This is a genomic window from Commensalibacter nepenthis (assembly GCF_029953305.1).
Taxonomy (GTDB): domain Bacteria; phylum Pseudomonadota; class Alphaproteobacteria; order Acetobacterales; family Acetobacteraceae; genus Commensalibacter; species Commensalibacter nepenthis.
In genome coordinates, this window is sequence record NZ_JASBAN010000001.1 from 1,135,172 (window position 1) to 1,192,842 (window position 57,671).

The following is a 57,671-nucleotide window of genomic DNA, read 5'->3' on the forward strand; positions in this document are numbered from 1 at the left end:
GCTCGTAACGTGAACCCTGATGAAGTTGTTGCTATTGGTGCAGCAATTCAAGGTGCGGTATTAAAAGGGGATGTTAAAGACGTTCTTTTATTAGACGTTACCCCATTATCTTTGGGTATTGAAACATTAGGTGGTGTATTTACACGTTTGATCGACAGAAATACAACCATTCCAACCAAGAAAAGCCAAACGTTCTCTACTGCTGAAGACAACCAAAATGCTGTTACCATTCGTGTTTGTCAAGGTGAACGTGAAATGGCTGCAGACAATAAATTGTTAGGTAATTTTGACTTAACAGGCATTGCACCTGCACCTCGTGGCGTTCCTCAAATCGAAGTTACTTTTGATATTGATGCAAACGGTATCGTTTCCGTATCTGCAAAAGATAAAGCAACAGGTAAAGAACAACAAATCAAAATCCAAGCATCTGGTGGTCTATCTGATGCGGATATTGAAAACATGGTTAAAGATGCAGAAGCAAATGCCGATGCTGATAAAGCCAAAAAAGAAATGGTTGAAACCAGAAACCAAGCAGATTCATTGGTTGCTCAAGTAGAAAAAAATCTACAAGAACATGGTGACAAACTTGATGATGCAACCAAAACAGAAATCGAAACTGCTGTTGCTGATGTTAAAGCTAAAAAAGAAAGCAGCGATGTTGCTGAACTTAAAACAGCGACAGAAAAACTTTCTCAACTATTGATGAAAATTGGTGAAACCATCTATAAAGCAACAGGTGGTGCAGATGCGGCAGCTGGCGCTCAAGAATCTTCTGAAAAACCTGCAGAAGACGTTGTTGATGCCGATTTTGAAGACGTCAACCATAATGATAAGAAATCTACCTGATCTTTTCGCAGGTATCTAAATAAATAAGGTATATTCATTTCAATATACCTTAGATTACTTTGAGGCCCGCGCTTCTCTTCGAAGGCGGGCTGATTTATTATACACCAAAATAAGCTATATTGAGAAAATCAATGTCTAAACGAGATTATTATGAAGTGCTGAAAATCAGCCGCACTGCGACCCAAGTAGAGATAAAACAAGCCTATCGCAAAAAAGCGATGAAATATCATCCTGATCGTAACCAAGGTGATCCAGAGGCAGAGGCTAAATTCAAAGAAGTTAATGAAGCCTATGATGTTTTAAAAGACGAACAAAAAAAAGCAGCCTATGACCAATATGGTCATGATGCCTTCCAAAATGGTGGACCAGGCGCAGGCGGATTTGGAGCTGGTGGGTTTGGCGACATTTTCGACATGTTTGGTGACATGATGGGAATGCGCCGTGGTGGTCAAGGACAAAGACGCACTGGAGCCGACATCCAAATTCAAACAGAAATTGAGCTAACTGAAGCCTTTTCTGGCGTAAAAAAGACCGTTAAATTCCAAAGTAAAAAATCTTGTACAAGTTGTAATGGTTCTGGCTCTGAAGACAAAGCAAAAGGTAGCCAAACTTGTCCTACCTGTCATGGGTCAGGAAAAATTCGCTCTCAAAATGGCTTCTTCCTTGTCGAACGTCCATGTCATACTTGCCATGGGTCAGGTCAGGTCATCAGCAATCCATGTAAAAAATGTCAAGGTACTGGCTTAGAAAATCAAGAAAAAGAACTTGAAATCGATATCCCTGCAGGGATCGAAGATGGAACTCGAATCCGTATCGCTGGCGAAGGTGAGGCTGGAAGCAATGGAACACCTCCTGGTGATTTATACGTTCATGTCAGCGTTTTACCCCATGAAATCTTTCAACGTGACGGCGGCACAATTTTTTGCCGTATTCCAGTAAGAATGACCCAAGCCGCATTGGGTGCTGAAATCGAAGTGCCAATTATCGATGGTGGCAGAACCAAAGTGAAAATCCCAACAGGAACACAATCAGGCAAACAATTCCGCCTGCGTGGCAAAGGATTTTCTGTATTAAGGTCTGCTTCACGTGGGGATATGTATATTGAGGTCAAAGTTGAAACGCCTCAAAATCTTACCAAACGTCAAAAAGAACTTCTTGAAGAATTCGAAAAAGAATCCCAAGATGGACACGAACAAGGCAGTCCTGAAACATCAGGATTTTTTAGTAAAGTCAGGGATTTCTTCGAAGGAAAATCTTGATTCTATTTCTTAATATGAAAGTTTAAAAATGACATCATCTCCTTTACGAATTGGTATTGCTGGAATTACTGGGCGAGTTGGGCGTTTATTGGTCGAAGAAGTTCAACAGCAAGAAAACGCAGTTTTATCAGGTGGAACAGCTTTGTCCAAGGATATCAAAACTATATCTGACACCGTTCCCGTTTTTGATACCATTGATGCGCTTATCCAAGTGAGTGATGTCATTATTGACTTTACCAATGCTTCTATTACTGCAACGCATGCCAAAGCCTTTAAAAACAGTCATGTTGCATGGGTTTTGGGAACCACTGGTATTGATGAGGATACTCAACGATTAATTCAAGAAGCAGCCAGCATCGTTCCAGTCATACAAGCTGCCAATTTTTCACCTGGTGTAACCTTGATGTTGCGCCTTGCGGGTGAGTTGGCAAAGGCATTGCCTGCCTCTCAATATGATGCTGAAATTGTGGAAACCCATCATCGACAAAAAGTAGATGCCCCTTCTGGCACAGCCTTGGCAATTGGAGAATCTATCGCCAAAGCAAGAAATGTGCAGCTAAAAGATGTAAAAAACTCTGGTCGTGATGGTGTGACTGGGGGTCGTAAAGAAGGAGCTATTGGATTTGCTGCACTTCGTGGCGGACAAATCGTTGGAGAACATAGTGCTATTTTCCTATCCGATGTAGAAGAAATCAGTTTGACTCATAAAGCATTTGATCGTCGTATTTTTGCCAAAGGTGCTGTTCGTTCTGCGTTATGGAGTGCAGGAAAGCCCGCAGGTTTATATGGCATGAACCATGTTTTGGGGCTTGATCCTGTGCAATAGGTAAAGTTTTTTTTACTTTTACTCTTGACGTGGACGTTACAAAAGGGTCTGTTATAAAATTCGTTTTTTACATTTAAATTAGATGGGATAGCAGAAAAATTATGCGAAACAATAGCGATTTTCTGTTCGCTTCTGAATCAGTATCTGAAGGACATCCAGACAAAGTTGCTGATCGTATCAGCGACGCCGTATTGGATACTTATCTTGCCGCCGATCCAGAAGCTCGCGTAGCTTGTGAAACTCTTGTCACCACAAACCAAATTATTTTGGCTGGTGAAGTTCGTGGCCCAGAAAGCATTACCAAAGAATTGCTTATTGAAAAGGCTCGTGAAACCGTAAAAGAAATCGGTTACGATCAAGAGGGCTTTTCATGGAAAAATGCCAGTGCTTTGAATCTTCTTCATGCCCAATCAGCTCACATTGCGATGGGTGTTGATAGTGGCGAAGGCAAAGATGAAGGTGCTGGTGACCAAGGCATCATGTTTGGGTATGCTACCACAGAAACAGACAGTTTAATGCCTGCACCGATTTATTATGCTCATAAGATTTTACAAAATCTGAATGACCTTCGTAAATCCAGTGATCCAAAGGGCAAAGGCTTCCTTCCAGACGCAAAAAGCCAAGTCACTTTGCAATATGTTAATGGTAAACCTGTAAAAGCAACTTCAATCGTGTTATCTACTCAACATGAAGAAGATATGAGGCAAAGTGATATTCGTAATACCTTGCGCGACCTTATCACCAATACTCTTCCAGAAGGGTGGATGTGTCCTGAAAATGAATTCTATGTTAACCCAACGGGTCTGTTCATCATTGGTGGTCCAGATGGGGACTGTGGATTAACAGGGCGTAAAATCATCGTGGATACATATGGTGGGGCTGCACCGCATGGTGGTGGCGCATTCTCTGGTAAAGATCCAACCAAAGTTGATCGTTCTGCTGCATATGCTTGTCGTTACCTTGCCAAAAACATCGTTGCTGCTGGTCTTGCAGATAGCTGTACTTTACAGATTTCTTATGCAATTGGTGTTTCTCATCCTTTGTCAGTTTATGTTGATTTACATAATAGTGGTAAAGACATTAACGAAGAAAAATTGGAAAAAGTATTGCGTGAAGTCATGGATTTATCCCCAAGAGGAATCCGTAAACATTTACGCTTAAACCGTCCGATTTACAGAGAAACTGCTGCTTATGGTCATTTTGGTCGTACACCTGATCTCAAGAAAGACAACTTTACTTGGGAACAAACCGACCTTGTTGACACTTTACGTAATGCGTTCAATCGTTAATTTGTAAAGACTGTTTGTTATGAATAGTACAAAGAAAAGCTCCTCTGAGAAGGAGCTTCTCTTTTCATTAGAAAATGAAAAGCCAGCTACTGAACGTTTATATGGTCGTCGTCGTGGACATCCTCTGCGTGATCGTCAACAACGTTTATATAATGATTATCTTCCTCGTATTAAATTTCCACAATCTGCTTTAAAAAACCCAAGCAGTGCTTTTGGCCAACAACCAAAAGAAGTATGGATGGAAGTTGGTTTTGGTGGTGGAGAACACAGCCTTGCCCGACATCAAGTCAATCCTGATGTGGGTTATATTGCCTGTGAAGTTTTTGAGAATGGGGTTTGTTCCTTATTATCAAACTTATTGGATGAAACAGACGATGAAAAAACGGCACCTGTTCCAAATATGCTGAGAATATGGAATGAAGATGCACGTATTTTAATTCGTGAATTTCCTGATCAATCCATTGATAAACTTTTTTTAATGTTCCCTGATCCTTGGCCAAAAACACGTCATTCAAAACGCCGCTTTGTGCATCCTGATCGTATTCCATTATTACATCGGATTTTACGTTCTGGTGCTCACTGGCATGTTGCCAGTGATGATCCTACCTATCAAGAGTGGGTATTAGAGGTTATGGGAAATCAGTCTTATTTTGAGAAAATCTTAGAAACGACTGAACGTCCATCTGATTGGCCATCCACGCGATATGAACAAAAAGCATATCAAGCAGGCAGACAGCCTATTTTTTGGATTTTTAAACGAATTTAATTATTTAAACTGTGATCTAACTCGGCAGCTTCACGCTCAGCTTCTTTTTGAGCGTGTTGAATTAATCTCTTTTCATTTTTATGGATGAACCAGACAAAAGAGAGCAAAATAACACCACCAATAACCCCTAATATGATTCCGATGGTTCCTTCAAGTTGTAGGATTTGCTTTCCTAGGAAATAAGCAACATAACTATATCCACCAGCCCAAGCAATGCCACCCAAGGCATTATAAAACATAAAGCCTTTCCAAGGCATTTTATTAGCACCTGCTAATAAAGCGGTAAAAAGACGTAGCAACACCATAAAGCGTCCAATAAAAACAACTTTACCACCATGATGTTTGAACAAATACTGGCCTAGCAATAATCGTTCTGGAGTTAATTTTATTTTAGGGCCGTATTTTTTAAGAACATGATATCCAATTTTATGCCCTATAAAATATCCAAAATTATCCCCCATAATAGCCCCAATAATTGCAAATAATGCAATTAAATGAATACTCAACCCACTATTTGGGGAGGCAGCATATATAGAGGCGGCAATCAACATTGTTTCAGCAGGCAGCAAAAGCCCCATACTTTCCAACATAATCACTAAACCAACGAGTAAATATCCGTAATAACTATAATCACGGATAAAATCCATAAATTGTTCTACCAGTGTTTTATACCCATCAATATATTATAGAGCCATTTCAAATAATTTTCTTTACCTTATTATTGATCTTTATGAAACCAAAAATTAAAAATACAGAAATACAAAAGGATATTCTCAAAATCTTGGTCTTGTCGCAAATATTGAATGAGGGCTATAACTATCTATAAAGTGTAGGAATTGTTCGCATTGTTTACAGATTTTGTTTAAAATAACCATCTAAGACCTCATAGGGTGTTTTTCCTTGAATGCCTTTATGGGGTTTAACAGTGTTATAATAATTAATAAAACGTTTCAACTTTAACTTTCGATCTTGAGCATTGACGAACAATTCACGCTCATGCCACATTTCCATGAGTGTGCGAATGACGCGCTCTGCTTTGCCATTGGTTTGAGGGCAAGCCGGCTTGGTAAATTTCTGGTTAATCCGATTGGTATAACAAGATTTAACAAACAGATGTTCAAGCGTTCCTTGGTATTCTCTGCCATTGTCAGAGTAAACACATTCGATCATATAAGGGCATTGAACCAGCACATCGTCTTGTAGGAACTGAGCTGCACTAAACTGAGATTTATCGTTGTAAATCCCTGCATAGAGTTCTCGAGAAAAATCATCAATACCTACAAAAAGATACTCCCGAGTTTGCTGTTTAGTCTCATTTTTCAACAAAGGAAGCCGTTTAGTCTCGACATGCACCATCTCCCTAGGATAAGAGTTGTTATATTTTTTGACTTGCCATCTGAGGTTGTCCTCAAGTGTTTTTTCAATCTTAGCAAGGCGTTTAATGCCATATTTGATCGTTTTATAACGCTCATTCGTGCTGGACATCGGCACAAAAAATTGCAACCGAGCTCGCCTTAATACAACATAAATCGTAGGTCTGCTGACCATAAAACGCTTAGCCAGATCGGTTACCGTGACTTTCTCTTGAAGATGTAACCGCCATATCTCTTCTCGATGATACAGCGTAAGCTTCGTTTTCCTATGCATGTTCATTACAGTAATATTCCATATCACTGTAAACAACCCGATCAATTCCTACAATTTATAAAAAACCATATATAAAAGATAAAAGAGTTAAAAAATTACGATATAGAAGCGTTTAAAAAGGAAGTTGATGCAACAAAACACATAGAATATAACAGTGATGAAAGATATCCAGAATGGCAGTGGAGCAAAGGTAAATGATAGAAATCGAAGAAAAAGATGGTGGTATTCTTCAGCTCGAAGTTAATTACACTGAATGAGTAGAATATAATTTTTTATATGTAAAGATGAAGAAGATACAGCTCTTTCGTTATCAACTTTTCGTAGCAGTTTAGAAGATTTGTTAAAAAGTAGGTCAAAGATTAGTATTGACGAAACATTAAACTGTAAACCTGATTCTTGGTTTAGAAGGCAATTGAAAAATAGCTTCCCTTCTTGGTTTAAAAAAACATATGATAATGTAGATGATTGTGGTTTTTTTCCGTTTGTAAGTATTTGCGCTTCTTTGCACTGTAGAAGGATTGAAGATTCTTCGGATTATGTATTTGAGTTCGAGTTTTATGATCCATATTTTACTGGTAATACTCCTGATGATGCAATGGAATTGAAGGGATCTTTTGTAGTTACCAGACCAGTTTTATGGGATTTCCATCAAGATTTATTATCACTTTAATAGATTTTGAATATAGTTACATGGAACTAATATAAAACAGTTTAAAAAGGATGTATATGCAACAAGAAAGAGTCAATATGATGATAAAAAAGATATAGATTGGCGTTGGGATGGTTATGATGATTGAAATTAAAGGAAAAGATGATGGTGTTCTCCAGCTCGAAGTTAATTATACGAGTGGTGGTGGTATAGAATATACTTTCTATTATAAAAATAATGATGTTTTTTTTATGTGTAAAGATGATTATTGTGATGATGGACTTTTCTCGGAGTTTAAATGGGATTTACAAGAATTACTAAAAAAGAAACCGATTTCCAGTGTTAAAGAAAAACTATATCAAGAACCTGATTCTTGGTTAACAATACAATTAAAGAAAATATTCCCTTCTTGGTCTGCGAAAACATCCAAACCATTAATAAAAGACATGGAGTATAATAGTTGTTCATTTTGCTTTATATACCCTGACGCTTCTTTAGAATGTAAACAGATTAAGGATTCTTTAGACTACATAATCGAATTTAAGTTTGTTGATCCAAATATTGTTCAAGATATAGATGAGGATATGTTGATTTTAAAAGGATCTTTTGTAGTTACCAGACCAGCTTTATGGGATTTCCATCAAGATTTATTATCACTTTAATAGATTATAAATATGGAAAATGGAATAAATAATGATAGAAATTAAAGGTGAACGTGAATTAATTCAGATCAATGTTACTCAATCGAATACTGATAAAAAACAATGGCAGTCTGGGGACAATGTAAACTGCAATATCTATTTTCAAAAACTCGAATGTAAGTTTGCATCAAAAGATATTGTCATAAGTTATGACGCATTAGAAAATTTCAATCGTGGATTAAAGCAACTTATCAATCATGATGAGGGGGATTGTTTTCTAAATGATGAAAATCGATTGATTGCGTTGAAATATGTAATAGATAGAGACCCATTTAGATCCGTCATTGTTACAAAAGGCAATATCTATAAATTAGAATTTAGTTTTCTTTATCATGAGGACAGTGATATTTCCCTTAGTGGGTATTTGTATTCTAATAAAGAGCAGTTACAACAAACAATCCAAGAAATAGAATATTTATTGTAAATTTTGGTCTTGTCGCAAATTTAGGTTATGTATTTTAGTATGATATAGAAGTTGTTTGAATATTTATATATTGGAACGATTTATGTCTATTGGTATCTATAGCAAGCTTATATTAAGATCTAAGGATGATTTTAAAGGTCGTCATTTTAATGGATTGATGAAACCTATATCAAAGTAAAAGGCCAGTGGAAGTATCTATATAAAGCCATTGATAAGAATGGAACTGCTATTGATTTCTTATTAACAGCTAAAAGAAATATCAAAGCAGCACAACGTTTCTTTAGAAAGGCGTTTAAAAAAGATGGTCTATTCGCTCCAACCCATATTGGAACAGATAAAGCATTACCGTTTCCAAAAACCATACAGACCATGAAGAATGAGCATATCCTTCCCAATCACTGCGTTCATGAAACCAAGAAATCTTTACAACAGGGAATAGAAAATGATCATTTTAGAGTAAAGAGAATGATCCCAAAGAATGGCTGTTTTCAATCTTTTCATACAGCAAGAAAAACACTCAAAGGATATGAGGCCATTCTCTGGATTAAAAAAGGACTGGGTTTTAAAGGAAAATGGACAATCAACGAACAAGTAAAGCTCATTAAAAATTTATTCGGTTTAAATAATAATATATTCGTCTAAATTAGCTCGCTTTATGGATATTACATATCAATTCACTATTTGCAACAAGACCAAATACTGGTATTTTTGATGGCGGACCCGACGAGATTCGAACTCACGACCTTCGCCTTCGGAGGGCGACGCTCTATCCAGCTGAGCTACGGGTCCTAATAGATTTTTATTAGGTGTTTCTTTCTTTTAGAAAAAATATAAGAATCATGCAAGTTGTTTATTGAACTTGTTTAATTGATGGTAAATTCCATTTAAATTTCAAAGAGAGCAATCGAATAGAACTGCAAATTAGAATGGCCAACCATGGCGCTAATGCGGGGTTAATGATATTGTTTTCACCCAATAATTGAATAACAGCACCAACAATAGCGGCAGAGGCATAGATTTCTTTGGTCAACACAGAGGGAATGGTTGTTGTTAATGTATCTCTGAGGATTCCTCCGCCTACAGCGGTTACAATACCTAGTAGAATTGCTAGCTCACTATTGCCAGTAAAGAAATAGGTTTTATGTGCACCAAAAGACGCAAAAAAACCCAAACCTATGGCATCAAAAAACAAGGTAGGATGATTAAGTCTCAATAGTAATTTTTGAAAGAAACCACATAGAAAAACCGATAAAATTACAATGATGAGATATTCTAGATTAATTAATCCAGCAGGGGGAAAGGAGCCAATGCAAATATCACGGATCACCCCCCCCCCACAGGCAGTAATAAAAGAGATAACAAAAACGCCAAAAATATCTAAATTACGGTTAATAGCAGCCAAAGCACCACTGATTGCAAAGGCAAGCGTGCCAATCAAATCAACATAATGAAAAAAATCATAATTCATATCGGTTTAAAACTTTATGTATTAATATAGATCAGAGCTTTCCAACTCTTGTAATGTTGGCATTCCCCCTTGAGCTCCAGCACGTGTGACAGATAAGGCAGAAGCTTGCAATGATTTTCTTAAGGCGATTTCCAATCCTAGATGTATAAAACAACAAAAAGCACCACAAAATGTATCTCCAGCCCCAGTACTATCAACAACTGGAACAGAGTAAGCTGGTAAATGGTGTAATTGTTGATGGTTATTTTTGTATAATACGCCTTTGCTACCCCATGTCATGATAATTGGTGTTGTAGAATTGAGAATAATATTTTCTGGGGTATCAGATGGATTGCTTCCTAGGGCAATGATTTCATGTTCATTGGGAAGGAGATAACTGACTTTTTCTGTGACTTCTTTGGGTAAAGGGCGCATAGGGGCGGGGTTAAGAACAATAATTTTATTGTATTGATGCGCAATTTCAATGGTTTTGATTTGTGTATCTAAAGGGATCTCTTGTTGTAACAAAATAATATCATTTTTTTTGATTAAATCTGTAGCAGCAATAATATCATTAGGAGTGATCGTATTATTGGCACCATCAGTGACAATAATATGGTTTTCGTTTTGTGATCGTGTAATAAGCGCGGTTGCAGAGGGTTTGTTTGTTCGAATAAGAATATGATCTGTATTAATATGGTTTGCTTTTAGGTTTTGGAATAACATATCTCCAAAATTATCTTTACCTAATGCTCCCAACATAGTCACGTTGGCTCCAAGTTTGGCAGCGGCAACTGCTTGGTTATTTCCTTTCCCTCCACAACTGACATGTAAAGGTCCACCTAGTAATGTTTCACCAGGTTGTGGGAAACGATCTACATCGGTTTCTAAGTCTGCATTTAAACTGCCAATAACCAAGATATAATTCATAATAAAGATTCTTTGCAATGAAAGTGGGATATAATTATGCGTTGGTCTGATGATACTATAAAATAGGTTGCGTTTTAACTTTCTTTTTAAAGAAGCATCATTTTATAAATCTCTTCATAATAGGATAATTATAATTTTTGGGCGATTTATTAAGTGGTGCAATAAATCAAATATATTTTACTTAAATTATTCAAAGAGTTCATTATACTGAAAAAAAGTATAACGATTTTGTTTGATATTCTTTTCTTTTGAAGTATATTGATAATTAGGATTATATTTGTACTATTTATTGAGTGCGATATAATTTAGAAAAACAACTTTTAAGGAGTTATAGTTCGTAATGGCTTACAAAACGGTTAATCCTTTTAATAATAAAGAAGTAAAATCATTTACCTCATTAACAGAACAAGAAGTTACTGCAAAAATTGATCAAGCAGATGCTTGTTATAAAGAATGGCGTAAAACAGATTTTGCTACACGCCGTGCAGTGATGAAAAAAGCTGCAACAATTATGCGTGAAAATAAAGCAAAATTTGCAGCTCTTGTGACTTTGGAAATGGGTAAATTAATTTCTGATGCAGAAGGTGAAGTCGATTTAACAGCTGATATTTTTGATTATTATGCTGATAACGCAGAAGAATTCCTTGCTCCTGAAATTTTAAAACCAAAAGATGGTCGCAAAGCGTATGTTGAACATGATTCCATCGGAATCATTTTGTGCGTTGAGCCTTGGAACTTTCCATATTACCAATTAGTACGTGTTGCAGCAACCAACCTGATGGCTGGTAATGTTGTTATGGTAAAACATGCGTCTATCGTTCCGCAATGTGCTGAAGCATTTGAAAAATTAATGTTGGATGCTGGCGCACCAAAAGGTGCTTATACGAATTTATTTGTAGATTCAAAGCATATTGCTGCAATTATTCACGATCGCCGTATTCGTGGTGTGGCTGTTACAGGCAGTGAAAAAGCTGGCGCTTCTGTTGCTGGTGAAGCGGGTAAAGCATTGAAAAAATCTACTATGGAATTAGGTGGCAGTGATGCTTTCATCGTTCTAGAAGATGCAGATTTAGACAAAGCTTGTGAATGGGGTCTATGGGGGCGTATGAACAACACAGGGCAATGCTGTGTTGCTGCTAAACGTTTCATTGTTGTTGAATCTGTTGCTGATAAATTATTAAAACAAATGACAGAATGTTTTTCTAAGTTAAAAGTAGGGGATCCAATGGATCGCAGCACAACATTAGGACCGTTGTCTTCTGAAGCTGCTGCACAAGAAATTGCTGAATTAACTGAAACAGCGATTAAACATGGTGCAAAAGCTGTTATTGGTGGTAAACGCCCAGATATGCCAGGCGCATTTATGGAAGCAACCATTTTAACAAATATTACCAAAGAAAACCCTGTATTTTATAAAGAATTCTTTGGTCCAGTAGCAATGTTCTTTACTGTTCCTGATGAAAAAGCTGCGATTGAGCTTGCAAATGATTCAGACTTCGGTCTAGGCGGCACTGTGTTCTCTAAAGATATTGAACGTGCGAAAAAAGTTGCTAGCCAAATTGATACAGGAATGGTGTTTATTAACCGTCCAACATGGACAAGTCCTGACTTGCCATTTGGTGGCGTAAAGCATTCTGGTTATGGTCGTGAACTTTCTAAAGAAGGTATCTTAGAATTCGTAAATCGTAAATTGATTTATATTGAAAACTAAGCAGGTGACTTTAATTATACTCTTGTGTAATTAAAACGCTGGCGATAATTTAAAAGAAGGATTTGCCAAGTTGGCAAGTCCTTCTTTTTTTAATAGAAAATGGTTTTGACATTATGGTTTCTTTTCTTGAAAAACGACATCGCAGTTTGCGCAATGGAATTCATTTTGGTCAGGATCGTTGTCTTGAAATTGGAGCTTTGGTTGATCCTGTATTACGTCGTCAAGATGGCAATGTATTTTATGCGGATCATTTATCCACAGATAATTTAAAAAAACAGTTTTCTTGGGATCCAGATTTTAAATTTGATCAATTAGTAGACGTTGATTTTGTTTGGGATAATCATCAACCTTTCAAAGAATGTGTGAATGGTTCTTTTGATTATGTTGTGGCATCTCATGTGGGTGAACACGTGCCTAATTTGATCGGATGGATCGATCAAATCAGTCAAGTTTTAACGCCTAATGGGCAATTACGTTTGGCTTTGCCAGACGGTCGTTATTCATTCGATATGAAAAGACAAACAAGCAAACTTTCAGATTTGCTGGCAGCATGGATGAAAAAATCCTATTGCCCAGAAACGCATTTGGTGTTGGATTTTGCTTTAAATAAAGTCGATGATCAGTTGGTTGAAGAAATGCATCATCGTTATGTCCAAGATTTTGATGCTTCTGATTTGCCCAGTCAGTTTCCTTTTCATGAGGTATTACAATGGGGCGAAAGAACATTAGACCCAACACATTATGAAGATGTTCATTGTTGGGTATTCTCTTTAAATTTATTTGCTAAATTTATGATTGTTTTAACTGAGCATGATATTTTAAAGGTGGCTTGTGCAGGATGGCATGAAATTGATCCGCCACATAGCTATGAATTTATGGTTTTCATGACTCCAGAAATGGACAAAGAGAAAAGAGTAACGAGTTGGAAAAAGGCATATTCCCAGACTAAAACAAATTTAGTATTCTCTTATTCACAAGATTTAGAAGCCATCACTCAATTACAACAGGAAAATATTCAACTTCGAGAAGAGTTGCGCTCTATGTATGCATCGTCATCATGGCGCATAACGGCTCTGTTACGCGCCATAGTTAAATGGTTAAGGAAGTAGTTATTTTTTTTGTGGTCGACCAATCGAATAATATTCAATTCCTTCGTTGGTCATTACTCTTGGATCATAGATGTTGCGTAAATCGATAATTAATGTTTTTTTCATCCATTTCTTTAAATTTATGGGGGATAAAGAACGAAACTCATTCCATTCGGTTAAAATAACCAAAGCATCTGCATCCGTCGCAGCTTCTTCAATACTATTATAATATTGGACATTATTGGGAAGTAAAGGCTGTGCTTTTTCATTACCAATTGGATCGAATGCTTTGATAATCGCACCTTCGTCGACAAGGCGATGGATAATGGGTAAAGAGGCAGATTCACGCATATCATCGGTATTTGGTTTAAACGTTAATCCTAAAATAGCAATGGTTTTATTATTGATATTGCCACCGCATAATTGAATAATACGTCCGCTCATATTTGCTTTTCTAGCATCATTTGCTTGGGCAGCCGTTTCAATCATACGTGTGGGAGTGCCTGCTTCTTGGGCAATGCGAATAAGGGCTAATGTATCTTTTGGAAAACAAGATCCACCAAATCCAGGTCCTGGTTGTAAAAAATATTTACCAATGCGAGGATCTAGCCCCATTGCCTTGGTAATATCTTCAATATTTCCACCGACTTGCTCACATAAATCAGCCAGCTCATTAACGTAAGAGAGCTTCATTGCAAGAAAACAGTTTGATGCATATTTTGCAAGTTCAGCGCTTTCTAAATTTGTAAATAAAATAGGTGTTTCACGTTGGAACAGGGGTTGATACATTCTGGTCATGACACCTTGTGCGCGTTTGCCATGATCAGCTTTATCTTTTTCAATACCGATGATAACACGATCAGGATTCATGCAATCTTTGATCGCATCACCTTCTCTTAGAAATTCGGGATTAGAGGCGACATCAAATTCCAAATCAGGATTTTTTTGTCTGATAATTTGCGCAATACGACGACTTGTCCCAACGGGAACCGTAGATTTCGTAACAATGACAGCATATTGTTTTAAATGCGTTGCAATTTGTAATGCGGCTTGATGGACATAGGTCATATCTGCGTGACCGTCGCCATTGCGCGGGGGCGTTCCAACAGCGATAAAAATGGCTTCACATTCAGGAATAGCCTCTTCTATTTTATCAAAAAATTGCAAGCGATTGGCTTTGATATTGTTCTTTGCCAATATATCCAAACCAGGTTCGTATATTGGAATTTCTCCTTGCTTTAAAACGTTTAAACGAACAGGATTTGTTTCAACAACATTCACATGTAATCCAAATTCAGCAAAGCATGTTGCTGAAACCAAACCAACATATCCTCCACCAATCATTGCTATACGCACAGTTATTCTCCTGGTATGGTTTAACGATAAAGATAAATAGATATTAAAATATATCTGTATTTTTTCTAGCGTAAAGAAAAATATTAGGAATAGAATATGTTCGATGAAAATAGTTTATAAAACTTGATCTTTTGGAAAAATATCTACTATTTTGGGGTAAGAAAGAATAGTTTTTGTATTTGTAATCTTGTGATAATATTGATTTCATGACAGTTTATGAATGTAAATTATCATATTGTTATTGATATGAAATTGTGAAATATAGGACAGTCAACGCAGTGGTACTATTGAGTGAAAAGAATAATTATCGTAAAGGTTGTGTAGTGTGATACGACAATTAAGTAAGCCTTTGATGTGGGTTGCTTTATTAGGGCGCATGGTTTTAAGCGGCATCCAAGAAGCGGGTACTTTGGCGTTATTTGCGTTACAAGGTATTATCAATATTTTTTCCCCTCCATTTTATTGGCGCATTTTTGTCGGCAGCATGATTAATATTGGGTATTTATCTTTACCTGTCGTGGCATTGACCGCACTTTTTTCAGGAGGGGTTATTGCGTTACAATCTTATACTGGTATGGCGCAATATCATGTGGATAGTGCGATTGCCGGTATTGTTGTTTTGGCAGTGACTCGTGAGCTGGGACCGGTTTTGGCTGGATTGATGGTGGCTGGACGGGTTGGTGCTGCAATGGCTGCTGAAATTGGCACGATGCAAGTGACGAATCAGATCGATGCTTTGCGAACTTTATCTACAAACCCGATTAAATATTTAGTCGCACCTCGTTTATTAGCAGCAACCATTGCGTTACCTTTTTTGGTGATTATAGCGGATATTTTAGGTGTTTTGGGTGGGTTTACGGTTTCGATTATGAAACTAGGATTTACGCCACAAGGGTATATTATGGCAACGTTTAACACTGTTAAACCAATGGATATTACGATTGGATTGGTTAAAGCAGGTGTGTTTGGCTTTTTAATCGCGTTAATGGGGTGCTATCATGGATATCGCAGTAAAGGTGGCGCACAAGGTGTGGGAGCCTCCACAACCGCTGCTGTAGTCGCGGCATCGATTTTACTCTTGGTTTTTGATTATTTATTGACGGATATTTTCTTTTCAAAATGACCCAAACTGTTCCCAAAATACGCATTCGTAATTTATCTAAATCCTTTGGCAGCAATCATGTATTGCGTGATGTTAGTATGGATGTCGAAGCAGGCACATCTTTTGTCATTATTGGTGGGTCTGGAAGTGGAAAGTCTGTTTTATTGCGTTGTATTTTGGGATTAATGGTTCCAGATAGTGGCATTATTGAAATCGACGGACAAAATATTTTTGATTTATCCTCTGCCCAGCGTAACGAGACATTGCAACAAATGGGGATGTTGTTTCAAAATGCTGCATTATTTGATAGTTTACCAATTTGGCAGAATGTAGCATTTGCTTTGTTATGTGGCCATCGCAAGAATAAACCCAAAGTCAGTCGTCACGAAGCGTATGAAACCGCTTGTAAAATGTTAGAATTGGTCGGGTTAGACCCCGATATCGTTGCATATTTATATCCCGATGAGTTGTCAGGCGGGATGCAAAAACGTGTCGGTTTAGCCAGAGCGATTGCTTCAAAACCAGAAATTATTTTCTTTGACGAACCGACAACAGGACTAGACCCTATTATGGGGGCTGTCATTGATGAGTTGATTAAAAGTTGTGTGGATCAATTAGGATCCACAGCAGTTGCAATCACACATGATATGGCTTCTGCACAACGTATCGGGGATCATGCGGCGATGTTATATAAAGGTGAGTTAATTTGGCAAGGAAGAGCCAAAGATTTGCTAATGACTGACAATCCTTATGTGCATCAGTTTACTCACGGTTTGCGTCAAGGCCCGATTAAAGTTGAAACAAAAGTAAAATAGAGGCTTGGGGTGGCAAAAAAGCCAGTTAAACAATTTGTTTGTCAAAGTTGTGGTTCGGTTTATCCCAAATGGACAGGAAAATGCGAAGCGTGTGGTGAATGGAATACGATCGAAGAAGAGCAAGTTCAAGCCACACCTTTATCCGTTGTTGAGCATCGACGTGGGCAAAAGATTGTTTTTACAGGATTAGATGGGGATAGTGCACCACCTCTTCGTCAAGAAGTTGGTATTGCAGAGCTAGATCGTGTTCTGGGCGGTGGATTAGTTCAAGCATCAGTGAGTTTGGTTGGTGGCGATCCTGGGATTGGTAAATCGACTTTGTTATTGCAAGCAGCTTGCGCACTATCCAAACAAGGTCGGCGTGTTCTTTATATTTCTGGTGAAGAATCCATTAATCAAATCAGAATGCGGGCTAATCGCTTGGGGTTAGAAGGCAGCGAGCAGCGCAAAAATATAGAACTGGCAGCATGTATCAATGTGTCAGATATTTTGGCAACGTTAGAGACGGAGCAAAATATTACCTTGGTTATTATTGATTCTATTCAAACGATGTGGTTGGATAGTATCAATGGTGCGCCAGGAACCGTTAGTCAAGTCAGAGCCTCTGCTTTTGAACTTATTCGTTTGGCTAAGAAAAAAGAATTTTCTTTAATTTTTGTTGGTCACGTGACCAAAGAAGGCTCTTTGGCTGGTCCAAGGGTCTTAGAACATATGGTCGATGCGGTTTTGTATTTCGAAGGGGATCGAGGGCATCAGTTCCGTATCTTGAGAGCAGCTAAAAATCGCTTTGGGGCTACGGATGAGATCGGTGTTTTTTCGATGACAAGCGAGGGTTTAGCTGAAGTTTCAAACCCATCAGCGTTATTTCTGGCTGAACGTCATGGTAATATTGCAGGATCAGCCGTTTTTGCAGGCTTGGAAGGTACCCGCCCTGTTTTATTAGAGGTTCAAGTATTACTTGCCCCTAAAGCTGGTGATTCCGCACCAAGACGCACGGTTATCGGTTGGGATGGTGCACGTTTAAATATGTTGTTGGCCATTTTAGAAACACGATGCTCTTTGCGGTTTAATAGTGTGGACGTGTATTTAAATATGGCTGGCGGACTAAGAATTACCGAACCAGCAGCTGACTTAGCTGTAGCTGCAGCATTGGCCTCAGCACTTACACGACAACCGACTTCTCCAGGTTCTGTCTTTTTCGGTGAGATTGGATTATCTGGCGAAGTTCGCCAAGTTCCTCAAGCAGATTTAAGAGTCAAAGAGGCTCATAAATTAGGGTTTGATGAGGTTGTTTTACCAAAGCGGGTTGCAAAAGGGAATACAAAATTATCTGAGCCAAAAGGTTTGCGTTTGGTTGAGATTGGACATATTACAGATTTGATTTCTCAATTCACGATGGGTGAGTAGTATTTAAATAGCTGACGAGTTAAGGAAGAAAGTATAATGAAATTAACTAAATATGTCTTGCTTGCAAGTTTGAGTTTTGTGTGTTTGGCTCCAAAATCTTTTGCTGCTGATACAAAGGAAGTAAATGTTTCCGAATTAACATATCAAGCGAATCAAGGTAATACGAAAGCACAAACTGCGCTTGGAGAGTTATATAAACAAGGTAAAGAGGTTCCTAAAGATTATGCCAAATATATAGAATGGTATACCAAAGCTAATGCAAAAAATGGGAGCAATATTAATATTCAACTTAGCAAAATGTATTTTGAAGGTAAAAACCTTCCTCAAGACTATATTGACGCTGCGAATAAAGGGGATGTAAAAATTCAGCTTCTTCTTGGGATGTTATATTCTAAAGGTGATGGTGTTCCTAAAGATTACAAACAAGTAGTCAAATGGTATACGAAAGCTGCAGAGCAAGGAAATGTTGATGCTCAGCTGTTATTAGGTATTATATATGAAGATGGTGAAGGAGTGCCACAGGATTATGCAAAAGCGTTAGAGTGGTATAAAAAGGCTGCTGACCAAACGAATGTCGATGCTCAAATATTACTAGGTAGTATGTATAGATATGGAAAAGGTGTGCCTAAAAATTCTGAAAAAGCATTAGAGTGGTATAAAAAGGTTGTTGAGCAGGGATATCAAGAGATCCAGCATATGATTGAGGTTATGCCAAAGGAATAAAGTAATATTGTAATTAAATGTAATATTTAACATAGAAGAAATATGGTCTTGTCGCAAATTTAATTATGTATTTTAGTATGATGTAGAAATGGAGTGAGTATTTATATTTTAGGAACGATTTATGTTTATTGGTATCTATAGCAAGTTTATATTAAGGTCTAAGGATGATTTTAAAGGTCGTCATTTTAATGGATTGATGATTATCCAAGTGGTAAACTGGTATTTACGCTATTGTCTTAGCTATCGAGATATTGAGAAATTATTCCTAAAACGTGGGATAAATACAGATCATAGCACGTTAAATCGTTGGGTATTACGCTATGCACCACTATTAGAAAAACGTTTGAGAAGCTATAGAAAACCTCATTGTGGTGAGGTGAGGATTGATGAAACCTATATCAAAGTAAAAGGTCAGTGGAAGTATCTATATAGAGCCATTGATAAGAATGGAACTGCTATTGATTTCTTATTAACAGCTAAAAGAAATATCAAAGCAGCACAACGTTTCTTTAGAAAGGCGTTTAAAAAAGATGGTCTATTCGCTCCAACCCATATTGGAACAGATAAAGCATTACCGTTTCCAAAAACCATACAGACCATGAAGAATGAGTATATCCTTCCCAATCACTGCGTTCATGAAACAAAAAAATCCTTACAACAGGGAATAGAAAATGATCATTTCAGGTTAAAGAGGGGTATACCAAGAAATGGCTGTTTTCAATCTTTTCATACAGCAAGAAAAACACTCAAAGGATATGAGGCCATTCTCTGGATTAAAAAAGGACTGGGTTTTAAAGGAAAATGGACAATCAACGAACAAATAAAGCTCATTCAAAGCATATTCGGTCTAAATAATAACATATTCGTCTAAATTAGCTCGCTTTATGGCTAATTACAGCCCCATTCAATATTTGCGACAAGACCCTCTATATAAACGATCATTGTTATCCTAGGATTTTAATGATTCTATTTTCCCTTAAACAATAACAATGCTGTTATATAAGGTTTTTTTATCGACCAGGTTTCAATATATAAAAGATTTACAACATAAAAATAATGTTATCTAACTGAATAGACTTACTTTTAAAAACCATAAGATAATTTAGGAGATATCAATGTCTGCTCAAACGGTTTACGACTTATTGATTATTGGTGGCGGAATTAACGGAACTGGAATAGCCAGAGACGCTGCAGGTAGGGGGTTGAAAGTATTGTTGGTTGAAAAGGATGATCTTGCACACCATACCTCCTCTGCCAGCACGAAACTAATTCACGGAGGTTTACGTTATTTAGAATATTATGAATTCAGATTGGTAAGAGAGGCATTACAAGAACGCGAACGTCTCTTAAAACTCGCCCCTCATATTATTCATCCGCTTAAATTTGTTCTCCCTCATCGCAATGCGGTTCGCCCAGCATGGATGATTCGTGCTGGTTTATTTTTATATGACCACCTTGCATGTCATCCAAAACTTCCCAATGCCCAACAAATTGGATTACAAAAATCTCCTTTCGGAAAACCATTGCGAAATGATATTAAAATAGGCTTTACCTATTCAGACTGTGCGGTTGATGACAGCCGATTGGTTATTTTGAATGCAAAAGGAGCACGCAACAAAGGGGCAGATATTCGCACACAAACAACTTTATTAACCGCAAAACGTAAAGAAGATGTTTGGGAAGCGGTTATTCAAAACAATAAAACCCAAGCACAATCAACAATTCAAGCAAAAGCAATGGTAAACGCAGCAGGTCCGTGGGTTGCAAAAATCTTAGAGAATTTGCAAGTTCAAAGTTCAATGAATGTCCGCTTGGTCAAAGGTAGCCATATTGTGGTGAAAAAACTCTTTGACGGTCCACAAGCCTATATTTTACAAAATGCAGACAAACGTATTGTGTTTGCCATTCCTTATCATGAGGAATTTACATTAATTGGCACGACTGATCTGTCATGGGATCAATCCCCAGATGCATTACCTAAAATTGACCATAATGAAACGCAATATCTATGTGATTCGATTAATAATTATTTTACCAAAAATATTACACCACAAGATGTCATATGGGATTATTCTGGGGTCAGACCTTTATATGATGATGCCGCAAGCAATGCCTCTGCAGTAACACGTGATTATCACTTGGATTTAAACCAGAATGTTGGAAAAACTCCGCTTCTCTCTATTTTTGGTGGAAAAATTACAACATATCGACGTTTGGCGGAACATAGTATGGAACAATTAGCACCTTTCTTCCAATATAGCCGTGGCGCGTGGACTGCATCAGAGGCACTGCCAGGGGGGTATATTACGAATGGTGACTTTAAATTATTTTACAATAATTTTCGCAAAAATGTTCCTTTCCTGGATGAAATGACATCAAAACGCATGGCACATGCCTATGGAACGGATATCTTTGAAGTTCTTAATAAAGCAACCAGCAAGGAAGAACTTGGGACTGACTTTGGTCATGGATTAAGCCAACGAGAAGTTGATTACTTGATTGAAAAAGAGTGGGCTATAACAATAGAAGACATCTTATGGAGAAGAACAAAATTAGGGTTATATTTCTCTCAAGATGAGATTCAAACTTTACAAAAATATTTAGCGGAACAACTCCAATAAATTTTTCTTATTTTAGAAAGTGTTTGCTTGATGTCTCCTATTACAAAATTTATTGGCGAGCTGATTTCAGAAGCTGTTGCCGTTGCGATTATTATATTTATCGGCTGTTCATCGGCAGCCATGCTGTTATTATATGATCCAAGCCCCTATCAAAATGCTTATTGGGGAGTCGCCATCGCATGGGGGTTGTCTGTTACCTTCGCCATTTATGCAACTGGGAGCGTCAGCGGAACTCATGCTAATCCAGCAGTAACTTTGGCACTCGCCTTATATCGAGGATTTTCGTGGAGAAAAGTTCCCGCCTATTGTATGGCGCAAATCTTTGGGGGTATTTGTGGGGCTGTTCTGGTATATTGTTTATATTCCCCAGTCATCGATCATTACAATACAACACACCATATAACTCGCCTTCTGGGCGGTAGTGCGGGTGTATTTGTTACTTCGCCAGGATTGGCAATCACCCCCATACATGCTTTTTATGACGAAATTTTGCTGACTGCATTTTTAGTATTCAGCATTTTTGCCATTACAGAAAGTTATAATACCGTTGCCCCTCAGGCCAATAGTGGTGCTTTTATGATTGGTCTTGTTGTTGCAGCCATTGGGGCTTCTGCGGGATACCTTGAAGGGTGGGCCATTAACCCTGCACGTGATTTGGGACCAAGAATTTTTATTTATCTTGCGGGCTGGGGACCTTCGGCTTTCCCAGGACTTCCCAATTATTGGTGGGTCCCTATTGGTGGTCCATTTATTGGGGGCATTCTTGGTGGTGGTGCATATCAATTACTTATCAGACCTTTTTTACCTCGCCCAATTGTATAAACATAAATATTTTAATAATGAAGTGGATATAGAAACCAATGTCTAAAGATCAATATATCATTGCCTTGGATCAAGGAACAACTTCTACACGCTGTATTATTTTTAATCAAAAAGGTAAGGATATTTCAACGAGCCGCAGAGAATTTGCACAATATTATCCTGAATTAGGCTGGGTAGAACATGATCCAGAAGATATTTGGAATGATGCCATTTATACCATTAAAACAGCGATTGCTGAGGCAAAATTAGAAGGTAACCTTGCTTCTATTGCAGCCATTGGAATTACCAATCAACGTGAAACGGTTGTTGTATGGGATAAAGCAACAGGAAAACCTATTTACAATGCAATTGTGTGGCAAGATCGGCGTACGTCTGCCTATTGTCACAAATTAAAAGCTGACGGTTTTGAAAAAACAATTCATGAAAAAACAGGATTGCTTCTTGACCCTTATTTTTCAGCAAGCAAATTGGTTTGGTTATTAGACCACGTTAAAGGAGCCAGAAATGCCGCAGAGCGCGGGGAACTGGCATTTGGTACCATTGACAGTTTCTTATTATGGCGCCTTACAGGTGGGAAAGTTCATGCAACCGATGCTACAAATGCCAGCCGCACATTATTGTTTAATATTCAAACACAATCTTGGGATCCTGAACTTTTAAAAATATTTAATATACCTGAAACCCTTTTACCCGAAGTAAAAGATAACAGCACTTTATTTGGTATAACAGCCCCCCATTTATTCGGGCATTCTATCCCCATTATGGGCATGGCTGGGGATCAACAGGCTGCATTAATCGGTCAGGCCTGTTTTGATGTTGGTATGACCAAAGCAACTTATGGAACAGGGTGTTTTATGTTACTCAATACGGGGGATAAAATGGTTATCTCTAAAAACCGTATGTTAACCACGACAGCCTATCGTTTAAACGGTAAAGCAACCTATGCCTTAGAAGGATCAATCTTTGTTGCTGGGGCTGCCATTAAATGGCTACGTGATGGTTTGGGTCTGATTACTCATGCCTCACAAACCCAAGATATGGCAACTCAAGTTGAGGATAATCACCAAGTCTATATGGTTCCAGCTTTTGTTGGTTTGGGCGCACCCCATTGGGCGCCTGATGCCCGTGCTATTATTTCAGGACTAACTTTTAATGCAACGGCTGCCCATATCGCCAGAGCAGCCCTTGAGTCCATTGCTTATCAAACTCATGACCTTGCCGAAGCCATGAAAAAAGACAGTGATAATGATGTTTTAACCTTACGTGTTGATGGCGGTATGTCCGCAAATGATTGGTTTTGCCAATTCCTATCAGACATCATGAATATTACCGTTGAAAGACCCTCTTATATCGAAACAACGGCTATGGGTGCAGCCTATTTAGCAGGCATGGGTTGTGGTCTTTGGAGTGATCTCTCTGCGATTCAACATCATTGGAAACAAGGCGCAAACTTTATCTCTCATATGAAAGAAGAAAAAAGAAAGGAAAAACTAAAGGGCTGGCAACATGCCTTAAAGCAAGCTTTGTTACAAGAAGAATAATTTACTGATTAACCTATACTGCCCTTATGGTTTGATAATGGCAGTATAGGTTATTAAAACGAAATCACAACAAAATATTTGCTATTATTCATTTCTTTATATGTATTATATATAAATACAGGAAGTAATAAAGCAGTAGAGAACAATAATATTATTTCTAAATATACCAGCAAATATTATGATATAGATATATATTATGGTGTATGGCAGGTGCTTTAAGCTGCAACAAAATCATTTATCAATGGTATTAATAAACTGTAGGAATTGATCGCGTTGTTTACAGTGATATGGAATATTACTGTAATGAACATACATAGGAAAACGAAGCTTACGCTGTATCATCGAGAGGGGTCTTGTCGCAAATATTGAATGGTGCTGTAATTAGCCATAAAGCTAGCTAATTTAGACGAATATATTATTATTTAGACCGAATATGCTTTGAATGAGCTTTATTTGTTCGTTGATTGTCCATTTTCCTTTAAAGCCCAGTCCTTTTTTAATCCAGAGAATGGCCTCACATCCGTTGAGTGTTTTCCTTGCTGTATGAAAAGACTGAAAGCAACCATTCTTTGGGATAATTCTCTTTACTCTGAAATGATCATTTTCTATTCCCTGTTGTAAAGATTTCTTTGTTTCATGAACGCAGTGATTGGGAAGGATATGCTCATTCTTCATGGTCTATATGGTTTTTGGAAACGGTAATGCTTTATCTGTTCCAATATGGGTTGGAGCGAATAGACCATCTTTTTTAAACGCCTTTCTAAAGAAACGTTGCGCTGCTTTGATATTTCTTTTAGCTGTTAACAAGAAATCAATAGCAGTTCCATTCTTATCAATGGCTCTATATAGATACTTCCACTGACCTTTTACCTTGATATAGGTTTCATCAATCCTCACCTCACCACAATGGGGCTTTCTATAGCTTCTCAAACGTTTTTCTAATAGAGGAGCATAGCGTAATATCCAACGATTTAACGTGCTATGATCAACGCTTACTCCACGCTCTAAAAACAATTCCTCAATATCTCGATAGCTAAGACAATAGCGTAAATATTAGTTTACCGCTTGGATAATCATCAATCCATTAAAATGACGACCTTTAAAATCATCCTTAGATCTTAATATAAGCTTGCTATAGATACCAATAGACATAAATCAATCCTAAATAAAATAATCACTCCATTTCTATACCATACTAAAATACATAATTAAATTTGCAACAAGACCTAAAACAGTGATTATTACAGGTGCTTCTCGTGGTATAGGCAAAGCAGCTGCGTTTGAATGCGCGAAACAAGGTGCAAATGTTGTTATTGGTCATAGTGGTCGACCCTGTAGGAATTGGTCGCGTTGTTTACTGTGATATGAAATATAACTGTAAACAACGCGACCAATTCCTACATCTTTTCATTATATTTAATGCTCCATTATTTTTATAATTGTAACTGCTTATATAATTCAGGATAGTTAATTTTGCCCGTTGCAAATAAAGGGATTTCCTTAGTAATTTTTAAATTTTTTGGAATCATAATTTTTGCGATCTCATGCTCTTTGCTGTATGATAATAGGTGATCTAAGGTTGCATCTTGTTGTGTAGTGATTAATAATAATTGCTCGCCCTTTTTATCATCTGTTAAGTTGATAACCGCATTGGTGGCTTCAGCCCATATTTTATTGGCAATCAGTTCTATACTTGTCATAGAAATCATTTCCCCACCAATTTTTGCAAAGCGTTTTACGCGACCAGTAATTGCTACAAACCCATTATTATCAACACAAACAATATCTCCAGTATCATACCATTCATTTTCCATGGGCTGAATGATACCAGGGGTTGTATTTGTCATATAACCTATCATAATATTACCGCCTTTTACCAATAGTTTTCCACCTTGGTTAATTCCTGAAACAGGAACAATTTGATGGTCAATCCCTGGTAGAAACTGACCAACAGTGCCATTACGGTGATTCATAGGCGTATTTAAAGCAATGACAGGGGAACTCTCTGTGGCGCCATAACCTTCAAAAATACGAACGCCGAATTTATCAGCATATAATTTATGCGTTTCCTCTTTGATCTTTTCCCCACCCGTAATGATATAACGCATCGCGTAAAAATCATAAGGATGTGCATATTTAGCCCAGCCATTCAGGAATGTATCCGTTCCAAAACAAATAGTTGCGTCGGTATCATAAATCACGGATGGAATATTTTTATAATGTAAGGGATTAGGATAATGAAAAGTCCTGACCCCAAAGAATAAAGGCAGTAACGTTGCTCCTGTTAATCCAAGAGAGTGAAAGATAGGCATTGCATTAAAGACGTGATCTGCACAGCTAAAATCAATCACCGAGGCGACTTGTTGGCAATTGGTTAAAATATTATGATGACTTAAAACAACAGCTTTTGGATGTCCTTCTGATCCAGAAGTTGATAAGATAACCGCCGGGGATTTGTGCGATACACGCATGCCAGGAAGGCGACTTGGGCATAGTAAGTCTATTTTTGCTTTGACTTTGTCGGTCAAACTAATATTTTCGATAATATCTTCTAAATAAAGAATTTGAATATTTTGTTTAAGTTTTACCTCTAAATCTTGCAAATTGGCTTTTTCGATAAAAAGATGGCTGGAAATAATGGTTTTAATCTTTGTTGTTTTACAAATATTAAGAATATTTTCAGCACCTGTGGATATATTAATTGGATGAGGAACACGAGCCACTGCTGACACCGCCATCAAAGACATAATTGCACCACAGGATGTAGGGAGCAATAAACCAACATGTTCCCCTAAATCTGTTTGCTTTTCAATTTTTCTGCCAAATAAAACAGCACCTAAACAGATGCGTTCATAGGTAAAAGGGTCTCTTTTAATATCTTCGATAATTTCTCTTGATTTGCCATAGGTATTCTTTGCATCAATTAACGCTTGGAAAATAGTTTTTTCTGTGTTTTTTGCAGCAAAGGAAGTAGCAATCATAATGCGTTCTAAAATTTTTCCAATATGATGCCTATTCTCTTGATGAGACATGGTTGGGTCAAGATACTCATGTATATCAATAGGGGGTTGCACTCTAATAGATATTCGAGGAAATAGACGTAGAGGTAATTTTCCTTTCATCCGTCCGAAATATCCGAATTGTAATCCATTTATGTAAATTGGCAATATTTTTGCATTAGCGTTATAAGCAACGAGACCTGCACCTTCATAGATTTTCATCAAATTTCCTGTTTTTGTCAGACGACCTTCAGGAAAAATAACCAGTTTTTGTTTTTCATCACGTACAGCATGAACCATATCTTTAATTGCATAAGGGGATTGTATATCGATTTGAAATGTTTTGACAAACGCAAGAAAAGGTCTAGCCCACCATTTTTGTGCAGTTTTTGTATAAATGGCAAATGCAGGTTGTTCAGGAAGGTAACAAGATAATAAACTAGCATCAGCAAAAGAGGTGTGATTGGAAACAATAACGACTTGATCCCCAGCTTTTGCAAAATTTTCCATTCCTTTAACGGTGACTTTATGAAAAATTTGAAAGTATAATTTAAAAATAAGTTGAAGAATTTTAGAGGTAAAAAAACGCATAATATATACTGCCACAAATAAATTAATGATAGAAAGAGAAATGAAGAGCGATGCAGAGGAAAGACCATAAGCACTGGCTCTAGCCCAAATAAAAGAACCAATGACCATCATGATGGCATTGATAATGTTATTGCCTGCAATAATTCGGGCTTTGCTGGTTTTAGGGGATTTTTCCTGGATAATTGCATAAAGTGGTACTGAATAAATTCCACAACAGATTGCCATCAAAGTTAAATCAATAAGTAAGCGTAATCCTGTAAAAGAGGTGATAAAATCGAATAAAGAATCCGTTGTATGAACAGAAAAAATAGTTAATCCAAAATCCGTACAAAAGACCGAAATCCCAAGAGCAGCTATCGGAACAAAACGAGCTGAGATTATGCCTTTCAGTAATCGAGAACATAAAATTGAACCACTAGCAATCCCCAAAGAAAAGCAAGTAATAAATAAATTGGTTAAATAATGACCATTATGATGGATAATTTGAGAAGAGATATCAAAGATACCTGCACCTACAACAGAACCGATGGTCCAAAACCAAGAAATACCAAGGATACATAACCAAATATTTCTATTTTGACGAGAGAGTATAATGGTCTTATAGGTTTCGTGAATAATATTGATATTTAACTTGATGTTTTTATCAGCAGGTTCAGTTTTTTTAATTTTGAAAACAGAAATTAGACTGAGAATAGAAAAAGCAAAGGCTGATCCACAAACCCAATATAATCCACTAGGGAAAAGGATTACTGAGGCGCCAATTAACATACCGATTAATACAGAAATAAAAGTAGAGGTTTCAATAAGACTATTACCAAAAAGGATTTTCTTTTTTTCTACAATTTCAGGAATAATACTATATTTTAAAGGGCAGTAAAAAGCCTCTGCGGTTCCTAATAAAAATAAACATCCAAGTAAAAGAGGGATATCTTGATAGATAAACCCCATAAATGATACTGGAATTAAAATAATTTGGATGATTTTTATAGCAATCATAACGCGTTGTTTTGAAAATTTATCGGCGATCTGACCCGCAGTTGCAGAAAAACACGCATAAGGCAGAATAAATAAGCCACCAGCAATGGCTGCAATTCCTGTGTTTTGATATCCCATAACGAATAATGCCATGACGAGCATTGCATTTTTAATCATGTTTTCATTAAGCACGCCACAAGATTGTGCCAGACATAAAAACCATAAAGAGCGTTTGGATGAATTGGATGCTGTTGGCATTGGTTTTTGCCTTGTAACTCTATATTTATTTATTCGGTTGGTTCAGATTGATATTCGGCTTGATCTCGTAAAGTCTTTGATAAAGAGATAGAGGACTGAACCAAAAATAGGCTTGCAAGCCCAAGATAAGCTCTGAGCCAGTTATCCATAGGCATATAGATCACAGCAAAACTCATAGCGACGATAGAGATAATGAAGCTGACCCATGTAAATAGGACCCAGCTGTTGGTTGTTGTATTTGATTGTTTAGACATTTTTCGATTCCTTGTTTATATTTTGAACAATGTTCATTAAACACGAGTTGTAGTAAAATGCAACAACTTTTTGAACATTGTTCAAAACTATTTAGTTCTTTTAATTTTTAATGTTACAGTGCATAAAGAAATGAGTGAAAAGGAGGAAAGCAAATGGGCCGCAAAGGTAAAGATCCAGACGAATTACGCAACAAGATTATAGATGTTGCCTATACAATTATTGTTACTGAAGGTTTGCGTAAATGTACAGTGCGGGCCGTTACTAAAAAAGCGGGATGTGCGTTGGGTTCATTGGGATATTTATTTACAGGGCTCGAAGATGTTATTCTTGCGGTAAATACGCGAACATTAATTGAAATGGATCAATATATGTTCGAGAAAGCGCAAGCAGAAAAAGAAGATCAAGTTGTAGATCGATTAACGGCTTTGGCTTTGGCGTATTTTACCTATGCAAAAGATTATTTTAATCAATGGGAAGCACTCTTTGCATTACGTTTTTCTCAAAGTGAGCTGCCGTCTGAATATTTGCAGGTGCGCAGTCAATTGATTTTAAAAATTACCACTTTGTTTTCTGAAGATATGACCGATCAAAAGCAAAATATCATGTTGGCCAGAACAATGTATGAAGCGGTGCATGGTATTGTGGTGTTGGGACTAGATCGCAGATTAGGTGGAACCTCTCAAGACGTTGAAAATAGAATTCGCTTATTGGTTTCCGCCATTATTAAAAATTAAAAAACACAATTATTGATTTGCTTTGATTTTGTTTTTAAAGGTTTCCAAAGCGGTTTGTGCGGCTTTAAATTCCGCTTGTTTTTCCTCTAATTTTTTCTGTCTTTTAGCAATTATTTGAGCGTTGCCGTCTTGCTGAGCTTGTTTTAACTCATCTGTTGCTTCGAAGACATCTTCTTGTTCGTCATCAACTTTTCCTTGGTATTTTTCTTGAAGGTAACTATCCTTACATTTTATGTTGATTCTGTTGAGTTTTCTTTCGAGTTTGTTGATTTTGATCTGGTTATTTGATTGTTTGGCATAAGAGAGCTTGGTTTGAATTTCAGCTACTTTTTCTTTGCATGTTTTAAAATCGTAATGGTCATTTGCAAATGCAGGCACAGAGAAAAGAAATATTGTTGAAAAACAACCGAATTTAATGATTGGTTTAATCATATCTTTTATTCTCCTTGTATTTATTTTTAAAAATGTAAGCACTGAATATGGCGTATTGATGACATTAATGATTTACAAACTCTCGATTAAATTTTGAATAGCTTGTGCCAATTTTATATGTTGATCTTGGTCATAATGGATACCATCAATATGGCTAACTGTGACGACAGAACCGATATCTAAAAAAGTAAGATTATGTTTTGAAGCAACTTTTCGATAATAATGGCTTAGCAATTTTGATTTTTCCTCGCCACCAGCAAAGATATCTCCTAAATTGCCTTTTACTTCATTGATAGGAGGTGGACATAATAAAATAATTTGAGGGCATTTTTGCTGAGATCCTACATAACATGATTTTATTTCAGCAATTAATCGATCATTAGAATATGCAATATCGACGGCCATTACAGAAAAACGGGTTTTCAGATCATTCGTTCCCAACATTAAAACAACAATATCAATCGGATTATGGCTTTCTAAACAAGGACGTAAATATGTTAATCCATTCTTGTGTTTGCCATCAATAGGATCATTATGAACGGTGGTACGTCCTGATAATCCTTCTTCAATAATATGATATTGATTTAATTTTTTTTGTAATATTCCTGTCCATCGCTCATTTGGTGTAAAACGTTCACTTTCACCAAAACCAGACATGGGCTTAGTGCCGTGTGTATTGCTATCTCCGTAGAGTAAGATTGTTTTTTCTCTCATTAGAACCTCAATAAATAAAAAATGAAAATACCTTCTTATTGAGTCTATAGGATTTTCATATAAATACAGAATAGAAGGGTTGGCAAAAATTATTATATTTCGGAGGAATTGTTCTTGCTTGTAGTACAGCAAATTGGCTAGTAAAATGAATAAGAGTTCTGTTGTAAACCAACCCACTGAAATCAATTATAACCAAGATAGCGCTCAATCTTCGTTAAGGCTTAGTGAGTTAGCGATAGACAATACCACCGTCGGTAATAATCGATTGACCTGTAATATAATCTGCATCATCGCTACTTAAAAAAGCGACTAAGGCTGCGACGTCATCAGGTGTTTGCGCACGACCTAATGCGATTAAATCGATCATTTTTTGATAAGTTTCGCCTTTGGCTACTCCTGTGATTTCAGAAAAACGATTATCAATTTCAACCCACATATCGGTTCCAACAATTCCTGGGCAATAGGAATTGACGGTGATTCCAGCCGACGCATATTCCTTTGCGGCGGTTTGTGTTAATGCGCGGACCGCAAATTTAGTTGCTGAATAAATGCCAAGGATTGCCATCGCATCATGACCAGCAATAGAGGAGGCATTAATAATTTTCCCTTTTTGCTTACGTTCTTTGAATTTTTCAGAAGCAGCTTGAATTCCCCATAAAACACCATTTACATTGATTTTAAAAATGCGATCCATATCTGCAGGAGTAACTTCTGCTAAGGGTTGAATAGAAGCAATTCCGGCGTTATTAATCATTACATCAAAACCACCAAGTGTTTTTTCTGTATGAGCGACTGCAGCGAAAACAGCATCTCGATCACTGATGTCTGTAACACAAATGGTTGCTTTTCTTCCGAGTTGTTGGATTTCTTGGGCGACATTTTCTAATTGTTCTTTTTTAAGGTCTACAATCCCGATATTGGCACCTTCTTTGGCAAGACGCAAAGCAATTCCACGCCCAATTCCTTGTGCTGCACCTGTGACTAAAATGACCTTATTTTGAAGTTTCATCAAATTTCTCCCTGATATATAAACCTGATATATAAAATAGAATGAGTGATTCAACCAATGTCATGGTATATTCAATACAAGAACCCTCAACTATTTTTAACATTTCAAGGTCTTTTATCAAATAAAATAACGTTTACTGAGGGGAATACTTAAAACTAACACTTTATAATTGCTTAGATTAATATATTGGATTTAAGGTTGAAAATGCAGAATAAAAAGCTTCCAGATTATACACACCTCATTGGATGGATAGGAACATTTACAGCTTGTTGTATGTATTTTTTTTATATTCCACAGATTTTGGATAATTTACACGGGCATGTTGCCCAACCATGGCAGCCTGCGGCAGCGATGGTGAATTGTACAATTTGGGTATGGTACGGGGTTAAGGTCAAAGACTGGCCTGTTGCAGTAGCCAACGCACCAGGAATTCTATTTGGTTTTGTTGCTTTTGTGACTGCTTTATAATCGATAAAGGGTAATACAATATTATCCTTATTTTGTTATGATTTATGCAAAATCTCCTGACAGACCTTCTAGGTTTGTATGTTGATTTTTCATTTTTTCGAGAGATATGTTGCATTGCTCCATCAGCATCATGGTGATAATGTCCGTGAATAAAAATAAAGATTGTTCTAATAAAGTGGACATGGGTTGCACAGAGTGAATTTCTGAATTGATTCCAAAGATTTGTCCTGGTATATGAACGCATAGATCTGCATATTGACCATGTTCATTTTCGGGATGTGCTGTTAATAAAACAATTCTTGCACCAACCTTTTTAGCCAGTTGAATGACATTCAATTCTACATTTGTGACCGCACAATGCACAATTAAAAGGTCTCCGTTGCCAATACAAGGGGTTGTGGTGTCATAAACAACGTAACTATCAAAACCCATATGTTTTAGTCGCATTGCAAATCCACGTACGGATAATTGCATTCTGCCCATACCATAGAGTTGAATGGTCTTCGCTTGCTGAATTTCTTTGATAAGTTGTTGTACCTGTTCGGGATTAACAGCTGTCAAAGTTTTAAGATTTTCTTGAAGGACGGTGTGAACATGGTCTTTGTAAGTTTTCATTATTATTCTCCATAATATATCAATGATAAGGATAAGATCAATTTGTAGGGATTGTTCGCGTTGTTTACAGATTTTGTTTAAAATAACCACCTAAGACCTCATAGGGTGTTTTTTCTTGAATGCCTTTATGAGGTTTAACAATGTTATAATAATTAATGAATCGTTTCAACTTTAACTTTCGATCCTGAGCATTGACGAACAATTCACGCTCATGCCACATTTCCATGAGTGTGCGAATGACGCGCTCTGCTTTGCCATTGGTTTGAGGGCAAGCTGGCTTGGTGAACTTTTGGTTAATCCGATTGGTATAACAGGTTTTAACAGTTCCAATATGAGTTGGAGCGAATAGACCATCTTTTTTAAACGCCTTTCTAAAGAAACGTTGCGCTGCTTTGATATTTCTTTTAGCTGTTAACAAGAAATCAATAGCTGTGCCTTCTTTATCAGTGGCTCTATATAGATACTTCCACTGACCTTTTACCTTGATATAGGTTTCATCAATCCTCACCTCACCACAATGAGGTTTTATATAGCTTCTTAATCGCTTTTCTAATAGTGGTGCATAGCGTAATACCCAATGGTTTAACGTGCTATGATCAACGCTTACTCCACGCTCTAAAAACAATTCCTCAATGTCTCGATAGCTAAGACAATAGCGTAAATACCAGTTTACCGCTTGGATAATCATCAACCCACTAAAGTGGCGACCTTTAAAATCATCCCTAGATCTTAATATAAGCTTGCTATAGATATCAATAGACATAAATCAATCCTAAATATAAATACTCACTCCATTTTTATATCATACTAAAATACATAATTAAATTTGCGACAAGACCATAAATTATGTCATAAGGTTGAGAATATATTTGCAAAACTCAAGGATCGGAGACGTATCGCCACGAGATATGACCGATACGCTCATACCTTCCTCTCCGCAATATACATCCCTGCAGGTGTTCTCAATGAATGAGTCCTGACCTTAGGTCGTATACAGAGATGTAACGCATAAATAATGAGTTGTTGTAACGTTCGTCGCTATTTAGGTTACAGGTAAGTAAAAGCAACAAAATTATTGGATATTTTCAACAGATACTGGTAATCTATAAAGGTTTATATGAGGAATATAGTAATATCGTCATTTCTTAGATTGGAATATCTTTTAAATTTTGTATATGCAGTCCTCATCATCGGTTTTTTTAGGAGTATCTTAATTATGCTTAACGTCAAAAAAATTCTTGTGCCTCTCCAAGGAACACCTTTAACAGATGCAACATTAGCAACTGCTTATTTGTTATCTCAGAATTACGATGCGCATTTAGCTGTTTTACATATTCGTCCTGATAAAAAAGATGTGATTCCTTTGACAGGTGAAGGTCTGTCTGGAACGATGATCGAGGAAGTTATGAATATTGCAGAGCATGAGGGAATGAAACGATTAAAATTTGCCCGTCAAAGTTTCGATGCTTTTGTTGATGAGAATAATATCAAACTTGTGAATTGGGGTAATAACCAGGTCGCAGAAACAGGCAAGACAGCCAGTTTTACCGCTCTGACAGGCAGAGAAAACGACGTGGCAACCTATTGGTCTCGTTTATCAGATATTACAGTGGTCACCCACCCTAATTCTGGTGCGCATATTTCGTCTTCAGAAATGTTACACGCATTATTGTTTGAAAGTGGACGCCCAATTTTGATTGCGCCCAAAGAGAAACCAACCAGTATTGGCAAGCGCGTATGTATTGCATGGAATGGCAGTGCAGAATCCGCCGCAGCGTTACACGCAGCATTAAGATGGATGGGCACGACCGAACAAGTTGCGATTTTATATAGTGAGGATTTTGCAGATAGAGGTGGGAACATCCAAGATATTGTTGATTATTTAAAATTTAATGATCTCAATGTAGAGCTTTGTACAATCAAAGGCGACAGACATACTGGCGAAAGCATGATCGCTGCGTGTAAGGATTTTAATGCTGATCTATTATGTATGGGTGCTTATTCTCATCCCCGTTGGAAACAAATTATTCTGGGTGGTGTAACCAGCTATATGTTAGAGAATGCGAGTTTGCCAGTGCTTATGAACCGTTAGTTCTGTTTATACTATAAGGTATAATGATCGTATTTTTTAGTGAAAGGTTCTTTTGACCTTTCACTATATTTTTTTGTAGTATATGAATACTCATTAATTTATTTGTATATTATGCAGATAAGAGTATATAGTATTATTAACTAATTATCAAAATCTAATAAGGACATCATATTGTGACTTCTAAGGATCAAAATACACAGGAGGAAACTTTGTTTGTGCTGACAGCAAACCGTTTTGCTGATGGGCGCGTTGTGTGGCTTACAGCACAAGGTTATTGGAGTATCTTATTAGAGGAAGGTCAAATATTTTCTTCTAAAGTTGATGTGGAAACAGCTCAACAACAAGCACAAAAAGATGTTTTGTCACAGTATATCCTTGATCCTTATGCGGTTGAATTAAATTCCAATTTAATTCCTCAGACAACCCGAGAAAAAGTCAGGGCTTTTGGCCCCAGCACACATCCTGAATTTAATCCTAGATCTGTACAAGAACAATACTCAATGAATAATATTCCTCAAAATCCCAATCCTTCTTTGGCTGTTGGTCGGTATAATTATGATGCTATTGACCATCAATTTTTAAAAGAACGTATCAATCAATTTCGCTCTCAAATTGAACGTAGAATAAGTGGTGAATTATCCGAAGATGAATTCAAACCGTTACGTTTAATGAATGGGGTTTATTTGCAACTTCATTCTTATATGCTGCGTGTTGCAATTCCTTATGGAATTTTATCTTCGACAATGTTGCGGGGGTTGGCTTATGTTTCGCAATATTATGATCGTGGTTATGGACATTTTACAACCCGTCAAAATATTCAGTTCCATTGGATAAAATTGGAAGAAGTGCCAGATATTTTAACGCACCTAGCATCCGTGGAAATGCATGCGTTACAAACCAGTGGGAATTGTATTCGCAATATAACCAGTGATGAATTTGCAGGGCTAGCAGAGGATGAGATTCTTGATCCTCGTGTTTACGCAGAAATTATGCGTCAATGGTCAACGTTGCATCCTGAATTTACATTTTTACCTCGCAAGTTCAAAATAGCAATCAGTGGGTCACCTGTTGATCGTGTGGCAGCATGTTTTTATGATATTGGTATTTTAACACATTTAAATGATGAACAAAAACCCGTCTTTGAAGTTTGGGTTGGTGGAGGTTTGGGGCGTATTCCATACAAAGGAAAAGTCATTCGTGATGATTTGCCCCCTGAACATTTATTGGCTTATATAGAGGCAATTATCCGTGTTTATAATTTACATGGATCACGAAATAATCTGTATAAATCACGGATTAAAATCTTGGTCGAAAATCTTGGAATTGATGCGTATCGTGAGCAAGTTGAAAAAGAATTTGCAACGATGGATCTCGATCAATATCGTTTGTCTGATGAGCTTGTTGCTCAAATCCAAGCACAATTTGGTTGCCCAGATTTGGAAAATCATCCTGGAGCTTCTGAGGTTTTAGCAAAACATCGTCAGCAAGATAAAGAATTTGATCGTTGGGTAAAAAATAATACCCATCCTCATTTCCATGAGGATTATATCGCCGCAGTGGTTGCGCTTAAGGAAGTTGGGCAAACGCCTGGCGATGCGTCAACTGAACAAATGCGCGCACTGGCAGATTTGGCAGATGAATACGCTTTTGGTGAGGTTCGAGTAACACATTTACAAAATGTGGTATTGGGACATGTGCAAAAAGACAAACTATATGCGCTTTGGCAAGGGTTAAAAGAACATCGTTTGGCAACTGCTAACTTAGGATTGATTACAGATATTGTTTGTTGCCCGGGTATGGATTATTGTGCGCTTGCAAATGCACGCTCTATCCCAGTGGCTAAACAAATTGCAGCATTATTCGAAGATCCTGAATTACAAGAGAAAATTGGACCAGTAAATATTGGGGTTGACGGTTGTATTAACTCGTGTGCGCATCATCACATTATGAATATCGGTGTGTTGGGTGTTGATAAAAAAGGTGAAGAATTTTACCAAATTAAACTTGGTGGGTCTTCTTATAAAGAAGGCGCAGCGATTGGCTCAATCCTTGGTGCTGCGGTAAAGGCAGAGGACGTTGTCAAAGCGGTTGAAAAATTGATTTACTTCTATCTAGAACAGCGTCAAGAAAACGAACATTTTATTGATACCTATCGCCGTCTTGGCACCACACCATTTAAGGAGATTATTTATGCCACTGCTTAAAAATGGAGAAATCATGCCTGATTCTTGGACAGTGCTAGAGGGAGATATTCCTTCTCCTTTGCCTCAAGAATCAATCATTGTGCCGTTTACGTATTTGTCAGAAATTGATATCAATACAATTTCTCAACCTTTAGGGGTGATGTTTCCTTGTGATCAAGATATTGAAGCATTGAAACCTTATGTTGATCGGTTAGAGTTAATTGTTCTTCATTTTCCTACTTTTAAAGATGGTAGAGCATTTTCACAAGCACGTAAAATTCGTGAACAATTAAAATTTACAGGCGAGCTCAGAGCAACTGGTCATATTTTATCCGATCAATATCAGTTTTTAATTCGTGTAGGTTTTACAACTGTTTCTTTGCCAGACACAGCCAACATACAAAGCTGGCAAAAAGCAATGAATGATTTTAGCGAGGCTTATCAGCCGTCTGTTTTGGGTGAAAAGCGACTTTCTGGATTACGTTGGAAAGTTTAAGTATTTAAATGTAGGAATTGGTCGCGTTGTTTACAGTAATATTCCATATCACTGTAAACAACGCGACCAATTCCTACATTTAAGATATATTTAATTATAAAATAACATTAGTAAAATAATAGTTATTTCTAAATTTTCTGAATACAAGATACTCTTCCTTAGAGCATTCACCATTATAAAATAATCTTAACGAACATGTATTATTTTTGATGGGGCTGCTTATATCGAAAAAATTAACATGAAGAGTTATTGAGTGTCTCAGAATATTTCTCCTATTGAACTCGAAAAAAGATGTGCAATTATCGAAGCATGCCTTGAAATGAATCGTCTTGGAATTAATCAAGGAACGTCTGGAAATATCAGTGTTCGTCACGAAGATTATTTATTAATTACCCCCACCAGTGTCCCTTATAAACAGTTAAAGCCTGAAACTATTGTTCGTATGAAAATGGATGGTTCTGTCAAAGGGTCTTTGAAACCATCCAGCGAATGGCGCTTTCATTTAGACATTTTAAACGCACGACCAGAGGTCAATGCTGTTGTTCACGCGCATCCGACTTATTCAACCATTATCTCTATTATGGGAATGGATATACCAGCCATTCATTATATGATCGCCGTTGCAGGAGGCGACAATATTCGCTGTGCACCTTATGAAACTTTTGGCACAAAAGCCCTGTCTCATCAAGCGTTAAAAGCCTTAGAAGGGCGCAAAGCCTGTTTATTAGAACATCATGGCATTATCGCCGTTGGCGCAAATTTATCCAAAGCATTATGGTTGGCTGTAGAAGTAGAAACGCTTGCAAAGCAATTTCACGGGGTTCTGCAATTAGGAAAGCCCAGAGTTTTATCTCAAGATCAAATCGCTGCTATTGTTGATAAAATCAGCAATTATGGTCACGCGGATTAATTAAATAATCATCAATGAAAGGAATATAGAAATGACACGCTTTGATGTAAGCTCCATTGGGCTATGCGATGTTGATATATTAGGTCGACCTATTAAAGCTATTCCGCCAGAAGGCAAACTCGAACTTATCGATCAAATTCGCATGACGGTTGCTGGAACTGCAGGGGCAACAGCGATGGATTGCGGTATCTTGGGTGTTTCAGTACAAGGTGTTTTCACGGTTGGCAAAGACGATATGGGGGATTATATCCGTTCAAAACTAACTGGATTTGGGGTGGATTGTTCGCTTATCAAACAAACGGATAAAGCACAAACCTCTGCATCCATTTTACCCATTCCTGAAAGCGGTGGCAGACCCGCGTTACATGTGATGGGGGCATCGGCGATTTTTAATGTTGATGAATCTGAATATGACAAGGTTTTAGATGCCAAAATTATCCATGTAGGCGGAACAGGTCTTTTAAAATCATTTGATGGAGAGCCAACCGTTAAATTATTAAAAAAGGCAAAAGAGTTAGGTCGCATAACGACGTATGATCTTATCGGAGCCAGCGCAAAAACTTTTGCGCTAGTTGAGCCTTGTTTACCTTATATTGATTATTTTATTCCTAGTATCGAAGAGGCTGGCGAAATGTCTCATCTTACCGATCCTAAAGAAATCGCCCAGTTTTATAAAAAGCTAGGTGCTAAAAATATTGTCTTAACCATGGGCGGGGATGGTGTTTATGTATCCCCACAATCAGGAAAAGATTTTACACTTCCTGCCTATGATATCCAAGTTGTTGATACGACAGGTTGTGGTGATAGTTTTAGCGCAGGAATTATTGTTGGTTTGGTAAAAGGATGGGATTTACATCAATCTGCTCGTTTTGCCTCTGCTGTTGCAGCAAAAGTCGCAATGGGACTGGGATCAGATGGAAAATTGGTTTCTTTTGATGACACAATACATGCAATGAATACGTTCCCCACTAAATAACTATAGATTAACCATACAAATTCAGTATTATAAAAGAAGATCACTATTGCTTAAAAATATACTCTTCTTTTTTTATTACCTCATCCATCCTAGGTGTTGTTGAAAATGCTGATAAATCACTTTAATCTTATGAAGACATATTGTGGGATTACTGCCTTAATAGGAACATTGTTTCTTTTTCAAACGCACGCCTATGCCCAATCCAGCCCAACAGAAATAATCAAACAAATTTACTCCTTTTATCAACCAAGTCCAGACAGTGAATCAAATGATATCGGGTTTGATCGGACGGATTTTAAAAATAAGCAATTTTTTTCACCTGATTTTTTAAAAGTCATCAAAGAAGACGAAAAATTAACCTCTGCACAAGGGGACGGCAGCGTTATGGATTATGATTTTATCTGTAATTGCCAAGATACAATGGATGGTCTGATTGTAAGGAATATTGAAATTCTGCAAGAAACTGCACATACAGCACGGGTAAAAGTGTCTTTCGATTTTGTCATGAATGGCAGTGACACTTTTCAAAAGGATGATGTATTTACAACCGATCGACCTGGTCAACAACATACTTACTTTAATCTGATTAACTCAAATAATCGCTGGTTCATTGACGATGTTACTGATGAAAAAAATATTGGTATCAAAAAAACGTGGAAAGAGGAACTTCGCAAATACTATCATAGCTCTATTCAATAATATCTGAATTTACATAGTGTTATCAATATAATGACGAGCGAACAATAATCTTGATGCTTTCCCCTTTGGAATCTTATTTTATTGATCAAATACAGTTATTTTTAAATCAATAACCGTTAATTTTTAATCACATATTTTAATTAAGAAATAAATATCATTTATATTCATCATTATACTATTGCAAATAGGATTTATTTAATGAATAAATAGTAGTCCTGTATAAAAAAAGAATAAAGGTGAATTTTATGCCATTTTTACGTTTTATTTGCTTATTGCCTCTCAAAATTCTCCTTATTTTCTGGAAATTATTTTTCTTTATTCTTAGACCGATTATTGGTCAAATTCAGTTGAACTGGGCACCTCCCAAATGGTTATCTTCTTGCTGGCATTTTATATGCCATAAGAAAAAGCAAGTTGCTTATACCGCTCCTTTATGTCTAGCACTCATTGGTATTTTTTCTTATGGAATATATTGGTATAAAAATCGTCCAATCCCTCCTATTCCAAATTTAATCAAAATTTATGCGATTGCGCCTTCTCTTACAGATTATAAAAAGACACCACCAACCATTTATCCGTTGAAAGTCAATTTTTCTGGCTCTGCGGCTCCTTTGGACAAAGTTGGCAAAACTTTTCCAAATATATTTCCAATCTCTCCAGAAATCAAAGGAACATGGCGCTGGGTCAGTGACCATGCTTTAACTTTTCAACCACAAACAGATTGGTCTGCGGGCAAAACTTATCAGATTGATTTTGCTAAACCTCAAGAATTTAATCCAAACGTCATTGTTCGTAGTGCCAAGGATGTCAATGATACAACCCCAACAGTTGAATTTACAACGGTGGCTTTTGATGCCAAAATTATGTCAAAAGCATTTCAACAAGATGACCAAAACCCAATGGTTAAAAAAGGTGTTTTTACCATTAACTTTAATATGCTTGTTGATCCGATCAGCTTTGAAAAAAACATTCATTTATCATTAAATTCATATATTAAAAAACAAAGTTCTTCTTTGTTTTCTGGCGAAAAAGACAAAACAAAAACAAAAAAAATCAGCAAGAACATTCCTTTTACGGTTGTTTATGATAAACAAAAATTAACAGCCACCATATCTTCTGACAATCTCCCTATTCCTGAACATGACAGCCAATTAGAATTGACCATTGATCCAGGAACAACTTCACAATTAGGGTATGGCACCCTTGCAAATAAACTCAACACTTTTGTGAATGTGCCCAGCAAATATACCCTAAGCGTAGATAATCTGAGTTCACAGATTGTTACCGATGAAAAAAATAACTCTGCCCAAATTTTAGAAGTTGAATTTAACTCTCCAGTCAATGACGAACAAGTTTCTCACAATATTTCTGCTTGGATTTTACCCCGCTTAAAAGATGAAGATCCTGCATGGAATGTAAAAACATTAACACCTCAGACAATCAGTCATTTTACCCCTTTAAAATTAAATCTAATCCCTGCTGAAAATAATGCTCAAGCACTACAAAGCTTCAAATATAAAGCTGATCCAAACCAACAAATTCTTGTCCAAATTAATACGGGGATACAATCTACGGGGGGATATGTTCTTGGCAATCCTTATTCAACTATTCTCAGCACACCAGATTACCCTAAACGCTTAAATTTTATGTCAGACGGTGCTTTATTATCCTTGCATGGTAGCAACAACGTCTCTGTCGCATCTCAGAATTTAACCGGTATTCAGATGGTTATCGGACAGATTCGTCCAAACCAGCTTCAACATTTAGTCAGCTTTCGCAATAATGATGATTATAATCAAGTAAGTTTTAGCTATCCATTTACAGAAGATCACATTATTAATCGCTATCAACAAAAAATCAGCTTTGGTAATCACCCTTCTCATGACATTCGTTATGATGGATTTGATCTTTCTTCTTACCTTCACAAAGGACTTCATGGCATCTTTATTCTTCATTTGTCTGAATATGATAAACAAGCAGAAATACAAGCAAGACGATCAAAGCGCTTACAAGATAAACAAAATAATCAAAGAACTTTTGCTTTGGGTTCTACGCCTTCCAATCCATCTGATACAGATAGTGATGATAATGAATCGGAAGGAGATAAAGAAAATGCATCTCCAAATGACAGCCGTCTTATTGTTATTACAGACTTGGGAATGATTGTTAAGAAATCTCTTGATGGCAGTCAAGATGTCTTTATTCAATCTATTAACGATGGAAACCCTGTTGCAAATGCTGATGTTTCTGTGATGGGATTAAACGGCGAAAAACTAATTACGAAAACAACGGATGATTCTGGCGTTGTTCATTTTCCCAACTTACAAGGATATTCAAAAGATAAACGTCCCATTCTTTACGTTGTTACCAAAGATGATGATCTATCCTTCTTACCGATGAATACATCCAACCGACAACTTGATTTCTCTCGATTTAACATCGGTGGGGATATTAACACCATTCATAAGAAAGAAATTTCCGCTTACTTATTCTCTGATCGCGGTATTTATCGAACGGGTGAAGATTTTCATATTGGCATGGTCATCAAAGCTGCCGATTGGAATAATTCTATCACAGGGCTACCCCTAAAAATTGTTATTACTGATCCAACAGGAAAAAGTCATGAACGTACTGTAAAAGTTGATTCAGATGGATTTAATGAATTCACTGAAACCATTGGCGACAATGATCCCAACGGAACTTGGCAAATCAGCTTGCAAACCATAGATCCAAAAGACAAAGACTGGTCACAAGAAATTGGGTCTACAACGATTAAAGTCAAAGATTTCCTTCCTGAACAGACACGCGTTTCATCTGAATTTTCAGAAAATAATCCTAAAGGATGGGTAAAACCTGAACAACTAAAAGCAATCATCGAAGCACAAAATCTGTTTGGTACTCCTGCCAGTAACAGACGTGTCGAAGCAAGCATTAAAGTAGCACCTTTTATTCCCCAATTTGAACAATGGAAAGACTATCAATTTAGTATTGCAGATCGTTTAAAGGAAAGTTTCGAAGATACTCTGCAAGAAAGAACTACCAACGATCAAGGTAAAGCTATTTTTGATCTGAACTTAAAAAAATATGCGAATGCCAGCTATTCTTTGTCATTCCTTGGACAAGTCTATGAACCAGATTCTGGACGCAGTGTTGCGGCAACTGCTCGCACCATCGTTTCTCCGAACGACTATATGATTGGATATCGTTCAACGGATGATATTAACAATATCAAAATAAATAGCACCGTTAAACCTGTTCATTTAATTGCAATTAATCAATACGCAGAGTTAATTCCATTATCTGACCTTACACTTAAATTAATTGAAAAACGCTATGTCTCTGTTTTAGTCAAACAATCATCTGGACTCTATAAATATGAATCAAAATTAAGAGAAAAGACGTTAAGTGAAACACCATTCTCAATTGCAAAAAATGGCAGTGATTTCCCCATTAATACCAAAAACGCTGGGGACTATAAGATTGTTATTACAGATAAAAATAATCACGAACTTAATAGCATCAATTATTCTGTTATTGGGGCAGGGAATTTATCCCGCTCTTTGGAACGTAATGCCGAGCTTAATATCCATCTTGATAAAAAATCTTATAAACCTGGTGAACAAATCGAAATTGCAATCCGCGCTCCTTATACAGGTAGTGGACTCATCACTATTGAAAAAGATAAAGTCTATACACATACATGGTTCCATACCGATACCACTAGCTCTATACAACATATTACTGTACCAGAAAATTTAGATGGTAATGGATATATTAATGTGCAATTTATTCGAGACCCATCTTCTGATGAAATCTTTATGAGCCCACTCAGCTACGGAGTGGTACCTTTCTCAGTTGATCTTGAACAACATAAAAATCCTTTAACCATCACAACACCCAAAGTGACGAAAGATCGTAAAATAACTTTTACAGTGACATCGGAACGTCCGACACATGTTATTTTATGGGCAGTTGATAAAGGAATTTTACAAGTTTCGAAATATCAGTTGCCTAATCCTTTGGGATTTTTCTTCAGCAAAAAAATGCTTGATGTGCAAACCTTGCAAATCTTAGATCAAATTCTTCCTGAATTTAGTCAACTTTTAAGATCTGTCTCTTCCTCTGGTGGAGATGATGAATCTCCTTTCACACAACATGTTAATCCTTTTAAACGCAAGCAAGATAAATCTGTTGTGTTCTGGTCTGGTATTGTTGATATTAATGGCACCAGAGAATTCACCTATGATGTCCCTGATTATTTTAACGGTACATTAAAAGTCATGGCATTGTCTGTTTCTGATCAACGAATCGGTGTTACCAGCCAAGAAACCATTGTCAGAGATGATTTTGTTTTAAAACCCAATGCACCCACAACGTTGACCCCTGGTGATGAAAGCGAAGTCAGCGTTATGGTTGCCAATAATCTAGAAAATTTAAATCATCGAAAAGTTCCAGTCACTATTCATTTGAAAACTACCTCTCAATTCCAAGTAATCGGAGATACTAATAAAACAATATCTTTGGGTGAAAAGCAGAATGCATCGGTTAAATTCCGTATCAAAGCGCTTAACCAAAATCTTGGATCAGGAGATTTGTTATTCTCGATTAACTATAATCAATCCACAACGAATGCCACCGCACATGTTTTATTGAGACCTGCATCAACGTATCGTACACAAGTGGATATGAACAGTGTTGGGGCAGGGCAAAGCAAACAATTTACAGATTTACGCACTGTCTATCCACATAATGCTTTGCACTATGCTGCATTTTCTAACTTACCGATGGTCATTATCCAAGGTTTAGGAACATATCTGATTAATTATGAACATGCTTGTTCTGAACAATTGGTCAGCCGTGCGTTTGCATTGCTTACGATCCAAAATAATCCGAATCTAAAAAGTATTTTTGCTCAAACTGATCCTAAACAAATCAACACACTCAACAATTCATTGGATCAAACGATCTCGACATTACAAGAGAGACAAAATAGTGCTGGTGCTTTTGGTTTATGGAGATTAACTCCAAATGCGGATAATTTTGTCACCACCTATGTTACATTTTTCCTACAAAATGCAGCCGACCAAGGAAAGCAAGTTTCTTCATCAGCCCTCGACAAAGCATATTCTTATTTAAAAGATTATGCCGTTAATGGAAATGCTCTTACTTTACCTGATATGCGCAATAAAGCCTTTGCAATTTATATACTGACAAAGCATGGCGTTATCACAACTGCACCAATAGCAAACTTGGTTAAGGATCTTAATAATCACTATAAAGATGAATGGCAACAGGACTCAACAGCAGCATGGCTGGCTTCTGCAATGAAATTAATGAAGCAAGATGAAGCTGCACAACAAATGATGTCTGGTCCTTTAAAAAGATTACAGCGTGATCCTAAATTATCAACGATAGGATGGAACTATGAAGGATATGACAGTGGGGATTTAGCACAAGATGCAACAACTCTTTATCTCTTATCACAACATTTCCAAGAAAGTTTACCTATGCTCTCTAAAAACACCTTTACCAATATTTTAAACACTATTGAACAAGGGTATTATAACACTTTATCGTCATCTTTAACGGTGATGGCGTTTGATGCCTATTCAGCAAATATGCAAGACAATACTCAAAACTTGTTGATCCAAGCGATACAAGATTCAACAGAGAAAGGTCAAAATATACCAACGGTCTTAAAAACAAGCCAAATGAAAAATGGAATACAAATTCTCAACTGGCAACAAGGCCCAACAACAGCATTAAATTTTGATAATAAATCAGGTAATAAAGCTTGGTATAGCGTTATTCAAAGAGGCTTTGATCAAAATCTACCTAAAACAGCACTTCAACATCAAATGGAAATTATTCGTGATTATACCGATCAAAAGAATAATCCTATATCCAATGTTAAGATTGGTCAGGAAATCCTAGTGCATGTAAAATTCCGTTCAACCGATAACAAAACACATGCAAATATCGCGATTACGGATTTACTTCCAGGTGGGTTTGATCTTGTGACTAAAAATGAAAACACAGAAAATAATGGGTTCTATCCTGACTTTGTGAATAAACAAGAGGATAAAGTGCTTATTTATACGTCTGTGACGCAAAATATTCAGGAATATGTCTATCGCATTAAAGCAACCAATGCTGGACAATATATTATTCCTCCTGCTTATGGTGAAGGAATGTATAACCCAACCATTCAAGCAAGATCACTTTCAGGTGGATATCTGACGGTTACTTCGCCTAAATGATCTGTCTTTCGATAAATTCTGCCACTCGTTTTCTTAAAAGGTGGCAAAACTGGATTTGTGCAGGCAGCTTAATCATCCTTTTGATGATTGGCTGTCGCATTTATCCGCACCCAGCGTTGCGTGATACACTGCCTGTTTCGCGTATAATTCAAGACCATCATGGAAAGCTATTACGATTAACTTTAGCTAAAGATGATCGTTATCGATTATGGGTGCCACTCCGTCAAATATCCCCTTCTTTAATCAACGCTGTTTTGCTGCATGAAGATCAATGGTTTTATCACCATTTGGGTATAAACCCTTATGGCATTGCCAGAGGTGCGGTGGTTACCTATGTTTTACATGGGCATCGCCAAGGCGGCTCAACAATTACCATGCAGCTTGCACGATTACTCTATAATCTCAATACAAAAACACCTTGGGGTAAAATAAAACAAATTTACTATGCGACACAACTTGAACTTTTCTATTCAAAAAATGCCATTTTAGAAGCCTATTTAAACCTTGCTCCATATGGTGGAAATGTCGAAGGTATTCAAACAGCAAGCTTGATCTATTTTAATAAAAATGCAGCTCAACTGACTATTCCCGAAGCATTATTACTGGCCATTATTCCTCAAGATCCTAATTTAAAAATAAAATGTAAACAAAAAGAGAATTGTTTTGTTACCAATCAACGCTTACTGGACACCCGAGCTCAGCTCTATGAAAAATGGAAAGAAACCTACCCAACAGATCAAAATCTTTCTGCCCTAATGCAATTACCTTTACCTATAAGACCCACCTCAAAACTGCCTTTTGAAGCTCCGCATTTTGTAGAGCAAGTTTTACACGCCTATCCTAGTCAACATGCAATACCCACCACGTTGGATTTAAATATACAGCATCTTCTAGAACAGCAGATTACAAACTTTACCAACATAAACCATCAATTTGGGGTTCGAAATGCTGCCGCTTTATTAGTGGATACAAATGACATGAGCGTCAAAGCCATGGTAGGATCAGCAAATTACTATAATCCTGTCATTGCAGGTCAAATTAATGGCACCTTCATCAGAAGATCACCAGGATCATCATTAAAGCCATTTATTTATGGCTTAGGATTTGATCAAGGTATTCTGCACCCACAAACGATTTTATACGATATCCCTATGAATTTTTCGGGATATGCTCCTGAAAATTTTGATGGACATTTCGAAGGTCCTTTAACGGCAACACGTGCTTTAAATCTAAGTCGCAATATTCCTGCGGTTTGGGTTGAATCCAAATTAGCCAATCCTAATTTTTATCAATTTTTAACCCAAGCAAAGGTTCATCATCTTAAAAGTCAACAATATTATGGGTTATCTCTGGCGCTGGGCGGTGAAGAAATCACTATGCAACAAGAAGCCATATTATATGGTTTGTTGATCCATCAAGGCAAATTACGCCCTTTACGCTTTTTATCAACCGATCCTGTGCAAGATGGAGAAAAACTATTCAGCGATGCTGCTCGTTTTATGGTTCTCGATATATTATCCCAAAATAAACGCCCTGATGAAACGACCTCTGCAATTACGTCCCCTTTTCCAATTGCATGGAAAACAGGAACTTCCTCTGGTTTTCGTGATGCTTGGACAGCGGGATTATTCAGTCATTATGTTTTAATCGTTTGGATTGGTAATTTTGATAATTCCAGCAACAGCAACTCAACAGGCATTCAAACCGCAGCACCTTTATTTTTTAATATAATCGATGCGCTACGACCTGTAACCACCGCTAGAGATTTATCCCCTTGGAACCCACCCAAAGGATTAAAGCAAGTACAAATCTGTCTTGCTAGTGGTGACTTACCCAATCGTTGGTGTCCACAAACAGGATATACTTGGTTTATCCCAGGCGTGTCCCCCATCAAAGTAAGCACATTACATCAACCTGTTAAAATTGATAGTTTAACAGGCAAAGTTGCATGCCCGCCTTTTGAAGGCAAATTAATTCATACAGAAATTTATGAATTTTGGCCTTCTGAAATTCAATCTCTTTTTAAAAAAGCAGGTCTATCTTATCGTGCTCCTCCGGCTGACCAAGCTTGTAAAAAAGACTATAAAAATACTCGTCCGCCTCATATACGTTCTCCTCATGCGTTTCAAACCTATATGTTACGTTCGAAATCAGAAAATAACTCGCAGACTTCTATTGCTTTATCAGCGAATGCAGATGGCAATGTTTCACAATTATATTGGTTTGCAAATAATGTCTTTATTGGACAAACATCCCCCAACACAACCTTGTTTTGGCAACCAAAATTGGTCGGGAAATATCATCTATCTGTTACAGACGATCAAGGTCAGAGTGATAGTGTTGAGGTTACAATAGATTCAATTCAATAAAAAATTGAATAAAATTATAAATAAATTTCACTTGATTATTTAAATGGTGGAGTCAAGGGGAATCGAACCCCTGGCCTTCTGAATGCCATCCAGACGCTCTCCCAACTGAGCTATGACCCCATTCCCAAAGAGGTATAAACAGTAAATAATAAAAAATCAATACCCATTATCTTTTTCGATAAAAAATCTTAAATTTTATAAGCTTTGAATAATTATTACCATTTTATCTTCAAAAATCGATAAATATATATCTTTCATTGATTCATCATTTTAATAATATCCAAATCCAAGAATCTCTCTTTTTAAAAATATCACTTATCGATTCTTACAATTTTATAGAAAATTATAACTTGTATTTTTACCTGTGGTACACTGAGGTACATGGGGATTGTACGACAGTATAATGACAAGGGTACCGAGTACTGGGGATTGTACTCTCTTTTTTAAATTCAGTGAGTTGTACACAGGGGTAGGGTGATAATATCTGGATAACTCTATTTTGTTTAATAAAAACAATATATTAAAAACTGTACACTCTGTGATAAAAATGGGGTACATTTTTTGAAAGCTGGGTACCACAGTACTCACAGGGAACAATAAACAAACACTATAAAATTTAAATTTTCTTTTTATTTTAAAGGGAATGTAAAAAGGAAGAACTTTTGATAAACTCTGAAAACAGAACAAAACAAACATAAAAACTGAATGGAAAAATTCTTTCATGTTGTCGATAAATAAAAAATTATTAATAGTATTAAATGGTCAATCTGTATGGCCTCCACCGGTTTGGTTAATGCGACAAGCAGGAAGATATTTACCAGAATTTAGACTTTTACGACAGCAAGCAGATTTCTTAACACGTTGTTTGACTCCTGATATTGCTGTAGAAATTACATTACAACCTATTCGACGTTTTGCATTTGATGCTGCTATTTTATTTTCAGATATTTTAATTTTACCCTGGGCTTTGGGACAAGATTTAAAATTCGTTGAAGGAAAAGGTCCTGTTTTACCTTCTATTCAATCAGAACAAGATTTACAAAAATTGAATCCTCAACAAGCTATTGAAAAAACAGAACCTGTCCTTGAAGCTATTCGACGATTAAATAAAATTGTCAATAGTCCAGAGACTATTGGAACTGCACCAGCACAATCTGTAACGTTAATAGGGTTTACTGGCTCTCCTTTTACGGTTGCTTGTTATATGGTTGAAGGGGGAAGTTCCAAAGATTTTGCCACTGTGTTTAAGATGATGTATGAAAATCCATCTTTGTTTGACAAAATTATTGATTTGCTTGTCCAAACAACGGCTAATTATTTATGTCGTCAAATTGAAGCAGGGGCTGAAGCTGTCAAATTATTTGATAGTTGGGGGGGATTATTACCAGTCAATTTGTTTGATAAATATGTTATTCAACCCACGCGTCAAATTGTTAATATTGTCAAAAATAAATATCCTCATATTCCTATTATTGGCTTTCCAAGATTAGCAGGCAGTAAACTACAATCCTATCTTGATGGAACAGGATTACAAACAATAGGGATCGATCAAACAGCGGATATTTCTTTGTTAAATAAAATCATCGGATCAGAAATTGGTTTTCAAGGCAATCTTGATCCATTATGTTTGTTACATAATCCCAATATGATGAAACAAGAAATTCATAATTTATGCATTGAATTAAAAAACAGACCTCATATTCTTAATTTAGGACATGGTGTTCTTCCGACTACTCCTGTGGAGCATGTGTATGAATTGGTCAATACCGTTCGTAATTTAAAAAAGGATTAAAAATGAGAGAAGATATTAAAAAAGCAATTTTGCAAGCTCCTAAAGCAATTCATCCTAATGGACAATTAAAATTGGTTATTTTTGATTGTGATGGTGTTTTGGTCGAAAGCGAGCATGTTGTTGGTGAAGTTTTAGGGAAAGAAGCCAGAAAATATGGTTGGAATATCACAGGTCCAGAAGCCAGAGAATTATTTAGTGGTGTTCAATTGGTTGATATTGAAAAAGAAATTGAAAAACATGTGACGACGCCTTTACCGCTTCATTGGCGACAACATGCGCATGATCAAATTGTAGAGGCAATGTATAACGATATTCATCCTATGGACGGGGTTGAAACAATTTTACAAATGTTAAAAGATATTGGTATTCCTTATCGAATTGGTTCTAATTCTTCACAAGAAGAGATGATTGTTAAATTTAAAACATCTCGATTAACACATTGGTTCGAAAGCCATCGCACACATTCAGGTTGTGATGTAGAACGTCCAAAACCTTTTCCCGATTTATATTTATATGCTGCAGAACAAGAGGGCGTAAATCCAGAAGATTGTATTGTCGTTGAAGATTCTGATACAGGATTAAAGGCGGCTTATGATGCGGGTATGGCTTGTATTTTACTAAGAGATCTAAATAAACCAGCACCAGATTATCGCGGTTTAATTCGTGTTGAAACGCTTCATGAGGCATCAGATTTTATCAAAGAAGTTCTACATAGTCAAAAGAGATAAAGGTTTATTATGTTTGCTGTAATCGCTCCTTATTATTTATGGTTTAAAGCGTTTCATATTATTGCAATGATTGCGTGGATGGCTGGGCAGTTTTATTTACCCAGATTATTTGTATATCATTGTCAAACCAAAATTGGCTCTGAAGAAAGTGAGCGATTTAAAACTATGGAGCGCAAATTACAGCGTGTGATTATTAATCCAGCGATGATTTGTACATTCATTTTTGGTATTTTGTTAGCTTGTATACCAGGTGTTGTAGATTTTCATTCTGGATGGTGGTCTATCAAAATTATTTCTGTAATTCTTTTATTTGGTTTTCATGGGGCTTGTTCCCGTTGGCGTAAACAATTTTTCAAAAATCAAAATAAGCATTCAGAGAAATTCTATCGCTATATGAATGAAATTCCGACAATTTTAATGATAATTATTGTGATTATGGTTATTGTAAAACCCTTTTAAGAGGATAGAATGGATATGTCTGTAACCTATAAAGATGTTGAATCTGCGGCTTTTCGCTTAGAAGGTAAAGCCATAAAAACACCTGTTTTTACATCAAGGACAGCAAATGAATTAACCAAAGCACAACTTTATTTTAAATGTGAGAATTATCAGCATGTTGGAGCGTTTAAATTCAGAGGTGCTTTTAATGCAATTGCCTGTTTAACCGATGAACAACGTAAAGCAGGAGTAATTACTTTTTCTTCTGGTAATCATGCCCAAGCCATTGCCTATGCCAGTCAATTACATCAGTGCAAAGCATTAATTATTATGCCCAAAGATGCACCAGAAATTAAAATGGCAGCAACCAAAGGATATGGTGCAGAAATTTATTTATATGATCGCTATTCAGAAGATAGAGAAGTCATTGCTCAACAACTATCCAAAGAACAAGGGTTAACATTAATACCTCCTTACGATTATCCTGATGTTATTGTAGGGCAAGGAACTGCTGCTAAAGAATTAATAGAAGAAGTTGGGAGTTTGGATTATTTATTTGTTCCCTTGGGTGGGGGTGGGTTATTAGCTGGATCATTATTATCAGCTAAGCATTTGTTACCAAATATTAAAGTCTTTGGTGTTGAACCAGAAGCTGGAAATGACGGGCAGCAATCTTTGCGTAAGGGTGAAATTGTCACCATTCCTGCTCCAAAAACCATTGCTGATGGTGCAGCAACCACACATCTAGGGCAATATACTTTTCCCATTATTCAGAATTTAGTTGAAGATATTGTTCATGTTTCAGATAAAGAATTAATATCCATGATGCTTTTTTTTGCTGAACGTATGAAAATGATTGTTGAACCAACAGGATGTTTGGCTGCAGCTGCTGTTATGAAAAAAAATCTTCCAATTGAAGGTAAAAAAGTTGGAGTTATTCTTAGTGGTGGGAATGTTGATTTAAAACAGTTTGCCAAATGGGTTGGTTAGTTTAGATACCCTAAAAAAAAGAGTGTAATTAGTTACTTTACACTCTTGAATAAATCCTAATTTTTGGGGCATTCCATCCATTCATAGGACACATTGGAATTTTGCATAAAGCTTTGTGGGAGTTGAACGTTTTCTTTTGAACAAAGTCCTTTTTCTTTTAAAATATTGGTTAGGATTTCATCCTTTTTACACGCCTCTTGCTTATTTTGATCTTTGTTTTTCTTTTTATCTTTTTCTTTACAAATATCGTGGAAATAACTTTGTTGACGGAAGATAGGATATAAATCAAAAGGAATGATGCTGGGAATAGACATCGTTGCATATACATCTATTTTAGAAGAAAATGGCTGTGGTAATGGGATGTAATGATCTTTTGCAAAATTCTCCATTGTATTCATTGCATTATTGATACCATTCAAAGGAATATTGACGGTTTTATCATTACTTAAATAAAGAACAATCATTTTGTTTTCTTTAAGGCTATTAATTAACGTCAAACTAGGCATAGGGTCTAGAGTTGTACTATATCCGTTACTTTGATTTATTCTTTTTAGTTCCGTCGTAAAATCACCGACATCGAATTCGATTGTAGCAGGAAAATCTTTTTCCTTTTGATCCAAAGTGATATTAATAGAGAGGGAATATCCGTAAGGTTTGAACTCTACTGTGACAGGTGATGTTTGTGTTACATTGTTTAAGGATACGGAATTGTAATATTCTGATAAAATCCAAGAGTCATATTTGTCTTGTTTAATAAAAAGTGGGTCACTCTCTTTTGCGTGAGCAAAGGAAAGACAGGACATTGTTATTATTGAAGCTAAATATAACGCATATTTATTCATGAATAGTCTCCTTGAAATCATTACTTCCTGTTTACCGTGGAAAAAAATAAAAAGACAAGAGATTTTATAGTAAATGATAGAAATAATTATTTTAAATAGGTGTTATCTTCGATCTATAATATGATTTGCACGACATAGAGTATTTGTAATTATGAATAGTGTAACAAATGAAAAAATCTCCATTCATTCTTTTATAATATTGTTATTTTTATATGTATTTAATGCACAGGTGCAGGCTAAAGAAGAATATTTTGAGGGGAAGTTGCTTGCAACGGATCAAATAAACATACTCAAAATTAATTCGGTTCGGTTGAATCTCAAAAATTTGAATGATAAAAATGAAGCAAAAGAATGTCGGAAATGGAAATTAACCAAAGCGCAAATCGTTCATTTTTTTAGGTTAAGTATCAATTATTCTATTAGTCCTTATCATTATTATTCCCAAACCCAGTGTGATATTACTGGAAAATTATTGTATAACCGAGAAAAATGGGATTTTTCAATCAATGGTGGAGCAACAGCATATTGGAAAAAAGGCGAGGAAATTAAATACTTTGGATGCAAAGATAAATATTGTGACAATTTATTTATTATCCCTTATTCGCCTATGGATTGACTAAAAAAACCTCCAGTTAAGGAGGTTTTTATATTAATTCTTAACAGTTTTTACTATTTTTGGTTGATCGACTTTGATGAAATAAGTCAATATTGCTGCGAAGATATAAAGGGCTGCATATGCCCAAAGAACGCCTTTAATTCCTCCAAATCCAATAACAGCGCCAGCTATTACTGCGGCAACGCTTTGGCTAAGAGAAGCAGAAAGGTTATAAATAGATACTGCAGCACCTTGGTGATTAGGTTCAAGGGCGGTAAATACTGCGGTCATTGGCACAAAGGCAGCAACAGTAATTCCAAGCATGACTGCGGGGATCATAGCAGCATAAAAATTGTGACCAAAATAAAGAGGGACATAATAGAATGCTAAACAAGAAAATACACCGCAAATACATCCAACCCAGCGAACTTGTTTTAGCCAACCAATATGATCGCCCATAATTCCCCATAACACGTTGGTGAAGATCGTAATGGTTAAGAACAGAGCCCAAATTTGTTGCCATTCTTCGTTTACAAAACCCAGACCTGCAAGATTATGTTCTGGGTCTCCTTCTAGGAACCAAGGCATAATAATGGCGACCCCAAACAAAGGAATAGTATTAATAATTCGGATTAAGGCAGACATAAAAATATATTTATTGGTAAATAAAATTGTTATGGCACGAGTAAGCTCGTGAATTTTTTCTGAGGCAGATAGATTTGCTTTTTCTTCAGAAATTTTAACTTTTCTGAGTGTAAATAAAGCAAGTAATCCACCAACACCAACCCAAATTAATGCTAGCCATAAAGTACCATGTTCGCCAATTGTTGAATTAGTATATCCAGGTAGTAATCCACCAATTGTACCTAGCCCTACAGAATAAGCAGCCCAAAACCATCCCATAGCAGTAGAAATCTTATTTTGAGGAAGGTTATGAATTAATAAAATAATAAAAGAATAGATAAAAAGAGGATATCCAAACCCACGTAATCCATAAAAAATAACCATCAATAGATAATTATGCATGCCTATACCCATTGTCATGAATAAAACATGGAAAACAACCCAAATGGCAAAGCCTGCAAACATCGATTTTTGAGGTGTGATGACTTCTGCAATGACCCCAGAGCTCCATGCGGCAATCGCAGCGACAAAGGCATAAACCGTAAAAACAAAAGTTGCTTGTTCTTGGGAAAAGCCCATATTGGTAATATATTTAGACAAGAAAGCCATTTCAAAGCCATCACCAGCCATAAAAATAGCAATAGCAATGTAACCCCATACTAAGGGGATAGGCATAAAGCCGAATAAGAGTTTTTGTGAATTCATAGGATGCTCTTGAGAGGTAAGAAGGTTGATAAGACGTGAGCAAAAAATATAAAAAAGGCAACACGAGTTGCGTGTTGCCTTGCGAGCTTTATAAATTATTTTTTAAAGTTATTTTTCCAGTCTCTTATATTTTCGATGGTTTGACGCATCAAAGAAACAAATTCGCTTTTCCCAGCAAGGCTGCCAAATAATGCTTTATCGCCTGCAAATTGTGCAACTGGATCTGCACCATCAAGCATTGCATGCATTGCTTTGGCATCTAAAATACCATCTTGATATTCATAAGGGATATTTCCTTTATGCCATTCTTCTAGGAATACATAAAATAAAGCAGGAAGCACAGCAGTTGCTTTTGGTTCAACGCCACGTTCATAACATTCAACCAATGTTGGAGTAATAAAACCAGGAAGTTTGGACAATCCATCAGCTGCAACACGTTGGTTAGTATCTTGAATATTTGGATTGCTGAAACGATCAAGAACAACATCTCTATATTGTTCTAAATCCAATGGGCATGGTGTCAAACATGGAATAACATCTTCAGTTACATAATTCCATGCTAGTTGTTTAATTTCAGGGGTTTGGGTGCCTTCATGAATATAAGACAATCCAACCAATGTGCCTGCCCAAGCAATACAGCTATGGCTAGCATTTAAAATACGAATTTTTGCTTCTTCATAGGGTTGAACATCTTCAACCATTTCTGCCCCAACTTTTTCAAGTGCAGGGCGACCATCAATAAAGTTGTCTTCAATAACCCATTGAATAAATGCTTCACCCATCACTGGGGCTTTGTCATCAACGCCTGTTTCTTTTTTAATACGTGGTGCTAGATCAGCAGCTGGACGAGGAACAATACGATCCACCATATCATTAGGAGACGTGGTGTTTTTCTTGACCCATTCAGCTAATTCTTGATCTTTGCAAAGTTCAAGGAATTGAAGGAACCCGTGGCGGAAACGATCCCCATTATGGCGTAAATTATCACAGCTTAACAAGGTAACAGGATTGCCATTTTGTTTAATACGTTCTTTGAGAATAGCACGTAATGCACCATAAATAGTACAAATTTTACCATTTAATTCGCTTTGAATATCAGGACTATTGGGGTCTAAATTATGGCTTGTATCTAAATAATAGCCACCTTCGGTGACGGTAAATCCAATAATTTTTGTTTCTGTTTTTGCGCCTTGTTCAATAAGATTGGTCATTTTTTCATCCCAATGTAGAACTTTAGCAATAGAAGTAATTTTTTCGTAATTACGCACACCTTGGGGGGTAACGGTTTCCAAGATATATTCATTTTTTTGTTGAGCAAGAGCCGTTAAAAGAGGCACAACATCATCACGAATACCACCAATAGCAATTTTCCATTGATCTGTTACAACTTCTTTTAATAAACGGTGTAAATACCAAGCTTGATGAGCACGATGAAACGATCCAGCACCGATGTGCATCCATATATTTGTCATGTTGTAAACTCTTTAGTAAAATAAAAACTATGGTTTACTATATGATATTTTCGGGTCGTGTCGCAAATTTATTTGTTGCCCTGTTTTAGAACACAGCCAGCCAAATATAAACTGCCACATATGAGGACTCTAACGGGTTGTGTGCTTTGGATACGCATTAATGCGTCTTTGACTGTTCCTCCTGATGTAGCAAGGTTATCAGATGCTTTTATAATTTCAGAAATGGGCATAGCCAAATGCTGATCTGGTTCAACAACAGCTTGAATAGACGTGCTTAAAGGAATGAGCGGGGTAAGATATTCACGGACATTTTTGTTGTCTTTCATTCCAACAATCAGATGTAATGGCTTATCTTGCCATTTATCCTGAATTAATTGTGCCAGTATTTTTCCAGCATCAGGATTATGACCTCCATCTAACCAAATCTCACTATCAGGAGAGATCAATTCAGTTAATTTTCCATGAAGTTGTTGCAGTCTG

50 protein-coding genes, 2 tRNA genes and 2 pseudogenes (2 of these 54 running past the window's edge) are annotated in these 57,671 nt (G+C 36.7%); 35 read left to right on the forward strand and 19 right to left on the reverse strand.

All coding sequences use genetic code 11. The features are described 5' to 3' along the window. The 5 genes from dnaK to trmB form a co-directional block, all read left to right on the forward strand. Positions 1 to 846, forward strand: partial view of a molecular chaperone DnaK gene (gene dnaK, locus QJV33_RS05240; RefSeq protein WP_281462326.1) — the final stretch only. It extends 1,068 nt beyond the left edge of the window; the window shows 846 of its 1,914 coding nt (coding positions 1,069-1,914); its start codon lies off the left edge, out of view; it ends in the stop codon at positions 844 to 846. Positions 847 to 977: 131 nt separating this feature from the next. Further along, positions 978 to 2,105: a molecular chaperone DnaJ gene (gene dnaJ / locus QJV33_RS05245; protein ID WP_281462327.1), complete on the forward strand. Its 1,128-nt coding sequence runs from the start codon at positions 978 to 980 to the stop codon at positions 2,103 to 2,105. Positions 2,106 to 2,133: 28 nt separating this feature from the next. Then, positions 2,134 to 2,931: a 4-hydroxy-tetrahydrodipicolinate reductase gene (gene dapB / locus QJV33_RS05250; protein WP_281462328.1), complete on the forward strand. Its 798-nt coding sequence runs from the start codon at positions 2,134 to 2,136 to the stop codon at positions 2,929 to 2,931. 101 nt (positions 2,932 to 3,032) lie between these two features. After that, positions 3,033 to 4,220 (forward strand): methionine adenosyltransferase, encoded by a 1,188-nt coding sequence (gene metK, locus QJV33_RS05255; RefSeq protein WP_281462329.1) that lies wholly within the window; start codon positions 3,033 to 3,035, stop codon positions 4,218 to 4,220. 19 nt (positions 4,221 to 4,239) lie between these two features. After that, positions 4,240 to 4,986, forward strand: coding sequence for a tRNA (guanine(46)-N(7))-methyltransferase TrmB (gene trmB, locus QJV33_RS05260; protein ID WP_281462330.1), 747 nt, complete (start codon positions 4,240 to 4,242; stop codon positions 4,984 to 4,986). On the opposite strand, the gene QJV33_RS05265 is transcribed toward trmB, so the two are convergent. Then, positions 4,983 to 5,633, reverse strand: a complete 651-nt coding sequence (locus tag QJV33_RS05265; protein WP_281462331.1) for a DedA family protein — start codon at positions 5,631 to 5,633, stop codon at positions 4,983 to 4,985. The two genes, trmB and QJV33_RS05265, sit on opposite strands and share 4 nt — an antisense overlap. A gap of 202 nt (positions 5,634 to 5,835) precedes the next feature. Beyond that, entirely contained in the window at positions 5,836 to 6,639 is an 804-nt protein-coding gene (locus tag QJV33_RS05270; protein WP_281462332.1) for an integrase core domain-containing protein, read from the reverse strand. 780 nt (positions 6,640 to 7,419) lie between these two features. On the opposite strand from QJV33_RS05270, the gene QJV33_RS05275 reads away from it, so the two are divergent. From QJV33_RS05275 to QJV33_RS05285, 3 genes are all read left to right on the forward strand, one after another. Continuing rightward, positions 7,420 to 7,944 carry a hypothetical protein gene (locus QJV33_RS05275; RefSeq protein WP_281462333.1) on the forward strand — a complete coding sequence of 175 codons (525 nt, stop codon included), beginning with the start codon at positions 7,420 to 7,422 and terminating at the stop codon, positions 7,942 to 7,944. Positions 7,945 to 7,975: 31 nt separating this feature from the next. Continuing rightward, complete coding sequence (locus QJV33_RS05280) at positions 7,976 to 8,407, forward strand: hypothetical protein (protein ID WP_281462334.1); 432 nt, start codon at positions 7,976 to 7,978, stop codon at positions 8,405 to 8,407. A gap of 207 nt (positions 8,408 to 8,614) precedes the next feature. Then, positions 8,615 to 9,049, forward strand: a complete 435-nt coding sequence (locus QJV33_RS05285) for a DDE-type integrase/transposase/recombinase (RefSeq protein ID WP_281463390.1) — start codon at positions 8,615 to 8,617, stop codon at positions 9,047 to 9,049. Between the two features lie 70 nt (positions 9,050 to 9,119). Here the strand turns inward: QJV33_RS05285 and QJV33_RS05290 are convergent. The 3 genes from QJV33_RS05290 to QJV33_RS05300 form a co-directional block, all read right to left on the reverse strand. Continuing rightward, positions 9,120 to 9,196, reverse strand: a tRNA-Arg gene (locus QJV33_RS05290). 61 nt (positions 9,197 to 9,257) lie between these two features. Beyond that, entirely contained in the window at positions 9,258 to 9,875 is a 618-nt protein-coding gene (locus QJV33_RS05295) for a trimeric intracellular cation channel family protein (RefSeq protein WP_281462335.1), read from the reverse strand. Positions 9,876 to 9,896: 21 nt separating this feature from the next. Further along, positions 9,897 to 10,784, reverse strand: a complete 888-nt coding sequence (locus QJV33_RS05300) for a ribokinase (RefSeq protein ID WP_281462336.1) — start codon at positions 10,782 to 10,784, stop codon at positions 9,897 to 9,899. A gap of 340 nt (positions 10,785 to 11,124) precedes the next feature. Here QJV33_RS05300 and QJV33_RS05305 point away from each other — a divergent pair, with 340 nt between their 5' ends. Beyond that, a complete protein-coding gene (locus QJV33_RS05305) occupies positions 11,125 to 12,495 on the forward strand; it encodes an NAD-dependent succinate-semialdehyde dehydrogenase (RefSeq protein WP_281462337.1) in 1,371 nt (456 codons plus the stop codon). Positions 12,496 to 12,608: 113 nt separating this feature from the next. Continuing rightward, entirely contained in the window at positions 12,609 to 13,604 is a 996-nt protein-coding gene (locus QJV33_RS05310) for a methyltransferase domain-containing protein (protein ID WP_281462338.1), read from the forward strand. Here QJV33_RS05310 and QJV33_RS05315 read toward each other — a convergent pair whose 3' ends face one another. Then, positions 13,605 to 14,927 carry a UDP-glucose dehydrogenase family protein gene (locus tag QJV33_RS05315; protein WP_281463391.1) on the reverse strand — a complete coding sequence of 441 codons (1,323 nt, stop codon included), beginning with the start codon at positions 14,925 to 14,927 and terminating at the stop codon, positions 13,605 to 13,607. 364 nt (positions 14,928 to 15,291) lie between these two features. Between QJV33_RS05315 and QJV33_RS05320 the strand changes: the two genes are divergently transcribed. From QJV33_RS05320 to glpK, 8 genes are all read left to right on the forward strand, one after another. Beyond that, positions 15,292 to 16,062, forward strand: coding sequence for an MlaE family ABC transporter permease (locus QJV33_RS05320; protein ID WP_281463392.1), 771 nt, complete (start codon positions 15,292 to 15,294; stop codon positions 16,060 to 16,062). Beyond that, on the forward strand, positions 16,059 to 16,856 hold the full coding sequence (locus QJV33_RS05325) for an ABC transporter ATP-binding protein (protein WP_281462339.1): 798 nt from the start codon (positions 16,059 to 16,061) through the stop codon (positions 16,854 to 16,856). Before QJV33_RS05320 ends, QJV33_RS05325 begins: the two co-directional genes overlap by 4 nt. 9 nt (positions 16,857 to 16,865) lie before the next feature. Then, positions 16,866 to 18,263: a DNA repair protein RadA gene (radA, locus tag QJV33_RS05330; protein WP_281462340.1), complete on the forward strand. Its 1,398-nt coding sequence runs from the start codon at positions 16,866 to 16,868 to the stop codon at positions 18,261 to 18,263. 36 nt (positions 18,264 to 18,299) lie between these two features. Then, the gene (locus tag QJV33_RS05335; RefSeq protein WP_281462341.1) at positions 18,300 to 18,986 is read left to right on the forward strand and encodes a tetratricopeptide repeat protein; all 687 of its coding nucleotides are present in this window, start codon (positions 18,300 to 18,302) and stop codon (positions 18,984 to 18,986) included. Positions 18,987 to 19,107: 121 nt separating this feature from the next. Further along, positions 19,108 to 19,857, forward strand: a complete 750-nt coding sequence (locus tag QJV33_RS05340) for an IS6 family transposase (protein ID WP_281462342.1) — start codon at positions 19,108 to 19,110, stop codon at positions 19,855 to 19,857. Between the two features lie 244 nt (positions 19,858 to 20,101). Continuing rightward, positions 20,102 to 21,607: a glycerol-3-phosphate dehydrogenase gene (glpD, locus tag QJV33_RS05345; RefSeq protein WP_281462343.1), complete on the forward strand. Its 1,506-nt coding sequence runs from the start codon at positions 20,102 to 20,104 to the stop codon at positions 21,605 to 21,607. Positions 21,608 to 21,637: 30 nt separating this feature from the next. Beyond that, positions 21,638 to 22,429: an MIP/aquaporin family protein gene (locus QJV33_RS05350; RefSeq protein WP_281462344.1), complete on the forward strand. Its 792-nt coding sequence runs from the start codon at positions 21,638 to 21,640 to the stop codon at positions 22,427 to 22,429. 38 nt (positions 22,430 to 22,467) lie between these two features. Continuing rightward, entirely contained in the window at positions 22,468 to 23,970 is a 1,503-nt protein-coding gene (glpK, locus tag QJV33_RS05355) for a glycerol kinase GlpK (RefSeq protein WP_281462345.1), read from the forward strand. Between the two features lie 402 nt (positions 23,971 to 24,372). On the opposite strand, the pseudogene QJV33_RS05360 reads toward glpK, so the two are convergent. Continuing rightward, a pseudogene (locus QJV33_RS05360) lies at positions 24,373 to 25,122 on the reverse strand (IS6 family transposase). 55 nt (positions 25,123 to 25,177) lie between these two features. On the opposite strand from QJV33_RS05360, the pseudogene QJV33_RS05365 reads away from it, so the two are divergent. Beyond that, a pseudogene (locus QJV33_RS05365) lies at positions 25,178 to 25,297 on the forward strand (SDR family NAD(P)-dependent oxidoreductase); the annotation flags it as partial. Positions 25,298 to 25,403: 106 nt separating this feature from the next. Here QJV33_RS05365 and QJV33_RS05370 read toward each other — a convergent pair. Together QJV33_RS05370 and QJV33_RS05375 are read right to left on the reverse strand one after the other, a co-directional pair. Continuing rightward, positions 25,404 to 28,793, reverse strand: a complete 3,390-nt coding sequence (locus QJV33_RS05370; RefSeq protein ID WP_281462346.1) for an MFS transporter — start codon at positions 28,791 to 28,793, stop codon at positions 25,404 to 25,406. A gap of 29 nt (positions 28,794 to 28,822) precedes the next feature. Continuing rightward, complete coding sequence (locus QJV33_RS05375) at positions 28,823 to 29,047, reverse strand: YiaA/YiaB family inner membrane protein (RefSeq protein ID WP_281462347.1); 225 nt, start codon at positions 29,045 to 29,047, stop codon at positions 28,823 to 28,825. A gap of 153 nt (positions 29,048 to 29,200) precedes the next feature. On the opposite strand from QJV33_RS05375, the gene QJV33_RS05380 reads away from it, so the two are divergent. Then, a complete protein-coding gene (locus QJV33_RS05380; RefSeq protein WP_281462348.1) occupies positions 29,201 to 29,782 on the forward strand; it encodes a TetR/AcrR family transcriptional regulator in 582 nt (193 codons plus the stop codon). Positions 29,783 to 29,791: 9 nt separating this feature from the next. Here QJV33_RS05380 and QJV33_RS05385 read toward each other — a convergent pair whose 3' ends face one another. The 3 genes from QJV33_RS05385 to QJV33_RS05395 form a co-directional block, all read right to left on the reverse strand. Beyond that, positions 29,792 to 30,214 carry a DUF1090 domain-containing protein gene (locus QJV33_RS05385; protein WP_281462349.1) on the reverse strand — a complete coding sequence of 141 codons (423 nt, stop codon included), beginning with the start codon at positions 30,212 to 30,214 and terminating at the stop codon, positions 29,792 to 29,794. Between the two features lie 72 nt (positions 30,215 to 30,286). Then, the gene (locus tag QJV33_RS05390; RefSeq protein ID WP_281462350.1) at positions 30,287 to 30,928 is read right to left on the reverse strand and encodes an SGNH/GDSL hydrolase family protein; all 642 of its coding nucleotides are present in this window, start codon (positions 30,926 to 30,928) and stop codon (positions 30,287 to 30,289) included. A gap of 229 nt (positions 30,929 to 31,157) precedes the next feature. Continuing rightward, positions 31,158 to 31,937, reverse strand: coding sequence for an acetoin reductase (locus QJV33_RS05395; protein WP_281462351.1), 780 nt, complete (start codon positions 31,935 to 31,937; stop codon positions 31,158 to 31,160). A 204-nt stretch (positions 31,938 to 32,141) separates the two neighbouring features. Between QJV33_RS05395 and QJV33_RS05400 the strand changes: the two genes are divergently transcribed. Next, on the forward strand, positions 32,142 to 32,405 hold the full coding sequence (locus QJV33_RS05400; protein WP_281462352.1) for a hypothetical protein: 264 nt from the start codon (positions 32,142 to 32,144) through the stop codon (positions 32,403 to 32,405). Between the two features lie 42 nt (positions 32,406 to 32,447). Here QJV33_RS05400 and QJV33_RS05405 read toward each other — a convergent pair whose 3' ends face one another. Together QJV33_RS05405 and QJV33_RS05410 are read right to left on the reverse strand one after the other, a co-directional pair. Further along, positions 32,448 to 33,020, reverse strand: a complete 573-nt coding sequence (locus QJV33_RS05405; protein WP_281462353.1) for an SIS domain-containing protein — start codon at positions 33,018 to 33,020, stop codon at positions 32,448 to 32,450. A 64-nt stretch (positions 33,021 to 33,084) separates the two neighbouring features. Then, positions 33,085 to 33,783, reverse strand: coding sequence for an IS6 family transposase (locus tag QJV33_RS05410; protein WP_281462354.1), 699 nt, complete (start codon positions 33,781 to 33,783; stop codon positions 33,085 to 33,087). Positions 33,784 to 33,846: 63 nt separating this feature from the next. Between QJV33_RS05410 and QJV33_RS12010 the strand changes: the two genes are divergently transcribed. The 9 genes from QJV33_RS12010 (at position 33,847) to pbpC (ending at position 49,005) form a co-directional block, all read left to right on the forward strand. Then, positions 33,847 to 33,993 carry a transposase gene (locus QJV33_RS12010; protein ID WP_408869648.1) on the forward strand — a complete coding sequence of 49 codons (147 nt, stop codon included), beginning with the start codon at positions 33,847 to 33,849 and terminating at the stop codon, positions 33,991 to 33,993. A 243-nt stretch (positions 33,994 to 34,236) separates the two neighbouring features. Continuing rightward, positions 34,237 to 35,112, forward strand: a complete 876-nt coding sequence (locus QJV33_RS05415) for a universal stress protein (protein WP_281462355.1) — start codon at positions 34,237 to 34,239, stop codon at positions 35,110 to 35,112. A 173-nt stretch (positions 35,113 to 35,285) separates the two neighbouring features. Then, on the forward strand, positions 35,286 to 37,316 hold the full coding sequence (locus QJV33_RS05420; RefSeq protein ID WP_281462356.1) for a DUF2849 domain-containing protein: 2,031 nt from the start codon (positions 35,286 to 35,288) through the stop codon (positions 37,314 to 37,316). Continuing rightward, positions 37,303 to 37,791, forward strand: a complete 489-nt coding sequence (locus tag QJV33_RS05425) for a DUF934 domain-containing protein (protein WP_281462357.1) — start codon at positions 37,303 to 37,305, stop codon at positions 37,789 to 37,791. Before QJV33_RS05420 ends, QJV33_RS05425 begins: the two co-directional genes overlap by 14 nt. Before the next feature lie 253 nt (positions 37,792 to 38,044). Then, positions 38,045 to 38,701: a class II aldolase/adducin family protein gene (locus tag QJV33_RS05430; protein WP_281462358.1), complete on the forward strand. Its 657-nt coding sequence runs from the start codon at positions 38,045 to 38,047 to the stop codon at positions 38,699 to 38,701. 31 nt (positions 38,702 to 38,732) lie between these two features. After that, on the forward strand, positions 38,733 to 39,677 hold the full coding sequence (locus QJV33_RS05435) for a carbohydrate kinase family protein (RefSeq protein WP_281462359.1): 945 nt from the start codon (positions 38,733 to 38,735) through the stop codon (positions 39,675 to 39,677). A gap of 105 nt (positions 39,678 to 39,782) precedes the next feature. Further along, positions 39,783 to 40,376, forward strand: coding sequence for a DUF3828 domain-containing protein (locus QJV33_RS05440; protein WP_281462360.1), 594 nt, complete (start codon positions 39,783 to 39,785; stop codon positions 40,374 to 40,376). A 245-nt stretch (positions 40,377 to 40,621) separates the two neighbouring features. After that, complete coding sequence (locus QJV33_RS05445) at positions 40,622 to 46,636, forward strand: alpha-2-macroglobulin family protein (protein ID WP_281462361.1); 6,015 nt, start codon at positions 40,622 to 40,624, stop codon at positions 46,634 to 46,636. Beyond that, on the forward strand, positions 46,633 to 49,005 hold the full coding sequence (gene pbpC / locus QJV33_RS05450) for a penicillin-binding protein 1C (RefSeq protein ID WP_281462362.1): 2,373 nt from the start codon (positions 46,633 to 46,635) through the stop codon (positions 49,003 to 49,005). Before QJV33_RS05445 ends, pbpC begins: the two co-directional genes overlap by 4 nt. A gap of 44 nt (positions 49,006 to 49,049) precedes the next feature. Here the strand turns inward: pbpC and QJV33_RS05455 are convergent. Then, a tRNA-Ala gene (locus tag QJV33_RS05455) sits at positions 49,050 to 49,125 on the reverse strand. Positions 49,126 to 49,726: 601 nt separating this feature from the next. On the opposite strand from QJV33_RS05455, the gene hemE reads away from it, so the two are divergent. Genes hemE through QJV33_RS05475 form a run of 4 tightly spaced genes read left to right on the forward strand, consistent with a single transcriptional unit; the run spans position 49,727 to position 52,953 of the window. Continuing rightward, entirely contained in the window at positions 49,727 to 50,797 is a 1,071-nt protein-coding gene (gene hemE, locus QJV33_RS05460) for a uroporphyrinogen decarboxylase (protein ID WP_281462363.1), read from the forward strand. A 2-nt stretch (positions 50,798 to 50,799) separates the two neighbouring features. Beyond that, positions 50,800 to 51,525, forward strand: coding sequence for an HAD family hydrolase (locus tag QJV33_RS05465; RefSeq protein ID WP_281462364.1), 726 nt, complete (start codon positions 50,800 to 50,802; stop codon positions 51,523 to 51,525). A 9-nt stretch (positions 51,526 to 51,534) separates the two neighbouring features. After that, entirely contained in the window at positions 51,535 to 51,984 is a 450-nt protein-coding gene (hemJ, locus tag QJV33_RS05470) for a protoporphyrinogen oxidase HemJ (RefSeq protein WP_281462365.1), read from the forward strand. Between the two features lie 9 nt (positions 51,985 to 51,993). After that, a complete protein-coding gene (locus QJV33_RS05475) occupies positions 51,994 to 52,953 on the forward strand; it encodes a threo-3-hydroxy-L-aspartate ammonia-lyase (RefSeq protein ID WP_281462366.1) in 960 nt (319 codons plus the stop codon). 56 nt (positions 52,954 to 53,009) lie between these two features. On the opposite strand, the gene QJV33_RS05480 is transcribed toward QJV33_RS05475, so the two are convergent. After that, positions 53,010 to 53,795, reverse strand: a complete 786-nt coding sequence (locus QJV33_RS05480) for a hypothetical protein (RefSeq protein ID WP_281462367.1) — start codon at positions 53,793 to 53,795, stop codon at positions 53,010 to 53,012. Between the two features lie 151 nt (positions 53,796 to 53,946). Here QJV33_RS05480 and QJV33_RS05485 point away from each other — a divergent pair, with 151 nt between their 5' ends. Next, positions 53,947 to 54,411: a hypothetical protein gene (locus tag QJV33_RS05485; protein ID WP_281462368.1), complete on the forward strand. Its 465-nt coding sequence runs from the start codon at positions 53,947 to 53,949 to the stop codon at positions 54,409 to 54,411. A 33-nt stretch (positions 54,412 to 54,444) separates the two neighbouring features. Here QJV33_RS05485 and QJV33_RS05490 read toward each other — a convergent pair whose 3' ends face one another. The 3 genes from QJV33_RS05490 to QJV33_RS05500 form a co-directional block, all read right to left on the reverse strand. Beyond that, entirely contained in the window at positions 54,445 to 55,719 is a 1,275-nt protein-coding gene (locus QJV33_RS05490; protein WP_281462369.1) for an MFS transporter, read from the reverse strand. Between the two features lie 95 nt (positions 55,720 to 55,814). Next, positions 55,815 to 57,191 carry a D-arabinitol 4-dehydrogenase gene (dalD, locus tag QJV33_RS05495; RefSeq protein ID WP_281462370.1) on the reverse strand — a complete coding sequence of 459 codons (1,377 nt, stop codon included), beginning with the start codon at positions 57,189 to 57,191 and terminating at the stop codon, positions 55,815 to 55,817. A 68-nt stretch (positions 57,192 to 57,259) separates the two neighbouring features. Then, positions 57,260 to 57,671 carry the end of a bifunctional folylpolyglutamate synthase/dihydrofolate synthase gene (locus QJV33_RS05500; RefSeq protein WP_281462371.1) on the reverse strand. Its footprint extends 887 nt past the window's final position, so 412 of the gene's 1,299 nt are visible here — the last part of the coding sequence; the start codon falls outside the window, past its right edge; the stop codon is at positions 57,260 to 57,262.

Excerpts from the sequence above, each read along its gene's own strand:
- dnaJ (WP_281462327.1), top strand. The coding sequence starts at position 978 with ATGTCTAAACGAGATTATTATGAAGTGCTGAAAATCAGCCGCACTGCG.
- dapB (WP_281462328.1), top strand. The coding sequence starts at position 2,134 with ATGACATCATCTCCTTTACGAATTGGTATTGCTGGAATTACTGGGCGA.
- metK (WP_281462329.1), top strand. The coding sequence starts at position 3,033 with ATGCGAAACAATAGCGATTTTCTGTTCGCTTCTGAATCAGTATCTGAA.
- trmB (WP_281462330.1), top strand. The coding sequence starts at position 4,240 with ATGAATAGTACAAAGAAAAGCTCCTCTGAGAAGGAGCTTCTCTTTTCA.
- QJV33_RS05265 (WP_281462331.1), bottom strand. The coding sequence starts at position 5,633 with ATGGATTTTATCCGTGATTATAGTTATTACGGATATTTACTCGTTGGT.
- QJV33_RS05270 (WP_281462332.1), bottom strand. The coding sequence starts at position 6,639 with ATGAACATGCATAGGAAAACGAAGCTTACGCTGTATCATCGAGAAGAG.
- QJV33_RS05275 (WP_281462333.1), top strand. The coding sequence starts at position 7,420 with ATGATGATTGAAATTAAAGGAAAAGATGATGGTGTTCTCCAGCTCGAA.
- QJV33_RS05280 (WP_281462334.1), top strand. The coding sequence starts at position 7,976 with ATGATAGAAATTAAAGGTGAACGTGAATTAATTCAGATCAATGTTACT.
- QJV33_RS05295 (WP_281462335.1), bottom strand. The coding sequence starts at position 9,875 with ATGAATTATGATTTTTTTCATTATGTTGATTTGATTGGCACGCTTGCC.
- QJV33_RS05300 (WP_281462336.1), bottom strand. The coding sequence starts at position 10,784 with ATGAATTATATCTTGGTTATTGGCAGTTTAAATGCAGACTTAGAAACC.
- QJV33_RS05305 (WP_281462337.1), top strand. The coding sequence starts at position 11,125 with ATGGCTTACAAAACGGTTAATCCTTTTAATAATAAAGAAGTAAAATCA.
- QJV33_RS05310 (WP_281462338.1), top strand. The coding sequence starts at position 12,609 with ATGGTTTCTTTTCTTGAAAAACGACATCGCAGTTTGCGCAATGGAATT.
- QJV33_RS05315 (WP_281463391.1), bottom strand. The coding sequence starts at position 14,927 with ATGATTGGTGGAGGATATGTTGGTTTGGTTTCAGCAACATGCTTTGCT.
- QJV33_RS05320 (WP_281463392.1), top strand. The coding sequence starts at position 15,292 with ATGTGGGTTGCTTTATTAGGGCGCATGGTTTTAAGCGGCATCCAAGAA.
- QJV33_RS05325 (WP_281462339.1), top strand. The coding sequence starts at position 16,059 with ATGACCCAAACTGTTCCCAAAATACGCATTCGTAATTTATCTAAATCC.
- QJV33_RS05335 (WP_281462341.1), top strand. The coding sequence starts at position 18,300 with ATGAAATTAACTAAATATGTCTTGCTTGCAAGTTTGAGTTTTGTGTGT.
- QJV33_RS05340 (WP_281462342.1), top strand. The coding sequence starts at position 19,108 with ATGTTTATTGGTATCTATAGCAAGTTTATATTAAGGTCTAAGGATGAT.
- glpD (WP_281462343.1), top strand. The coding sequence starts at position 20,102 with ATGTCTGCTCAAACGGTTTACGACTTATTGATTATTGGTGGCGGAATT.
- QJV33_RS05350 (WP_281462344.1), top strand. The coding sequence starts at position 21,638 with ATGTCTCCTATTACAAAATTTATTGGCGAGCTGATTTCAGAAGCTGTT.
- glpK (WP_281462345.1), top strand. The coding sequence starts at position 22,468 with ATGTCTAAAGATCAATATATCATTGCCTTGGATCAAGGAACAACTTCT.
- QJV33_RS05370 (WP_281462346.1), bottom strand. The coding sequence starts at position 28,793 with ATGCCAACAGCATCCAATTCATCCAAACGCTCTTTATGGTTTTTATGT.
- QJV33_RS05375 (WP_281462347.1), bottom strand. The coding sequence starts at position 29,047 with ATGTCTAAACAATCAAATACAACAACCAACAGCTGGGTCCTATTTACA.
- QJV33_RS05380 (WP_281462348.1), top strand. The coding sequence starts at position 29,201 with ATGGGCCGCAAAGGTAAAGATCCAGACGAATTACGCAACAAGATTATA.
- QJV33_RS05385 (WP_281462349.1), bottom strand. The coding sequence starts at position 30,214 with ATGATTAAACCAATCATTAAATTCGGTTGTTTTTCAACAATATTTCTT.
- QJV33_RS05390 (WP_281462350.1), bottom strand. The coding sequence starts at position 30,928 with ATGAGAGAAAAAACAATCTTACTCTACGGAGATAGCAATACACACGGC.
- QJV33_RS05395 (WP_281462351.1), bottom strand. The coding sequence starts at position 31,937 with ATGAAACTTCAAAATAAGGTCATTTTAGTCACAGGTGCAGCACAAGGA.
- QJV33_RS05400 (WP_281462352.1), top strand. The coding sequence starts at position 32,142 with ATGCAGAATAAAAAGCTTCCAGATTATACACACCTCATTGGATGGATA.
- QJV33_RS05405 (WP_281462353.1), bottom strand. The coding sequence starts at position 33,020 with ATGAAAACTTACAAAGACCATGTTCACACCGTCCTTCAAGAAAATCTT.
- QJV33_RS05410 (WP_281462354.1), bottom strand. The coding sequence starts at position 33,783 with ATGTCTATTGATATCTATAGCAAGCTTATATTAAGATCTAGGGATGAT.
- QJV33_RS05415 (WP_281462355.1), top strand. The coding sequence starts at position 34,237 with ATGCTTAACGTCAAAAAAATTCTTGTGCCTCTCCAAGGAACACCTTTA.
- QJV33_RS05425 (WP_281462357.1), top strand. The coding sequence starts at position 37,303 with ATGCCACTGCTTAAAAATGGAGAAATCATGCCTGATTCTTGGACAGTG.
- QJV33_RS05435 (WP_281462359.1), top strand. The coding sequence starts at position 38,733 with ATGACACGCTTTGATGTAAGCTCCATTGGGCTATGCGATGTTGATATA.
- QJV33_RS05440 (WP_281462360.1), top strand. The coding sequence starts at position 39,783 with ATGCTGATAAATCACTTTAATCTTATGAAGACATATTGTGGGATTACT.
- QJV33_RS05445 (WP_281462361.1), top strand. The coding sequence starts at position 40,622 with ATGCCATTTTTACGTTTTATTTGCTTATTGCCTCTCAAAATTCTCCTT.
- pbpC (WP_281462362.1), top strand. The coding sequence starts at position 46,633 with ATGATCTGTCTTTCGATAAATTCTGCCACTCGTTTTCTTAAAAGGTGG.
- hemE (WP_281462363.1), top strand. The coding sequence starts at position 49,727 with ATGTTGTCGATAAATAAAAAATTATTAATAGTATTAAATGGTCAATCT.
- QJV33_RS05465 (WP_281462364.1), top strand. The coding sequence starts at position 50,800 with ATGAGAGAAGATATTAAAAAAGCAATTTTGCAAGCTCCTAAAGCAATT.
- hemJ (WP_281462365.1), top strand. The coding sequence starts at position 51,535 with ATGTTTGCTGTAATCGCTCCTTATTATTTATGGTTTAAAGCGTTTCAT.
- QJV33_RS05475 (WP_281462366.1), top strand. The coding sequence starts at position 51,994 with ATGGATATGTCTGTAACCTATAAAGATGTTGAATCTGCGGCTTTTCGC.
- QJV33_RS05480 (WP_281462367.1), bottom strand. The coding sequence starts at position 53,795 with ATGAATAAATATGCGTTATATTTAGCTTCAATAATAACAATGTCCTGT.
- QJV33_RS05485 (WP_281462368.1), top strand. The coding sequence starts at position 53,947 with ATGAATAGTGTAACAAATGAAAAAATCTCCATTCATTCTTTTATAATA.
- QJV33_RS05490 (WP_281462369.1), bottom strand. The coding sequence starts at position 55,719 with ATGAATTCACAAAAACTCTTATTCGGCTTTATGCCTATCCCCTTAGTA.
- dalD (WP_281462370.1), bottom strand. The coding sequence starts at position 57,191 with ATGACAAATATATGGATGCACATCGGTGCTGGATCGTTTCATCGTGCT.